General features: G+C 63.7%; 50 protein-coding genes (1 of these 50 only partly in view). 26 read left to right on the plus strand and 24 right to left on the minus strand.

Features of this window, described 5'->3' with window-relative positions:
* Positions 1-158 precede the first annotated feature (158 nt).
* Entirely contained in the window at positions 159-1,370 is a 1,212-nt protein-coding gene (locus tag B2V17_RS08955; protein ID WP_058456888.1) for an IS256 family transposase, read from the plus strand.
* A 28-nt stretch (positions 1,371-1,398) separates the two neighbouring features.
* Here the strand turns inward: B2V17_RS08955 and B2V17_RS08960 are convergent, their stop codons facing one another.
* Both B2V17_RS08960 and guaA read right to left on the minus strand, forming a co-directional pair.
* Positions 1,399-2,625, minus strand: a complete 1,227-nt coding sequence (locus B2V17_RS08960) for a tyrosine-type recombinase/integrase (RefSeq protein WP_292997006.1) — start codon at positions 2,623-2,625, stop codon at positions 1,399-1,401.
* 292 nt (positions 2,626-2,917) lie between these two features.
* A complete protein-coding gene (gene guaA / locus B2V17_RS08965) occupies positions 2,918-4,477 on the minus strand; it encodes a glutamine-hydrolyzing GMP synthase (protein ID WP_292997007.1) in 1,560 nt (519 codons plus the stop codon).
* Positions 4,478-4,611: 134 nt separating this feature from the next.
* Between guaA and B2V17_RS08970 the strand changes: the two genes are divergently transcribed.
* The gene (locus B2V17_RS08970; RefSeq protein ID WP_292997008.1) at positions 4,612-5,388 is read left to right on the plus strand and encodes a DUF2189 domain-containing protein; all 777 of its coding nucleotides are present in this window, start codon (positions 4,612-4,614) and stop codon (positions 5,386-5,388) included.
* 74 nt (positions 5,389-5,462) lie between these two features.
* Here B2V17_RS08970 and B2V17_RS08975 read toward each other — a convergent pair whose 3' ends face one another.
* The 4 genes from B2V17_RS08975 to groES form a co-directional block, all read right to left on the minus strand.
* Entirely contained in the window at positions 5,463-6,593 is a 1,131-nt protein-coding gene (locus B2V17_RS08975) for a serine hydrolase (protein ID WP_292997009.1), read from the minus strand.
* A gap of 150 nt (positions 6,594-6,743) precedes the next feature.
* Positions 6,744-7,505, minus strand: a complete 762-nt coding sequence (locus tag B2V17_RS08980; RefSeq protein WP_292997010.1) for a class I SAM-dependent methyltransferase — start codon at positions 7,503-7,505, stop codon at positions 6,744-6,746.
* A 119-nt stretch (positions 7,506-7,624) separates the two neighbouring features.
* The gene (gene groL / locus B2V17_RS08985; RefSeq protein ID WP_292997011.1) at positions 7,625-9,271 is read right to left on the minus strand and encodes a chaperonin GroEL; all 1,647 of its coding nucleotides are present in this window, start codon (positions 9,269-9,271) and stop codon (positions 7,625-7,627) included.
* 80 nt (positions 9,272-9,351) lie between these two features.
* Entirely contained in the window at positions 9,352-9,639 is a 288-nt protein-coding gene (gene groES / locus B2V17_RS08990) for a co-chaperone GroES (protein ID WP_292997012.1), read from the minus strand.
* A 191-nt stretch (positions 9,640-9,830) separates the two neighbouring features.
* Between groES and B2V17_RS08995 the strand changes: the two genes are divergently transcribed.
* The 3 genes from B2V17_RS08995 (at position 9,831) to B2V17_RS09005 (ending at position 12,438) form a co-directional block, all read left to right on the plus strand.
* Positions 9,831-11,045, plus strand: a complete 1,215-nt coding sequence (locus tag B2V17_RS08995; protein WP_292997013.1) for a hypothetical protein — start codon at positions 9,831-9,833, stop codon at positions 11,043-11,045.
* A gap of 176 nt (positions 11,046-11,221) precedes the next feature.
* Entirely contained in the window at positions 11,222-11,809 is a 588-nt protein-coding gene (locus B2V17_RS09000; protein WP_292997014.1) for a phage tail protein, read from the plus strand.
* 41 nt (positions 11,810-11,850) lie between these two features.
* Positions 11,851-12,438: a phage tail protein gene (locus B2V17_RS09005; protein ID WP_292997015.1), complete on the plus strand. Its 588-nt coding sequence runs from the start codon at positions 11,851-11,853 to the stop codon at positions 12,436-12,438.
* Positions 12,439-12,447: 9 nt separating this feature from the next.
* Here the strand turns inward: B2V17_RS09005 and B2V17_RS09010 are convergent, their stop codons facing one another.
* Together B2V17_RS09010 and B2V17_RS09015 are read right to left on the minus strand one after the other, a co-directional pair.
* Positions 12,448-12,762, minus strand: coding sequence for a DUF6916 family protein (locus B2V17_RS09010; RefSeq protein WP_292997016.1), 315 nt, complete (start codon positions 12,760-12,762; stop codon positions 12,448-12,450).
* Positions 12,763-12,806: 44 nt separating this feature from the next.
* Positions 12,807-14,195 carry an MATE family efflux transporter gene (locus tag B2V17_RS09015; protein ID WP_292997017.1) on the minus strand — a complete coding sequence of 463 codons (1,389 nt, stop codon included), beginning with the start codon at positions 14,193-14,195 and terminating at the stop codon, positions 12,807-12,809.
* Between the two features lie 206 nt (positions 14,196-14,401).
* Here B2V17_RS09015 and B2V17_RS09020 point away from each other — a divergent pair, with 206 nt between their 5' ends.
* On the plus strand, positions 14,402-14,824 hold the full coding sequence (locus B2V17_RS09020) for a c-type cytochrome (RefSeq protein ID WP_292997018.1): 423 nt from the start codon (positions 14,402-14,404) through the stop codon (positions 14,822-14,824).
* Positions 14,825-14,986: 162 nt separating this feature from the next.
* Here B2V17_RS09020 and rplL read toward each other — a convergent pair whose 3' ends face one another.
* The 3 genes from rplL to B2V17_RS09035 all read right to left on the minus strand — a co-directional run bounded on the left by rplL (position 14,987) and on the right by B2V17_RS09035 (position 17,268).
* Positions 14,987-15,364: a 50S ribosomal protein L7/L12 gene (gene rplL / locus B2V17_RS09025; protein WP_292997019.1), complete on the minus strand. Its 378-nt coding sequence runs from the start codon at positions 15,362-15,364 to the stop codon at positions 14,987-14,989.
* Positions 15,365-15,431: 67 nt separating this feature from the next.
* Positions 15,432-15,947: a 50S ribosomal protein L10 gene (gene rplJ / locus B2V17_RS09030; protein WP_292997020.1), complete on the minus strand. Its 516-nt coding sequence runs from the start codon at positions 15,945-15,947 to the stop codon at positions 15,432-15,434.
* A gap of 286 nt (positions 15,948-16,233) precedes the next feature.
* Positions 16,234-17,268: a 50S ribosomal protein L11 methyltransferase gene (locus B2V17_RS09035; RefSeq protein WP_292997021.1), complete on the minus strand. Its 1,035-nt coding sequence runs from the start codon at positions 17,266-17,268 to the stop codon at positions 16,234-16,236.
* Between the two features lie 116 nt (positions 17,269-17,384).
* Here B2V17_RS09035 and B2V17_RS09040 point away from each other — a divergent pair, with 116 nt between their 5' ends.
* Positions 17,385-18,020, plus strand: coding sequence for a methyltransferase family protein (locus B2V17_RS09040; protein ID WP_292997022.1), 636 nt, complete (start codon positions 17,385-17,387; stop codon positions 18,018-18,020).
* An 87-nt stretch (positions 18,021-18,107) separates the two neighbouring features.
* Here the strand turns inward: B2V17_RS09040 and B2V17_RS09045 are convergent, their stop codons facing one another.
* From B2V17_RS09045 to B2V17_RS09060, 4 genes are all read right to left on the minus strand, one after another.
* Positions 18,108-18,524 (minus strand): hypothetical protein, encoded by a 417-nt coding sequence (locus tag B2V17_RS09045; protein WP_292997023.1) that lies wholly within the window; start codon positions 18,522-18,524, stop codon positions 18,108-18,110.
* The gene (locus tag B2V17_RS09050; RefSeq protein WP_292997024.1) at positions 18,521-18,766 is read right to left on the minus strand and encodes a helix-turn-helix domain-containing protein; all 246 of its coding nucleotides are present in this window, start codon (positions 18,764-18,766) and stop codon (positions 18,521-18,523) included. The genes B2V17_RS09045 and B2V17_RS09050 overlap by 4 nt, the downstream gene beginning before the upstream one ends.
* A complete protein-coding gene (locus B2V17_RS09055) occupies positions 18,766-19,302 on the minus strand; it encodes a DUF2975 domain-containing protein (protein WP_292997025.1) in 537 nt (178 codons plus the stop codon). Before B2V17_RS09055 ends, B2V17_RS09050 begins: the two co-directional genes overlap by 1 nt.
* A gap of 171 nt (positions 19,303-19,473) precedes the next feature.
* A complete protein-coding gene (locus tag B2V17_RS09060) occupies positions 19,474-19,605 on the minus strand; it encodes a hypothetical protein (protein ID WP_292997026.1) in 132 nt (43 codons plus the stop codon).
* Between the two features lie 393 nt (positions 19,606-19,998).
* Between B2V17_RS09060 and rpoB the strand changes: the two genes are divergently transcribed.
* The 4 genes from rpoB (at position 19,999) to B2V17_RS09080 (ending at position 29,829) form a co-directional block, all read left to right on the plus strand.
* Entirely contained in the window at positions 19,999-24,168 is a 4,170-nt protein-coding gene (gene rpoB, locus B2V17_RS09065) for a DNA-directed RNA polymerase subunit beta (RefSeq protein WP_292997027.1), read from the plus strand.
* A 74-nt stretch (positions 24,169-24,242) separates the two neighbouring features.
* Positions 24,243-28,532 (plus strand): DNA-directed RNA polymerase subunit beta', encoded by a 4,290-nt coding sequence (gene rpoC, locus B2V17_RS09070; RefSeq protein ID WP_292997028.1) that lies wholly within the window; start codon positions 24,243-24,245, stop codon positions 28,530-28,532.
* A 262-nt stretch (positions 28,533-28,794) separates the two neighbouring features.
* Complete coding sequence (locus B2V17_RS09075) at positions 28,795-29,664, plus strand: beta-1,6-N-acetylglucosaminyltransferase (RefSeq protein WP_292997029.1); 870 nt, start codon at positions 28,795-28,797, stop codon at positions 29,662-29,664.
* A 33-nt stretch (positions 29,665-29,697) separates the two neighbouring features.
* Complete coding sequence (locus tag B2V17_RS09080) at positions 29,698-29,829, plus strand: hypothetical protein (protein WP_292997030.1); 132 nt, start codon at positions 29,698-29,700, stop codon at positions 29,827-29,829.
* A gap of 6 nt (positions 29,830-29,835) precedes the next feature.
* On the opposite strand, the gene B2V17_RS09085 is transcribed toward B2V17_RS09080, so the two are convergent.
* Entirely contained in the window at positions 29,836-30,954 is a 1,119-nt protein-coding gene (locus tag B2V17_RS09085; RefSeq protein ID WP_292997031.1) for a serine hydrolase domain-containing protein, read from the minus strand.
* A gap of 57 nt (positions 30,955-31,011) precedes the next feature.
* On the opposite strand from B2V17_RS09085, the gene B2V17_RS09090 reads away from it, so the two are divergent.
* The 4 genes from B2V17_RS09090 to B2V17_RS09105 all read left to right on the plus strand — a co-directional run bounded on the left by B2V17_RS09090 (position 31,012) and on the right by B2V17_RS09105 (position 35,021).
* Positions 31,012-32,673, plus strand: a complete 1,662-nt coding sequence (locus B2V17_RS09090) for an NAD+ synthase (RefSeq protein WP_292997032.1) — start codon at positions 31,012-31,014, stop codon at positions 32,671-32,673.
* Positions 32,674-32,732: 59 nt separating this feature from the next.
* Positions 32,733-33,479 carry a hypothetical protein gene (locus B2V17_RS09095; protein WP_292997033.1) on the plus strand — a complete coding sequence of 249 codons (747 nt, stop codon included), beginning with the start codon at positions 32,733-32,735 and terminating at the stop codon, positions 33,477-33,479.
* A 247-nt stretch (positions 33,480-33,726) separates the two neighbouring features.
* Positions 33,727-34,755 carry an aspartate-semialdehyde dehydrogenase gene (locus B2V17_RS09100; protein WP_292997034.1) on the plus strand — a complete coding sequence of 343 codons (1,029 nt, stop codon included), beginning with the start codon at positions 33,727-33,729 and terminating at the stop codon, positions 34,753-34,755.
* Between the two features lie 44 nt (positions 34,756-34,799).
* Positions 34,800-35,021, plus strand: coding sequence for a hypothetical protein (locus tag B2V17_RS09105; RefSeq protein WP_292997035.1), 222 nt, complete (start codon positions 34,800-34,802; stop codon positions 35,019-35,021).
* Here B2V17_RS09105 and B2V17_RS09110 read toward each other — a convergent pair.
* Together B2V17_RS09110 and B2V17_RS09115 are read right to left on the minus strand one after the other, a co-directional pair.
* Positions 35,018-37,765 carry a [protein-PII] uridylyltransferase gene (locus B2V17_RS09110; RefSeq protein ID WP_292997036.1) on the minus strand — a complete coding sequence of 916 codons (2,748 nt, stop codon included), beginning with the start codon at positions 37,763-37,765 and terminating at the stop codon, positions 35,018-35,020. The two genes, B2V17_RS09105 and B2V17_RS09110, sit on opposite strands and share 4 nt — an antisense overlap.
* On the minus strand, positions 37,762-39,474 hold the full coding sequence (locus B2V17_RS09115) for a class I adenylate-forming enzyme family protein (protein ID WP_292997037.1): 1,713 nt from the start codon (positions 39,472-39,474) through the stop codon (positions 37,762-37,764). Before B2V17_RS09115 ends, B2V17_RS09110 begins: the two co-directional genes overlap by 4 nt.
* Positions 39,475-39,637: 163 nt before the next feature.
* Here B2V17_RS09115 and lgt point away from each other — a divergent pair, with 163 nt between their 5' ends.
* The 7 genes from lgt (at position 39,638) to B2V17_RS09150 (ending at position 46,691) form a co-directional block, all read left to right on the plus strand.
* Entirely contained in the window at positions 39,638-40,531 is an 894-nt protein-coding gene (lgt, locus tag B2V17_RS09120; RefSeq protein WP_414690793.1) for a prolipoprotein diacylglyceryl transferase, read from the plus strand.
* Entirely contained in the window at positions 40,528-41,586 is a 1,059-nt protein-coding gene (locus tag B2V17_RS09125; RefSeq protein WP_292997039.1) for a class I SAM-dependent methyltransferase, read from the plus strand. The genes lgt and B2V17_RS09125 overlap by 4 nt, the downstream gene beginning before the upstream one ends.
* Positions 41,587-41,666: 80 nt before the next feature.
* On the plus strand, positions 41,667-42,836 hold the full coding sequence (locus B2V17_RS09130) for an acyl-CoA dehydrogenase family protein (RefSeq protein WP_292997040.1): 1,170 nt from the start codon (positions 41,667-41,669) through the stop codon (positions 42,834-42,836).
* Between the two features lie 8 nt (positions 42,837-42,844).
* Positions 42,845-43,606 carry a hypothetical protein gene (locus tag B2V17_RS09135; protein ID WP_292997041.1) on the plus strand — a complete coding sequence of 254 codons (762 nt, stop codon included), beginning with the start codon at positions 42,845-42,847 and terminating at the stop codon, positions 43,604-43,606.
* The gene (locus B2V17_RS09140) at positions 43,603-45,204 is read left to right on the plus strand and encodes a carboxyl transferase domain-containing protein (protein WP_292997042.1); all 1,602 of its coding nucleotides are present in this window, start codon (positions 43,603-43,605) and stop codon (positions 45,202-45,204) included. The genes B2V17_RS09135 and B2V17_RS09140 overlap by 4 nt, the downstream gene beginning before the upstream one ends.
* Before the next feature lie 106 nt (positions 45,205-45,310).
* Positions 45,311-45,883, plus strand: a complete 573-nt coding sequence (locus B2V17_RS09145; protein ID WP_292997043.1) for a lysophospholipid acyltransferase family protein — start codon at positions 45,311-45,313, stop codon at positions 45,881-45,883.
* Positions 45,876-46,691: a DUF1295 domain-containing protein gene (locus B2V17_RS09150; protein WP_292997044.1), complete on the plus strand. Its 816-nt coding sequence runs from the start codon at positions 45,876-45,878 to the stop codon at positions 46,689-46,691. Before B2V17_RS09145 ends, B2V17_RS09150 begins: the two co-directional genes overlap by 8 nt.
* Here B2V17_RS09150 and B2V17_RS09155 read toward each other — a convergent pair.
* Positions 46,672-48,411: a bifunctional metallophosphatase/5'-nucleotidase gene (locus B2V17_RS09155; protein WP_292997045.1), complete on the minus strand. Its 1,740-nt coding sequence runs from the start codon at positions 48,409-48,411 to the stop codon at positions 46,672-46,674. The two genes, B2V17_RS09150 and B2V17_RS09155, sit on opposite strands and share 20 nt — an antisense overlap.
* Positions 48,412-48,579: 168 nt before the next feature.
* Between B2V17_RS09155 and B2V17_RS09160 the strand changes: the two genes are divergently transcribed.
* Both B2V17_RS09160 and B2V17_RS09165 read left to right on the plus strand, forming a co-directional pair.
* Positions 48,580-49,215 carry a TetR/AcrR family transcriptional regulator gene (locus B2V17_RS09160; RefSeq protein WP_292997046.1) on the plus strand — a complete coding sequence of 212 codons (636 nt, stop codon included), beginning with the start codon at positions 48,580-48,582 and terminating at the stop codon, positions 49,213-49,215.
* Positions 49,216-49,278: 63 nt separating this feature from the next.
* Positions 49,279-49,689 carry an acyl-CoA thioesterase gene (locus B2V17_RS09165; protein WP_292997047.1) on the plus strand — a complete coding sequence of 137 codons (411 nt, stop codon included), beginning with the start codon at positions 49,279-49,281 and terminating at the stop codon, positions 49,687-49,689.
* A 5-nt stretch (positions 49,690-49,694) separates the two neighbouring features.
* Here the strand turns inward: B2V17_RS09165 and B2V17_RS09170 are convergent, their stop codons facing one another.
* Both B2V17_RS09170 and gyrB read right to left on the minus strand, forming a co-directional pair.
* Positions 49,695-50,087: a hypothetical protein gene (locus B2V17_RS09170; protein ID WP_292997048.1), complete on the minus strand. Its 393-nt coding sequence runs from the start codon at positions 50,085-50,087 to the stop codon at positions 49,695-49,697.
* A 24-nt stretch (positions 50,088-50,111) separates the two neighbouring features.
* Positions 50,112-52,631, minus strand: a complete 2,520-nt coding sequence (gene gyrB / locus B2V17_RS09175) for a DNA topoisomerase (ATP-hydrolyzing) subunit B (protein ID WP_292997049.1) — start codon at positions 52,629-52,631, stop codon at positions 50,112-50,114.
* A gap of 106 nt (positions 52,632-52,737) precedes the next feature.
* Between gyrB and B2V17_RS09180 the strand changes: the two genes are divergently transcribed.
* Positions 52,738-54,144, plus strand: a complete 1,407-nt coding sequence (locus tag B2V17_RS09180; protein WP_292997050.1) for a M20/M25/M40 family metallo-hydrolase — start codon at positions 52,738-52,740, stop codon at positions 54,142-54,144.
* 82 nt (positions 54,145-54,226) lie between these two features.
* Here B2V17_RS09180 and B2V17_RS09185 read toward each other — a convergent pair whose 3' ends face one another.
* Positions 54,227-54,520: a hypothetical protein gene (locus tag B2V17_RS09185; protein ID WP_292997051.1), complete on the minus strand. Its 294-nt coding sequence runs from the start codon at positions 54,518-54,520 to the stop codon at positions 54,227-54,229.
* On the opposite strand from B2V17_RS09185, the gene B2V17_RS09190 reads away from it, so the two are divergent.
* The gene (locus B2V17_RS09190) at positions 54,519-56,066 is read left to right on the plus strand and encodes a class I adenylate-forming enzyme family protein (protein ID WP_292997052.1); all 1,548 of its coding nucleotides are present in this window, start codon (positions 54,519-54,521) and stop codon (positions 56,064-56,066) included. The two genes, B2V17_RS09185 and B2V17_RS09190, sit on opposite strands and share 2 nt — an antisense overlap.
* A gap of 3 nt (positions 56,067-56,069) precedes the next feature.
* On the opposite strand, the gene B2V17_RS09195 is transcribed toward B2V17_RS09190, so the two are convergent.
* Both B2V17_RS09195 and B2V17_RS09200 read right to left on the minus strand, forming a co-directional pair.
* Complete coding sequence (locus B2V17_RS09195; protein ID WP_292997053.1) at positions 56,070-56,939, minus strand: 3-hydroxyacyl-CoA dehydrogenase NAD-binding domain-containing protein; 870 nt, start codon at positions 56,937-56,939, stop codon at positions 56,070-56,072.
* Between the two features lie 60 nt (positions 56,940-56,999).
* Positions 57,000-57,102: the 3' end of a cob(I)yrinic acid a,c-diamide adenosyltransferase gene (locus B2V17_RS09200; RefSeq protein WP_292997054.1), read on the minus strand. It continues 470 nt past the right edge of the window; 103 of the gene's 573 nt are visible here — the last part of the coding sequence; its start codon lies off the right edge, out of view — the gene reads right to left on this strand; its stop codon occupies positions 57,000-57,002.

Below are 57,102 nucleotides of genomic sequence, written 5' to 3' on the forward strand. Positions count from 1 at the left end.
GTTAGCGTCCGCGCTCGTGGTGTAATTTTCGGTGGAGATTTAGGTGCTGCTGGTGGTGGGGCATGCCCCACCACCAGCAGTTTCGATCTCGGTGGCCACCGGGCTCATCGGTAAGGTGGAGTTTCCACACGTCACACCCACCCGAGGAGTTGATCCCGATGACCGAAGACAGACTACCGCTTGCCGAGCTGATGGCGAAGACCGGAGACAGCGATTTCCTGCGCAGCATTGCCGAGAGCGTGCTGCAGCTGATCATGGAGGCCGATGTCGACGGCGTGATCGGCGCCGGCCGACACGAGCGATCCGGCGACCGCACGACCTGGCGTAACGGCTACCGAGAGCGCAGCCTCGACACCCGGCTCGGCACGCTCAACCTGAAGATCCCCAAGCTCAGGACCGGGGCCTACTTCCCTGGCTTCCTGGAACCCAGGAAGACCGTCGAGAAGGCGCTGGTCTCGGTGATCCAGGAAGCATGGATCGCCGGCGTCAGCACCCGGCGCGTCGACGAGCTGGTTCAGGCCATGGGCATGACCGGCATCTCCAAGTCTTCGGTCTCGAAGCTGTGCAAGGACATCGACGAACGCGTGCACGCCTTCCTCAAGCGGCCGCTGGCGGGCGACTGGCCTTACCTCTGGCTGGACGCGACCTACCTCAAGGTCCGCGAGGGCGGCCGTATCGTCAGTGTCGCGGCGATAATAGCGGTCGCGGTCAACACCGAGGGCAAGCGCGAGATCGTCGGCCTGCACATCGGTCCCAGCGAGGCCGAGCCGTTCTGGTCGAGCTTCCTCAAGGACCTGGCCCGCCGCGGCCTCAAGGGAGTGAAGCTGGTCATCTCCGATGCCCACGAGGGGCTCAAGGCGGCGATCACCCGCGTGCTCGGCGCCACCTGGCAGCGCTGCCGCGTCCACTTCATGCGCAACGCACTGGCCTACGTGCCCAAGGGGCAGAACACCGTGGTCGCCGCCGCCATCCGGCAGGTCTTCCTCCAGCCCGATCATGCGGCCGCTACCCAGGTCTGGCGCCAGGTCGCCGACCAACTGCGCACCCGCTGGCCGAAGCTGGGAACCTGCATGGACGACGCCGAGCACGATGTCCTGGCCTACATGACCTTCCCCGAGCAGCACCGGGTCAAGCTGCACAGCACCAATCCGCTGGAGCGCCTGAACAAGGAGGTGAAGCGCCGTGCTGACGTCGTCGGTATCTTCCCCAACGAGGACAGCATCATCCGACTCGTCGGCGCCGTCCTGCTCGAGCAGAATGACGAGTGGCAGCTCCAGCACCGCTACATGCAGATCGAGGGCATGGCAGCCCTTGCCACACCAATGATCGAGGAGGCTCAGCCGCTACAGATTACACCCAAGGCCGCCTGACCATGCAGCCCGGTGACCACACCCCAAATTACACCTCATTGACGGACGTGACCGCATATTTTTGACCCGCAATCCAGGCATCGATCGTGTTTGACCATTCCTGCATCATGTGGCGACGCTGCATCTCGTACTCCGCCTTGTTATAGATGCCGCGCGACGAACGGCCATCTTCATGCGCCAGACACTTTTCGATCCAATCGCTGTTGAAGCCGAGCTCGTTAAGCAGCGTCGAGCCGGTGCGGCGTAGATCGTGGACCGTGAAAGGCTCAAGCGGCAGCCCGTCCTTCCGCGCTTGATCGACGACCGAGTAGGTCACCCGATTAAAGGTCGCGCGCGACATCGGGGCATCAGCATCGTAGCGCGATGGCAGCAAGTATCGCGAATTGCCCGCGCAGGTTTTGAGCGCGATCAGGATGTCGAGCATTTGCTGTGACAGATAGACGTTATGGGCCTTTGATCGTTTCATCCGTTCTTTGGGAATCGACCAGACCGCGTTCTCGAAATCAACCTCGGCCCAGACCGCATCCTGCAACTCGCTCTTGCGGACCATCGACAGCAGAAAGAACTTCATGCCGAGCCTGATGGTCGGCAGCGTCGCTACCTTCTCGATGCACCGAAACAGCACCCGGATTTCAGAAGGCGTCAACGAGCGGTCCTTGGGGACAAACGTTGCGATCGACGATGGACCAACCTCATCAGCCGGGTTGGCGATCTTCTCGCCATGCAGGATTGCGAAGCCGTAGATCTGCTTCACGATGTCACGAACATGGATCGCGGTGGCTGGTGCACCTCGATCAACGATCGCAAGGCAGTGCGCGCGCAGGTCGCCGGGCGTTATCTCGGCCAGCAGCCGGTTGCGCCAGTTTGGCACCAATTCGCGCTCAAAGATCGAGCGGCGCATGGCGCGCGTGCTGTCGGCCATCGGCCCAACGGTCAGCCATTTCTCGCCGAACTCGCCGAAGCTCTTTGCTTCTTTGATCCTACGCTTGTCCCGCTGTTTCTCGATGGCGGGCGAAAGTCCCTCCTGGACCATCCGCTTGGCGTCGATGCACTTCTCCCTGGCGCGAGCAAGCGAGAGACCGGAAGCACAGTATTTCCCGAAGGTCACTGTCTCGCGCCGTCCGTGCATCCGATAGTCGTAACGGAATGAAATTGTGCCGTTTGTCCCGACCCGAACATACATGCCGTCGCGGTCGGTTACCTTATAGGGTTTGTCTTTGGGTTTCAGGCTTTTAAGGGCCGTATCAGTCAGCATGGCTGCATACTCCTTTCTTTTTGACCGTCAGCCCAAAACGCGCCTCTCCAGTTCGAAAAAGCACAGGCTTTTCCGATTGTTAGCAAAAAAATTGACCGTCAGGGGCTGTTGTGACCCTGACGGTAACGAGCGATTTTGGGGGTGGCAAGAGCAAGCGATACCGTCAGCGCGGCCGCGAATTTCGAACGCTGCCCACCGATTGTCGCTGAATGTCAATGAATGGAAGTTGTTTTAGTTCAGTGCTTTACATCGTAGTATTTCGCACCATCGGACCCTTCTGGAGAGGTGAAAATCATTCCCACTCAATCGTCCCCGGCGGTTTCGAGGTATAGTCGTAGACCACCCGGTTGATCCCCTTGACCTCGTTGATGATCCGGGTCGCGACGCGGCTGAGGAAGGCGGCGTCGAAGGGGTAGATGTCGGCGGTCATGCCGTCGGTGCTGGTCACCGCCCGCAGCGCACAGACGTTGTCGTAAGTCCGCCCGTCGCCCATCACGCCGACGGTCTTGACCGGCAACAGCACCGCGAAGGCCTGCCAGATCGCATCGTAAAGCCCGGCATTGCGGATTTCCTCGAGGTAGACCGCGTCGGCCTTGCGCAGCACGTCGCAGCGTTCGCGGGTCACTTCGCCGGGGATGCGGATCGCGAGGCCCGGGCCGGGGAAGGGGTGGCGGCCGACGAAAATGTCGGGCAGGCCGAGTTCGCGGCCAAGCTCGCGCACTTCGTCCTTGAACAGTTCGCGAAGCGGCTCGACCAGCTGCATGTTCATCCGTTCGGGCAGGCCGCCGACATTGTGGTGGCTCTTGATCGTGACGCTCGGCCCGCCGGTGAACGAGACTGACTCGATCACGTCTGGGTAGAGCGTGCCCTGGGCGAGGAAGTCGGCCCCGCCAATCTGCCGGGCCTCTTCCTCGAACACGTCGATGAAGGTCTTGCCGATGAACTTGCGCTTGGCTTCAGGGTCGGTCACCCCGGCCAGGCCATTAAGGAACAGCGCGCTGACGTCCTTGTGGACCAGCGGGATGTTGTAGTGGCCGCGGAACAGCGAAACGACCTGATCGGCCTCGCCCAGCCGCATCAGCCCGTGATCGACGAAGACGCAGGTCAGCTGCTCGCCGATCGCCTCGTGGATCAGCACTGCGGCGACCGCCGAATCGACCCCGCCCGAAAGCCCGCAGATCACCCGGCCTTTGCCGACCTGCTTGCGGATTTCCTCGATCTTGGTCTTGCGGAATTCGGCCATGGTCCAGTCCCCGGCGAGGCCGCAGACGTGGCGCACGAAATTCTTGTAGAGCTTGCCGCCGTCGGGGGTGTGGACCACTTCGGGGTGGAACTGCATCGCGTAGATGCGCTTTTCGTCATTGGCGACGACGGCAAAGGGCGCGCCTGGGCTGGACGCGACCACGCGGAAGCCGGGGGCCAGCGCGGTCACCTTGTCGCCATGGCTCATCCACACCTGGTGGGTTTCGCCTGTCGCCCAGAGGCCGTCGAACAGCGCGCAGCGGTCCGAAATCTCGATAAAGGCGCGGCCGAATTCGCCGCTGTCACCGCGCAGCACTTCGCCGCCGGTCTGGTGCATCAGCGCCTGCTGGCCATAGCAGATCGCCATGATCGGCAGCCCGCTGTCGAGGATTTCCTGCGGAATCCTGGGGCCATCCTCGTCCAGCACCGAAGCCGGCCCGCCCGACAGGATGATCCCCTTGGGCTGCATTCGCTGAAACGCGGCGGCGGCGTGGCTGAACGGGGCGATCTCGGAATAGACCCCCGCTTCGCGCACCCGTCGGGCGATGAGCTGGGTTACCTGGCTGCCGAAATCGACAATGAGGATGGAATCGGAAGGCTGAATGGTCATGGTCGGCGGATAAGCATGGCGCTGGCCGCTGGCAAGGCGGGGGTGCATGCCTGCCAACACCTGAAATCCAATTCTTGACACACATCAAAGACGTGGAGGCCCGGACTGGCAAGTTGCAAGCGGGAGAAATGCCGATGGCTGAAACGCCCACCAATCCCTATCCGCAGATCGCGGTGGCAAATGACCTAGCCTTGGCCGATCTTCGCGCGGCGCTCGCCGCCGGCTGGCGCGATTTCCTGGCCCATCCGATCTACGGCCTGTTCTTTGGCGCGATCTATGTCGCGGCCGGGCTGGCGCTGGCCTGGGCGCTGACCGCGCGCGGCGGCAGCGGCCTGCTGCTGACTGTGGCGGCGGGCTTTCCGCTGGTGGCGCCGTTCACTGCGGTCGGGCTTTACGAAGTCAGCCGCCGGCGCGAGGCGAGGCTGCCGCTGGGCTGGGGCGCGGTACTGGGCGCGCTGCGCGGACGGGGGGACGATCAGCTGCTGATGATGGGCGGTTTCGTTTTCGTCGGCTTCACCTTCTGGATCATCCTGGCCCACGGAATCTTCGCGATTTTTCTGGCCGAAAGCGGGATCGGGTCGGAGTCGCTAGAGATTTTCCGCACCAATGCGGGCCTCGCGATGCTCGCGGTCGGCGGCGCGATTGGCGCCTTGGTAGCCTATGTGTTCTACGCGGTGACCGTGATCAGCCTGCCGATGCTGGTTGACCGCGACGTCGATTTTCTGACCGCGATCATCAAGAGCCTGCGCGCGGTCCAGGCCAATGGTCCGGTGATGCTGGGCTGGGCCGCGTTCATCGCCATGGCGTTGTTCGTGGCAATGCTGCCCGCTTTTTTGGGCTTGCTGGTGGTGCTACCGGTGCTGGGTCACGCCACCTGGCATCTATACTGCCGGGTCTGCGCCACCACTTGAGATCCGCCAAACGACAGCAGCCGGGCATGGCTGGCAGGTGAGGGGATTACTCATCCCGTCCTAATGGTGCGGCTCTATCGGTTGGCGTAAATCTGGACCGAGCCGCCCTGGTGGCTTTCCTGGCTCAGATAGATCGTCCGCGCGATCGAAGCGATCCGCGCATCGCGCCCGGCATGTCCGCCCTGCCCGGTGACATAGATTGCCACGGCATAGGCATGGCCATCGGGGGCCTGAATAATCCCGACGTCGCTGGCGGTGTTGTTGAGCGTGCCGGTCTTGTGCGCGACCCGGGCATCGCCAGGCAGCAGCGAGCGCATCCGGCGCTTGCCGGTCTGGCAGCGCTCCATCGTGGAGAGCAGAAAGGCGCGGCTGCGCGAGGAGAGCCAGCGGCCCTGGAACAGGCCGGAAAGCAGTTGCGCCATCGCTACCGGGGTGGCGCTGTCGCGCAGATCGACCGTGGTCGCCGGATTGAATTCGCCATCGTCGCGGACCAGCGTCGCGATATCGCGGTCGATCCGCATGCCGTCGATCCCGGTGGTGCGGATCCAGCGGTTGACCGAACCGGGCCCGCCGACTGCGGCGAGCAGTGCATCGGTAGCCGGGTTGCTGGAATGGATCAGCGACAGTTCGATCAGTTCGCGCGCGGTATACATCCGCCCGGCGCGAACCGGGGCCTTGTCACCTGAAAATTTGGCTGACTTGACCGGAATCATCAGCGGAAACTGGTCATCAAGGCTCCACCGGCCCTTGTCGACCCCGTCAAGGAAGGTCGCGGCAATCGCGATCTTGCTGGTGGAGGCCATCGGGAACGGGGTATCGCCCAGCACTGCTGTCGTCTTGCCGCTGGTAAGGTCGATCATCGCAACGCCGATCCGGCCGTTCGAGGCGTCGGCGGCGGAATAGAGCTGGGCTTCGAAGTTCGATCCGAAGCTGCGCGGCTGGCCATAGGAAACGAAGGGCCGCACCGTCGACGGAGTCGGTCGGGCCGATGCCTTCGCGGCCGGCTGGACCAGCGCCTGCGCCCTGGAGGTGGGCTGGACGACGGGCCGCGCGGTCGTTTCGGCGGGGGCCGATGCCGGGGCGACGAAGGCCCGATCGAATTCATGCTCCAGCGAGGAGTCGGCGTAAGCCGCACCCGCCGGGGCCAGCATCGCGGCGGCAAAGGCCAGCGAGCTCAGCACAGAGGTGAATCGTTTCCTGGTCACGAGGTACGCGATAGCCCAATCATGCTTTCTGTTTGGCTAACGGACCCGGCACTGGATAGGATTGCGCGACGAACTGCACTTTTCGTGCGGGGGGCTGAAATAAGGGATGGTCCCTAGGCCGGAATCTTCCGGGGTCGGACCTCTGCCAGCCTATTTCGGCTTGCGGAAGCGCAGCGTGAACTGGTCGGTCTGGCCGCGGATAACCGGATCGAAGACGTTGGCGGTACGCGGATCGGCGGGACGGGCATAGAGCTCGCTGCTGGCCTCGAGCTTGAACCCGGCCCCGGTCAGCTCGTCGATCACCGCCTGCCGGTCGATCCGGTGGAGCCGATCGGCCAGGCTGGTCCCGCTGCCGGCCGCCGCGCTGTGATCGACCACCACCAGGGTCCCGCCGGGCTTCAATGCCGCAAACAGCGCCTTGCTCGCGCGCGCACCGGTTCCGGCCGGAAACGGTTTGAGGTAAAGATCGTGGAAGTTCTGGACGGTGATGATCACGTCCAGCTTGCCCGGGAACGGCGGCGCGGCGAACGGTCCGGTAATCCCATCGACATTGGCATAGGCGTCATCGACGACCTTCTGCTCGGCCGCATATTCCTTGCGAAAGGCGATGAACTCGGCTGGCTGAAATGCATAGACCCGCCCGCCCGGTCCGACCGCGGCGGCCAGCACGCGGGTCAGATAGCCACCGCCCATTACATAGTCGCCCACCATCTGTCCTGGCTTGATTCCGGCAAAGGCCAGCAGTTCGCCCGGATGGCGGGCGGCATCGCGGGCCACGTCGGCGGCCGGCCGGGCCGGATCTGCCAGCGCAGCGGCATAACTGGCGGCACTAAGCTGCCTCGTCTCCGCGCATCCGGAAAGCGCGAGTCCCAGTACGGCAAGGGCGGCAAGGTGAGCTTTACGCAGGTGCATGGCTGAAATCCTTTTCGGTCGATCCGCCAAGGCTAACACTGCTCGCCCGCGCGGCCAACAGCAAGGGGCCGGAGGATTGCTCCCCCGGCCCCGTTTCGGTTGGTGCAGCGCGGTTGGACTTAGAAGTCCATACCGCCCATGCCGCCCATGCCGCCGCCGGGCATTCCGCCCATGGCCGGCTTGTCGTCGGGCTTTTCGCTGATCGCCGCTTCGGTGGTGATCAGCAGGCCGGCGACCGAGGCAGCGTCCTGCAGCGCGGTACGAACGACCTTGGTCGGGTCGATCACGCCGGCCTTGACCAGGTTTTCGTAAACGTCGGTCGAGGCGTTGAAGCCCTGGGTCTCGTCGTTTTCGCGCAGCAGGTTGCCGGCCACCACGGCGCCGTCATGGCCCGCATTGGTGGCGATCTGCTTGAGCGGGGCGGTGATCGCCTTGCGAACAATGTCGATGCCCTTGGTCTGGTCGTCGTTGGCGCCCTTCATGCCGGCCAGAGCCTTGGTGGCATAGAGCAGCGCAGTACCGCCGCCGGGGACGATGCCTTCTTCAACCGCAGCGCGGGTCGCGTGGAGCGCATCGTCGACGCGGTCCTTGCGTTCCTTGACTTCGACTTCCGAAGCGCCGCCGACCTTGATCACGGCAACCCCGCCAGCCAGCTTGGCCAGACGTTCCTGCAGCTTTTCCTTGTCGTAGTCGCTGCTGGTGGTCTCGATCTGGGCGCGGATCTGTTCGACCCGGGCCTTGATGTCGGCCGCATCACCGGCGCCGTCGACGATGGTGGTGTTGTCCTTGTCGATCGAGATACGCTTGGCCTGGCCGAGCATGTTCAGCGTGACCGATTCAAGCTTGATGCCCAGGTCTTCGCTGATCATTTCGCCTTGGGTCAGGATTGCGATGTCCTGTAGCATCGCCTTGCGGCGATCGCCGAAGCCGGGAGCCTTGACCGCCGCGACCTTGAGCCCGCCACGCAGCTTGTTGACCACCAGGGTCGCCAGCGCTTCGCCTTCGATGTCCTCGGCGATGATCAGCAGCGGACGGCCCGACTGGACCACCGCTTCGAGCACCGGCAGCATCGCCTGGAGCGACGACAGCTTCTTCTCGTGGATCAGGATGTAGGGGTTATCCAGCTCGACGGTCATCTTGTCGGGGTTGGTGATGAAGTAGGGCGACAGGTAACCGCGGTCGAACTGCATGCCTTCGACGACATCGAGTTCGAATTCGAGGCCCTTGGCCTCTTCCACGGTGATCACGCCTTCCTTGCCGACCTTTTCCATCGCTTCGGCGATCTTGTTGCCGACTTCGGCATCGCCATTGGCCGAGATGATCCCGACCTGAGCGATTTCAGCCGAACCCGAAACGGGCTTCGAGCGGGCGACCAGGTCTTCAACGACCTTGGTCACGGCGAGGTCGATCCCGCGCTTCAGGTCCATCGGGTTCATGCCAGCGGCGACCGAAGTCATGCCTTCACGAACGATCGCCTGGGCCAGAACGGTGGCGGTGGTGGTGCCGTCACCGGCGAGGTCGTTGGTCTTGCTGGCGACTTCGCGCAGCATCTGCGCGCCCATGTTCTCGAACTTGTCCTTGAGTTCGATTTCCTTGGCGACGGTGACGCCGTCCTTGGTGATGCGCGGAGCGCCGAAGCTCTTGTCGATCACCACATTGCGGCCCTTGGGGCCCAGGGTAACCTTGACGGCGTTGGCGAGGATATCGACCCCGGCGAGAATGCGCTCGCGGGCGTCACGTCCGAATTTCACGTCCTTGGCGGCCATGATCAGTGTTCCTTACAGTTGGAAGTTCACAAAGTTGACAGGGTGGCAGAATCAAAAAAAATCCGTCCGGCCCGGCTGGATCAGCCGATGATGCCGAGGATGTCCGATTCCTTCATGATCAGCAGGTCTTCGCCGTCGAGCTTGACCTCGGTGCCCGACCACTTGCCGAACAGCACCTTGTCGCCAGCCTTGACGTCGAGCGGGGTTACCTTTCCGTCTTCGGCCTTGGAACCGGCGCCAACGGCGACGACTTCGCCTTCGGCCGGCTTTTCCTTGGCGCTATCGGGGATGATGATGCCGCCAGCGGTTTTTTCTTCCGCTTCAACACGGCGGACCAGCACACGATCGTGCAGGGGACGAAATGCCATGGGTCTATTCCCTCTCAGTTTGGACAATATGATGTGTCTTGGCACTCTCAGGCCGAGAGTGCCAGCGAGGCGCATATGGGTGTGCGCCGGGGTGCCGTCAAGGTGACTCCGCATGCAAAAATTTCGCGGCGGGATCTGCTCGACATATCGGCCTGCCAGTCTATCGTCGCGCATGTCGACGGGAGGAACGGGTGGAAGTGCAAAGGTCGGTCAATGTCGCCGGAACCAACCTGCCGCCAGAACTCCATCCGCTGGTCGATCTGATCCTGGCCCGCGAGGACCTGCAGGAACGATTGGGCGCAGAGATCGAGGCCAATGCCTTCATCGCCGCAGCCGGCGCGGTCGCTTCCGAAAACGGGATTGCTATCAGCGAAGATCAACTCCGCGCGGTGCTGCGCCCGGACCCGTTGGGGATGGGCCGGTTCGGCCCTGCACCGATCGAGATGACCGACTGGCCGCCGCGCGGCTGGCTGCCGACCCGCTCGGTCTTCATGCCCGAGGGCCCGGCCTTCGACTGGCTGTGGTTTGGCGGTCAGCCGCTGAACCAGCCGTTTTTCGAAGACGAGGTCCGCCGTGCCAGCGCGCTGCCGCTCAACTGGCTGCTGCGGATCCGGACCGGTCTTCCCGCGCTGATTGCCGGAGCCGAAAGCCACGACAGTCTGCCACTGCAGGGCATGGTGTTCCACATGTCGCGCTGCGGCTCGACCCTGGCCGCGCAGATGCTGGGGGCCGTGCCGGGCCATGCCGTCTCGTCAGAGCCCGAACCGCTCGACGCGGTGCTGCGCTGGTCCGCCGAATCGGGCGTGGGCCTCGATCAGGCCAAAACCGCAGTCAGCGCGATCATCGCCGCGCTCGGGCGGGATCGCGGACACGGGGCAAACCATCACTTCATCAAGATGGAAGTGTGGCACACGCTGTTCCTGCCGCTGCTGCGCCAGGCGCTTCCGCAAGTGAACTGGATCTACCTGCACCGCGATCCGGTGGAAGTGCTGGTTTCGCTGCGAGACATGCCCAGCCACCACATCGTCCCATCGGTGATCCCGGCAGGCTATTTCGGGCTGAATGAACTTCCTGACCTGCCCCACGATGAATTTGCCTCATTCGTTCTGGCGCAGGTGACCGCAGCTGTGCCAGCCCATTGGCACCTGGGTGGCGGCATGGTGATTGACTACCCGGATATCCGCACTGCCATTCCAACCAGGGTTGCTGTGCATTTTGGGTTGACCCTGGCCGCAGACGAACTGGCCTTGGTGCGGCAAGCAAGCATGCGCGACGCCAAGGCGCCCGGATCGGTTTTCTTCGATGACAGCGCCCGCAAGCGTGCCGCTGCCGGGCCAGAGCTAATCTCCGCTGCCGAGCGTTGGCTCAAGCCGATGCGAAACCGGTTGATCGAACTGCAGGGCTGAGGCGAATTTATTTGTAAATAGTCGATGTCGGCACAACGATTGCGATTGACTGGCAGGTACCAGCGAATAAGCTCTGCTTGGGTCGCTCCGCCGCGCGAATCTGCGCGCTTGAATTTTTGGCCGTTCGGGGTTGCAAAACGCAGCCAATCGAATTGAGCAAACAAGGGGAGTGTTCAATGTCGGGTATCTATCTTGGGCAGATCTTTCAGGGCGGCTGGAACTTCGCTCCGCGCTTTTCCGCGCTTTGCAACGGACAACTGCTGGCGATCTCGCAGAACTCTGCGCTGTTTGCGCTGCTCGGCACCCAGTTCGGCGGCAATGGGCAGACCACATTTGCCCTGCCCAATCTTCAGGGCCGCTCGATGGTCCACTGGGGGCAGGGTGCCGGGCTTTCGAACATCCAGATTGGCCAGTCAGCCGGACAGGAAAGCGTCACCATCCTGTCCACCCAAATGCCGGCCCACACCCATGCGGCCAGCTTTGCCTCCACCTCGTCGCTGAATGCTGCGACGACCAAGGCAACCCTGCAAACCCCGGCAGCCGGGACGGTTCTGGCCCGGTCGACCGACAATGCCGGAACTGCCGTGCCGTTCATCTATTCTCCCTCTGGCACCGCGACCGGCGCTGCCCTCGGCGGGCTCAACGTTGCCGGCACAGTCACAGTCAATCCGGCAGGCGGCTCGCAGCCACTGCCGATCCGCAACCCCTATCTCGGGATCACCCACGTGATCGCGACGGCAGGAATTTTTCCGTCACGCAGCTGATGCGGTCCGGACCAAGCAATCTGATTTTGGGGAGTTAATCCGTGAGCAGTCTTTATATCGGTCAGATCATCCAGGGTGGCTGGAACTTCGCCCCGCGCGACACCGCGTTCTGCAATGGCCAGCTGGTCTCCATCGCGCAGAACACTGCCCTGTTTTCTCTTCTGGGCACAACATTTGGCGGCAATGGCCAGACCACCTTTGCTCTGCCCGACTTGCGGGGACGCTCGATGGTGCACTGGGGCACGGGGGCGGGCCTCTCAACCATCCAGCTTGGTGAGGCTTCCGGACAGGAGAATGTAACCATTCTTTCTACCCAGCTGCCGGCCCATAACCATACGGCCAGCTTTGCCTCAACTTCGTCGCTGAACGCCGCGACGACCAAGGCCACCCTGCAGACCCCGGCTGCCGGAACCGTTCTGGCCCGGTCGGCGGACAATGCCGGGACGGCGGTGCCGTTCATCTACGCTCCGTCGGGAACCGCTACTGGCGCTGCCCTGGGCGGGCTTAATGTGGCTGGCACGGTTACGGTCAATCCGGCGGGCGGCTCACAGCCGCTGCCGATCCGCAACCCCTACCAGGGAATCACCCACGTTATCGCAATGTTCGGAATTTTCCCGTCGCGCAGCTGATCCGGCCGATCAGTTGAAGACTGCCTGATAATAGAACCCCGGCGGCGAGTTCGCCGGGGGTATCAGCGACGACATCGAAACCATGTCTGGCCCCCACTTGCCGCATTTCAGCACGTAAGTGCCGTCGAGCAGCCGGATCTCTGGCGGGGTGTGGAAAATCAGCAGGAACGGCGGCCGGGCGGCTATGCCGTGATCCTTCATCGGCGAAGCATCGAACAGCGTGATCTCTACTTCCGCCGGATCGCAATTGGCGACAAACCGCTTGCCGACCAGCGGCAGGAATTCTTCAAGCACCATCGGGCGCGGGGCAATATCTTCGCTCATTGCCGCACCCTAGGCGGACAGGGCGGGCCAAGGCAAGGCCAGGTTCAGGCCGGGAGCGCCGGGAGCAGGCCCAGCCGCTCGCGCCGGTGCCAGCGCCAGGTCAGCAGCGCGGCGACCACCACCAGGCCCAGCGCCAGCCCGATCCAGACCCCCAGCCCGCCCAGCGACGTATGCAGGCCGAGCCCGTAGGAGACGGTGAAGCCGATCGACCAATATCCGAACAGGGCGATGGCCAGCGGCATGCTGGTATCCTGCAGCCCGCGCAGTGCCCCGGCCGCAACCGCCTGGGCGCCGTCGAACAGCTGAAAGGCCGCGGCAACCATCATGTATTGCACTGCTAGACTTACCAGCACCGCATTCTGAGGCGCAGCAGGGTCGACATAGAGTCGCAGGACCACCGTTGGGATCAGCAACATGATGAGCGCGGTGATGGCCATGAAGCCCACCGACAGCGCGATCGCACTCCACCCGGCATAGCCGATCGCAGCGCGGTCACCCGCGCCGAAGTGATAGCCGACCCGGATCGTCGCGGCCTGGTTGATCCCGAACGGCACCTGGAAAGCCAGCGCCGCGACATTGAGTGCCACGATATGCGCGGCCAATTCGACCTCGCCAATTCTTCCCATCAATAACGCGGCCAGGCTGAACAGCCCGGCTTCGGCCGATACGGTGAACGCAATCGGCGCACCGATCAGCAAAATCTCGCGCATGCGCTGCCAATCGGGCCGCCACCAGCGCCCCAGCACTTGATAGCGGCGCAGCTTGCGGTCGAGCCGGATGACCAGGCCATAAGCGCCGACCATTGCCAACGAAGTGATCACGCTAGAAATTGCAGAGCCGTGCAGTCCCAACGCCGGCAGGCCGAGGTGGCCGAATACCAACGCCCAGTTGCCCAATAGGTTGACCCCGACCGCCAGCACGGTGATCCAGGTGGCATAACCAGGCTTGCCCAGCGCGGCGACGAAGGTCCGCATCACACTTGCCGCAATCATCGGGATCATTGCCCAGGAGATGATCACGAGAAAATCTCCTGCCATGGCGGAAATCACGGGATCCTGTCCAAAGAGAAGCAAGAGCCATTCCCCGGAGAATCCGACTACCATGCCAGCAAGGCCCGTTATGACCGCAAGCCACAGCGCCATTCGCACAGAACGCCGCACTTCGCGCACGGCATGGTCGCGGCGACCCAGCTCGGCGGCGATCAGCGGCGCACAGGCGGTCGCCAGTGCAGTCAATGCCCACAGGGTCAGTCCGAAAATCGCGATGCCAAGGCCCGATGCGGCCAACGGTTTGCTGCCCAGCCGGGTAATGAACGCTACATCGATGAAATGCACCAGCATCTGCAGCAGGTTGGTCGCTGCCAACGGCGCCGCGAGGCGCAAGGTCTCGCGCAGTTCGGCACGCATCGGGGACAAGGCAGGCTTGGTAGACATGAAGCCGGTTCGGATAGGGGCTGCCCTGCCAGCGGCCAAGCGGATTTGCGGCCTGTCCAAGCGTTTCGAATGCGACCGTGCGGTAAATGCAACGATTGCTGCAAGATTGGCACTTTGCGGTGCAGCTCAAAGCGGGCAAAGAAGGGAAGAGTTAGATAAACGGGGCCGGTCATGGCCGGCAAATTCAGCGAAAGGGTTGATCAAAGATGCACCACTTGACCACGATGATTGCCGCGACCGTGCTGGCTGCAGCCCTTGGCGCCTGTGGTTCACCGGCAGACAATCCGCCAGCAGAGAGCGTGACTGCAGGTGCCAGCAAGACCGTTGCCGAGGCCGACAATAAGCCTGCCGCCTTCGGGCAATGCGCCGCCTGCCACGCAGTCGAACCGGGCAAGCATGGGGTCGGTCCCAGCCTGGCCGGGGTCTATGGCACCAAATCGGGCGAGATCGCCGGCTATGCCTTTTCCGAAGCGATGAAGTCAGCCAAGCTCACCTGGGACGATAAAACCCTGGATGAATATCTGACCAACCCAATGAAGAAGGTGCCTGGCACCAAGATGACCTTTGCCGGCCTGGCCGATCCGGCCAAGCGCAAGGAAGTGATCGAATATATGAAGACGCTGAAATAAGCGCAGTCCTTCGGGTCGCACCTGGGACGCGCCGGGGCCGGAAGCGCAAGCTTTCGGCCCCTTCCTTTTGTCTGCGCGCCACGAATGAAAAAGGGCGATCCCGAAGGACCGCCCTTTCCATCTGCGAGTGCTTCAAGACACCCGCAAAACTGCAAGCGAAGCTTACTTGACTTCGACCGTGCCGCCTGCGGCTTCGATCTTGGCCTTGATTTCTTCGGCTTCAGCCTTGTTGACGCCTTCCTTGATCGCCTTCGGCGCGGCTTCGACCAGCGCCTTGGCTTCGGTCAGGCCGAGCGCGGTGATCGCGCGGACTTCCTTGATGACGGCGATCTTGTTGCCGCCGTCGCCGGTCAGGATGACGTCGAATTCGGTCTTTTCTTCAACCGCGGCAGCGGCTTCACCGCCACCGGCGGGGGCAGCAACGGCAACGGCGGCAGCAGCGCTCACGCCCCAGGCTTCTTCAAGAGCCTTGGCGAGGTCAGCAGCTTCCAGAACGGTCAGCTTCGAAAGTTCTTCAACAAGCTTGGCGATATCGGCCATGATGTTTCACTCCTAATTGGTGGCCGGAGCGGGGAACCCCTGTCTCCGGTAAATCGTACGAAACGTCTTAAGCGGCATTCTTCTCGGCATAGGCGTTGAAGACGCGGGCCAGCTTGGCCGCCGGAGCGGTCGACAGCTGCGCGATCTTCGTGGCCGGAGCCTGGACCAGCCCGATAAGGGTGGCGCGGAGCTGATCCAGCGAGGGCATCGAGGCGAGCGCCTTGATACCTTCCGCGGTCAGAACCTGCGTACCCATCGAACCACCAACGATCTCGATCTTGTCGTTGGTCTTGGCGAACTCGACAACGGCCTTGGCCGCCGCGACCGGATCTTCCGAAGAAGCCAGCGCCGTCGGACCGGTGAGGAATTCACCGAGGCCGACGTAGTTCGTGTCCTGAATGGCAAGCTTGGCAAGACGGTTCTTCGCAACCTTGTAGGTCGCACCCGCATCGCGGATCTTCGTGCGCAGATCGGTGGACTGGGCCACCGTCAGCCCCAGGTTGCGGGTGACGACCACCACGCCGGCCTGGTTGAAGACCGCGTTGAGCGAAGCGACCGATTCGGCTTTTTGCGAACGATCCATGCCTTACTCCTTCACAAATGACCGCTTGGGATCGCTCCCGCGCGGCCGGCTACGTTTGTCCATGGTGCAACTGCACCACGGGCGAGTCCGTGCGATGGGGAAGGAGGGCGCGAACGCCAGGCCGGGCCGGTGCAAATGCAGCGGCGCGGAAATTCTCTGTCCCCGTCTAGGCTGCGAATTAAGGGGGAAGCCCCCAGCAACTGTCTCGGACGGATGACTGGCACGCGAACATGCCGGTCGGGGCGGGCCAATGGCGGAGCGCGGGCCGAATGTCAAGGCAGGCCGGTCAGGCTGGATCGCTCCAGATCTGGATCGATCGATGATCGTGCCAGCCATGCACGGCCACGGCCGTCCCGGATGGAGGCGAAAGCACAGGATCGACCGTATAGACTCCGACCCGCCAATGGCCTTCGGGGTTCGTTTCCGGCGAGTTCTCGTAAATGACGCCCGATCCCAGATCGACATGGATCCACTGGGCAATACAGTTGATCGGCCCGCCGTCCGTCAGCAGCTTCGACTCTGCGCGTCCCTCCAGCGAGATCTCGCCAGCAAAATCGAACTCGAAGAGATCGGCGGGTGCGCTGCGCAGGTTGCAGTCGGGTCTGGCTGGTCGGCGCAGCTCCTGGCCTTTGACGTGACGGTTGAACAATGACAGGTCGAATCCCTCGACCTCGCCCAACGGCCCGTACTCGCGAACCTGCTGTGCCAGTGCGATCCGCACCGATGCTTTTTCCGGAAGAACCAGCGCGCCCGGTGCGGTCAGTTCGGCCTTGGCGTGCGCCATGGCTGGAAGGATGTGTTCGCCCACCACATCATGCGCGAGGATCTCGTTGATAATCAGGTCCGCTCCGCCGCCCAGGTCGCGCTGGCGATCAAGCTTGGCTGAATGGCAGGAATGGACCGTGATCCGGTCAGACAGGCCATTGGCGGCGATGATCTCGCGCGCGGTTGCGGCAAGCTGCGGCAGCATTTCGCAGGTATGGACATGCGCCGCCCCGGCCCGCGCCGCCATCATCGCCAGCAGGCCCGAGCCGCTGCCGATGTCGAGCACGACCCGGCCCGCCGCAACCGCCTCGATCGCCCGGCGATAGGCCGCATTGCGCGGATGATCGCGCAGCATGCCATGGTGATAGGTCGGCACCTTGTAATAGTGAAGCTGCCGCGCGATCCGCTCGATCAGGGGATCGCCCGGCCGGGCCGCCCGGGCCTGTTGCGCCAGGGTCAGCGCCTGATCTGCCTTGCCGGATTCGATCAGCTTCTGCCCCAGCCGGAGCAGTTGCACCGGATGCTCAAACAGGTCCTTGCGGCTATCGTCTGGCATTGTCTGTTGCTCGTCCCGGCCACATCGGCTGCGCGGTTCTTGGACAGGGTGCGTAATCAAAGCAAGCACTGCGCAGTTGGAACCGTTTTTTAACCATAAGCTGCGATCACCGCCGCATGTCCGACACCCTCCCCGCACCGCGCCCCAGTGGCTGGCTGACCCCGCGCCGGCTTGACCGGCTTGAGCAGATCGCGATCCTCATTTTGTGGGTGTTCCTGGTCGAGCGCGTCTGGACCAGCACCAATCCGCTCGCTCCACTGCTGCTGATCGCCGAAACGACGGTGATGTTCTTCGTCCTGATCCGCCGTCCGACCGAGGCGATCTCGGTCCGGCCCGGTGACTGGATGCTGGCGATCACCGCCACCGCCTTGCCGATGATGGTGATGCCCGGACCCAACCCCTGGCCCCAGTTCGCCTCGCTTGGGGTAGCTCTCGTCCTGTCGGGCAATCTGTTTCAGATCTGGGCCAAGTTCAGCCTGCGCCGCAGCTTTGGCGTGGCCCCGGCCAACCGCGGGGTCAAGGTCAGCGGCCCTTACCGCCTTGTCCGTCACCCGATGTACGCCGGCTATTTCGCAACCCACCTTGGGATCATGCTGCTGATGCCGTCGCTGATAAACCTGGTGATCTATGCCCTTTCGTGGTGGGCCCAGATCCTGCGCCTGCTGGCCGAAGAGCGCCTGCTGGGCAAGGATCCGGCCTATCTGGAATTCTCCAAAACCACTCGATGGCGGATGCTGCCCGGCGTGTTCTGACACTTTTCCGCCCTATGCAACGGGGGCACAAGCGAAGGGCCGCGCTTTCGGGGGGAAGCGCGGCCCTTCCATTTTTTGGAGCGGAGATCAGTGGCCAGCCGGCTCAGTCAGGATCCTGCGTCTTCCCGGCCCATAGCGGCGCCAGACGATCCCCCAGGGAATGATCGGCACGTAGATCAGGATCGGCACGCATTCCCAGAACAGGTGCTCGATTTCGGGCGCAATCGTCCCCGCCAGCCAGGCCGGCAGCGCGATCCGCAGCATCAGCACGAATTTCCAGCCCAGTTCGAACAGCAGCACCGGCAGCATGGCGATCGGGCGGAATATGCCCATCACGCATAGCAGCGCGAGCGAGGCAAGGAAGCAGGTCAGCGCCGCGAGCTGGTAGCCAAGCGGTTCGGGCAGCCAGATCAGCCTTGGGATGATGGTCATCCCAAGGCCGATGGCGATGGCGGCGTAACAAAGTCGAAGCAGCACGATCCGCCAGGTCGGGAGACGGTTCACTGCGCCGTCTCCCCGTTCTGGTAGCCAAGCAGGTCACCCGGCTGGCAATCGAGTTCCCGGCAGATCGCCTCGAGCGTCGAGAAGCGGATCGCCTTGGCCTTTCCGGTCTTGAGAATCGAGAGGTTGGCCAGGGTGATGTCGACCCGTTCGGCCAGTTCGGTCAGGGTCATGCGGCGGGCATGAAGCAGGTCGTCGAGCTTGACCACGATGTTGCCTCCTTCGGTTTCGGGGTTGTCGGGCATCACACGGTTCCTTCCAGCTCTTCGCGCATCCGGGTGCCTTCGCGGAACACGCGGGCGAGGATGAACAGGATCAAGGTGAGCAGGATGCCGCCGCCATCGAGGCCGCCATCGAACTGGATCTTCTTGTCGACCTTGTCGGCATAGGGCGCGAGCCACATGGCAAGCCCCGCGACCGGCAGGATCATGGCCTGGACGATCACCGTGATCCAACCCATCCGGCTGAGCCGGTCGGCATTTTCGGGACGGAACGGATCGCCCTCGCCAACCGAATTGATGATGCCGAGCAGTTCGCCGAAGAAGCGATAGCCCAGGAACATCAGGCCCATGCCGGTCACCATGGCGAGGATGATGAACCAGAAGCTGATCATGGGCACTTCGGCGGCAGCGATTTCGGCCATCAGATCGGCGCGCCCGACGCTGAGCAAGGCGCCGATGCCAATACCGAGCATCACGATGGCAAAGATGGCCAGGAACTGCGCGATCACGACCATTATCTTGGCGATGGCAAGCAGCGGGTCTTTGGGTATGGTCGACATGTTCGGTCTCCCTGTTGGCTGGGCCTGCGATCAGGCCAGGGCCGGGCCTGCCAGCGTGGCATGCCAGGTGGTGAGGACAGCGGTGAATGCCATTGCGGCAACCGCGAGGCGGGTGGCGAGAGTGAGGGTCATGGGAGGGACGCTTTCTTTCTTGGGGCGGTCTGGGCGCGCTCAGGCGAGCTCGACCAGGGCAACGGTGCTGCTGGGTGCAGCCTGGGCGGGCATCGACAGGGTCGGAACCCACAGCAGGGCGAACATCGCGGCAGCGAAAAACAGGGCGGCGGGGCGGCTGGTCTTGGTCATTTGTTGAACTCCGATATGCTTGATATCGACATTCAATAAGGCGCGTCGGGCATATTGTCAATCGATAATATCGAAAATCAATATGAACCACATCGAAAGTCGAAATGCGCACAATTCTGCGGGCTTGCCGGGTCTGGCGGTTTGACAGCGCAGGCCTGCGCACCTATATGCGCCCCTCGCTCGACGCTTCGAGCAAGCAGGGCCCATGCGCGGGGGTTCGGCACGGAAGGAAGCGGCGGGACATCCATCTGACGCAAGAGGCTGCAGGCCGCTTCCCGAATCGGGAACGCGCGCCAGGCGGCCTTTTTGCCGTCAGGCGGACGCCACACGCCGCGCGTGGCAGATTTCACCGCCGGATTTCCGGCACTCAAGCGAAAGAGGCAAGACCCTCCCATGGCCAAGAAGGCTTCCACCCCCGCAGCAGGCGCCGTGCGCGCTTCCGCCAAGCGGCGCATCCGCAAGATCTTCGGCGACATCCACGAAGTGGTGAAGATGCCGAACCTGATCGAGGTTCAGCGCGAATCGTACGAGCAGTTCCTGCGCTCCGATCCGTCGGTGGGCTATGTCTCGGGCCTGGAAAAGACCCTGCGCTCGGTCTTCCCGATCCGCGACTTTGCCGGGACCAGCGAGCTCGACTTCGTGCACTATGAACTCGAAGATCCCAAGTATGACACCACCGAGTGCCGTCAGCGCGGGATCACCTATGCCGCGCCGATGAAGGTCACGCTGCGCCTGATCGTGTTCGAAGTCGATGCCGAAACCGAAACCCGCTCGGTCCTCGATATCAAGGAGCAGGACGTCTACATGGGCGACATGCCGCTCATGACCGAGAACGGCACCTTCATCATCAACGGCACCGAACGCGTCATCGTTTCGCAGATGCACCGTTCGCCGGGCGTGCTGTTCGACCATGACCGCGGCAAGACCCACTCTTCGGGCAAGTACCTGTTCGCCGCGCGCGTGATTCCTTATCGCGGTTCGTGGCTGGACTTCGAATTCGACGCCAAGGATATCGTCAACGTCCGGATCGACCGCAAGCGCAAGCTGCCGGTTACCGCGCTGCTGCACGCACTGGGCCTCGACGACGAAGGCATCCTCAACTTCTTCTATTCGACCGTAGTCTGGAAGCGCGGCGAAGGCGGTTGGCGTCTGCCTTATGTGACCGAAGCCTGGCGCGGCCAGAAGCCGGCCTTTGACATCGTCGATGCCAAGTCGGGCGAAGTGATCTTTGCCGCCGGCACCAAGATCAGCCCGCGCGCCGCCAACAAGGCGGAAAAGGACGGCCTGGCCGAGCTGCTGATCCCGACCGAGGAAATCTTCGGCCGCTATTCGGCGCGCGACCTGATCGACGAGAGCACCGGCCGCATCTATATCGAAGCGGGCGACGAAGTTTCGCCCGAAAACCTGGACATGCTCGACAAGGCCGGGATCGATCAGCTCGAACTTCTCGACATCGACCATGTCGGCACCGGTCCGTGGATCCGCAACACCCTGAAGGCCGACAAGGCCCCCGATCGCGATCACGCGCTGGCCGATATCTATCGCGTCATGCGCCCCGGCGAGCCGCCGACGCGCGAAACCGCCGAAGCGCTGTTCGAAGGCCTGTTCTTCGATGGTGACCGCTATGACCTTTCGGCCGTCGGCCGCGTCAAGCTCAACATGCGCCTTGGCCTCGATGCTGAAGACACCATCACCACGCTGCGGACCGAGGATATCCTCGCGGTGGTCAAGGAACTGGTGAACCTCAAGGACGGCAAGGGCGAAGTCGACGATATCGACAACCTCGGCAACCGCCGGGTCCGCTCGGTCGGCGAACTGCTGGAAAACCAGTACCGCGTCGGCCTGCTCCGCATGGAGCGCGCCGTGAAGGAGCGGATGAGCTCGGTCGACGTGTCGACCGTAATGCCCAACGACCTGATCAACGCCAAGCCGGCCGTGGCCGCCGTGCGCGAGTTCTTCGGCTCCTCGCAGCTCTCGCAGTTCATGGATCAGACCAACCCGCTGTCGGAAGTCACCCACAAGCGCCGCGTCTCGGCGCTCGGGCCGGGCGGCCTGACCCGCGAGCGCGCCGGCTTCGAAGTCCGCGACGTTCACCCGACCCACTATGGCCGGATCTGCCCGATCGAAACGCCGGAAGGCCCGAACATCGGTCTGATCAACTCGCTCTCGACCTTCGCCCGCGTCAACAAGTACGGGTTCATCGAAACCCCGTACCGCAAGGTGATCGACGGCAAGGTGACCGGCGAAGTGGTCTACCTTTCCGCAATGGAAGAGCAGAAGCACACCGTTGCCCAGGCTTCGGCCGAGCTCAACAAGGACGGCTCGTTCGTCGAGGAACTGGTTTCGGCCCGTGAAGCCGGCGAATTCGTGATGGCTCCGCGCGATCACGTGACGCTGATGGACGTCAGCCCCAAGCAGCTGGTCTCGGTTGCCGCGTCGCTCATTCCGTTCCTGGAAAACGATGACGCCAACCGCGCGCTGATGGGATCGAACATGCAGCGCCAGGCGGTGCCGCTGGTTCGCGCCGAAGCGCCGTTCGTCGGTACCGGGATGGAAGAAACCGTGGCCCGCGATTCGGGTGCGGCGATCGCCGCCTTGCGCGGCGGGATCGTCGACCAGGTCGACGCCACCCGCATCGTGATCCGCGCCTCGGGCGATATCGAACCCGGCCAGTCGGGCGTCGACATCTACCGCTTGCAGAAGTTCGAGCGTTCGAACCAGTCGACCTGCATCAACCAGCGCCCGCTGGTGAAGGTTGGCGAAGTGATCGACGCCGGCACGATCATCGCCGATGGTCCCTCGACCGAACTGGGTGAACTGGCGCTGGGCCGCAACAGCCTCGTCGCGTTCATGCCGTGGAACGGCTACAACTACGAAGACTCGATCCTGATCAGCGAACGCATCGTCAAGGACGACGTGTTCACCTCGATCCACATCGACGAATTCGAAGTGATGGCCCGCGACACCAAGCTTGGGCCGGAGGACATCACCCGCGACATCCCGAACGTCGGCGAGGAAGCCCTGCGCAACCTCGACGAGGCCGGGATCGTCTACATCGGCGCCGAAGTGCACCCGGGCGATATCCTGGTCGGCAAGATCACCCCCAAGGGTGAAAGCCCGATGACCCCGGAAGAAAAGCTGCTCCGCGCGATCTTCGGCGAAAAGGCCAGCGACGTGCGCGACACCTCGCTCCGCCTGCCGCCGGGCGTGGCCGGAACGATTGTCGATGTGCGCGTCTTCAACCGCCACGGGATCGAGATCGACGACCGTACCCGCGCGATCCAGAACGAGGAAATCGAACGCCTCGCCAAGGACCGCGAGGACGAGCGTGCGATCCTCAACCGTGCGACCTACAACCGCCTGCGCGACATGCTGCTGGGCCAGGTCGCCGCTGCGGCGCCGAAGGGCTTCAAGAAGGGCGACACCATCACCGAGGAAAACCTGGGTGAAGTCGAACGCCACGAATGGTGGAAGTTCGCGGTGGCTGACGACAAGGTCCAGGGCCAGCTCGAAGCGGTCAAGGTCCAGTACGACGCGACTGTGAAGGCGATTCAGGAGAAGTTCGAGGACCGCAAGGAAAAGCTCGAACGCGGTGACGAACTCGCCCCCGGCGTGCTCAAGATGGTCAAGGTCTTCGTCGCGGTGAAGCGCAAGCTGCAGCCGGGCGACAAGATGGCCGGACGTCACGGCAACAAGGGTGTGATCAGCCGGATCCTGCCGCAGGAAGACATGCCGTTCCTCGCGGACGGTACGCCGGTCGACATCGTGCTCAACCCGCTGGGCGTGCCGAGCCGCATGAACGTCGGGCAGATCTTCGAAACCCACTTGGGCTGGGCCGCGCGCGGTCTTGGCCAACAGATCGCCGGGGCACTGGATGATTGGCGCGAAGCCAATCCCAACCCGGAAGCTGCGGCTCCGCCCTCTGCCGTGATCGAGAAGCTGAAGGACGTTTACGGCCCGCAGTATCACGAAGAGATCGACGCCCGCTCGACCGCGGAAATTGTTGATATGGCCGACCTGCTGCGCGGCGGCGTACCGATGGGCACTCCGGTGTTCGACGGTGCCCGCGAAGCCGACGTTTCGGCGATGTTGGAAAAGGCCGGGCTCGACACTTCGGGTCAGGTCACGCTCTACGACGGGCGGACCGGCGAAAGCTTCGACCGCAAGGTGACCGTGGGCTACATCTACATGCTGAAGCTGCACCACCTTGTCGACGACAAGATCCACGCGCGTTCGATCGGGCCTTACAGCCTGGTTACCCAGCAGCCGCTGGGCGGCAAGGCCCAGTTCGGCGGCCAACGCTTCGGGGAAATGGAGGTCTGGGCGCTCCAGGCCTATGGCGCGGCCTATACGCTGCAGGAAATGCTGACGGTGAAGTCGGACGATGTGGTCGGCCGCACCAAGGTCTACGAAGCGATCGTCAAGGGCGACGATACCTTCGAAGCCGGCATTCCCGAAAGCTTCAACGTGCTCGTCAAGGAAATGCGCAGCCTTGGCCTCAACGTCGAATTGTCCTCGCTCGATACCGACGAGGATGACGATTTCGCCGAGGCCGCGGAATAACGGAACCGGGCGGACCCCGGTCCGCCCGCACCCCGCTCCGCCAATACCAGATTCACCCCCAGAGGGACTGAAACATGAACGACCTTACCAAGTTCACCAACCAGATCGCGAAGCCCGAAACCTTCGACCAGATCCAGATCGGCCTCGCCAGCCCCGAGCGGATTCGCTCGTGGTCGTTCGGCGAAATCAAGAAGCCGGAAACGATCAACTACCGGACCTTCAAGCCCGAGCGCGACGGCCTGTTCTGCGCCCGCATCTTCGGCCCGGTGAAGGACTACGAGTGCCTGTGCGGCAAGTACAAGCGCATGAAGTACAAGGGCGTCGTCTGCGAAAAGTGCGGCGTCGAAGTGACCGTGACCAAGGTCCGCCGCGAGCGGATGGGCCATATCGAACTGGCCGCGCCGGTTGCGCACATCTGGTTCCTGAAGTCGCTGCCTTCGCGCATCGGCCTGCTGCTCGACATGCAGCTCAAGATCCTTGAGCGGATCCTGTACTTCGAAAGCTATGTGGTGATCGAGCCGGGCCTGACCCCGCTCGAAAAGTACCAGACGCTGACCGAAGACGAGCTCTACGATTACCAGGACCAGTACGGCGAAGACGCCTTCTCGGCCGGAATCGGCGCCGAGGCGGTCAAGCACATGCTGATGAGCCTCGACCTCGTGCAGGAAAAGGAAGACCTGCTCAAGGAACTGTCCGAGACCAAGTCGGAACTGAAGCCGAAGAAGATCATCAAGCGGCTGAAAGTCGTCGAAAGCTTCATCGATTCGGGCAACCGCCCCGAATGGATGATCCTCGACGTGGTGCCGGTCATTCCGCCCGAACTGCGCCCGCTGGTGCCGCTCGACGGTGGCCGTTTCGCGACCTCGGATCTCAACGATCTGTATCGCCGCGTGATCAACCGCAACAACCGCCTCAAGCGCCTGATCGAGCTGCGCGCGCCGGACATCATCGTCCGCAATGAAAAGCGCATGCTGCAGGAAGCGGTTGACGCGCTGTTCGACAACGGCCGCCGCGGCCGGGTGATCACCGGCGCCAACAAGCGTCCGCTGAAGTCGCTCAGCGACATGCTCAAGGGCAAGCAGGGCCGGTTCCGCCAGAACCTGCTCGGCAAGCGCGTCGACTATTCGGGGCGCTCGGTGATCGTCACCGGTCCCGAACTCAAGCTGCACCAGTGCGGCCTGCCCAAGAAGATGGCGCTCGAACTTTTCAAGCCGTTCATCTACGCCCGGCTCGATGCCAAAGGTCTGTCGATGACCCTCAAGCAGGCCAAGAAGTGGGTCGAAAAGGAACGCAAGGAAGTCTGGGACATCCTTGACGAGGTAATCCGCGAACACCCGGTGCTGCTGAACCGCGCGCCGACGCTGCACCGTCTCGGCATCCAGGCCTTCGAACCCGTGCTGATCGAGGGCAAGGCGATCCAGCTGCACCCGCTGGTCTGCTCGGCCTTCAACGCCGACTTCGACGGTGACCAGATGGCGGTCCACGTGCCGCTCAGCCTCGAAGCCCAGCTGGAAGCCCGCGTGCTGATGATGTCGACCAACAACATCCTCAGCCCCGCCAACGGCAAGCCGATTATCGTGCCGTCGCAGGACATGGTCCTGGGACTCTACTATCTCTCGATCGATCGGGAGAACGAGCCGGGCCAGGGCATGATGTTTGCCGACATGGCCGAAGTGCATCAGGCGATTGAAGTCGGCGCGGTTACGCTCCACTCCAAGATCATCGCCCGCGTGCCGCAGACCGACGAGAAGGGCCAGCAGTACCTCAAGCGGTTTGAGACTACCCCCGGCCGAATGCTGATCGGCGAGTGCTTGCCCAAATCGCACACGGTGCCCTTCGACGTAGTCAACAAGGTGCTGACCAAGAAGGAAATTGGCGACGTTATCGATCAGGTCTATCGCCACACCGGCCAGAAGGACACGGTGCTGTTCGCTGACGCGATCATGGCGCTGGGCTTCCGTCACGCCTTCAAGGCGGGGATCTCGTTCGGCAAGGACGACATGATCATCCCCGACAGCAAGGTGGCGCTGGTCGATGAGACCAAGGCCTTGGTGGCTGACTATGAACAGCAGTACCAGGACGGCCTGATCACCCAGCAGGAAAAGTACAACAAGGTGATCGACGCCTGGAGCCGCTGCGGCGACCAGGTTGCCAACGCCATGATGGACGAGATCAAGGCCAGCCCGATCGACCCCGAAACGGGCCGTCAGAAGCCGATCAACTCGATCTACATGATGTCGCACTCCGGTGCGCGTGGTTCCCCGACCCAGATGAAGCAGCTGGCCGGGATGCGCGGGCTGATGGCCAAGCCTTCGGGCGAAATCATCGAGACCCCGATCATCTCGAACTTCAAGGAAGGTCTGACCGTTCTTGAATACTTCAACTCCACCCACGGCGCCCGCAAGGGCCTCGCGGACACCGCGCTCAAGACCGCGAACTCGGGTTATCTGACCCGCCGTCTGGTCGACGTGTCGCAGGACTGTGTGGTGGTGGTCGAAGACTGCGGGACCGAACGGGCGCTCGAAATGCGCGCGATCGTTCAGGGCGGCTCTACCATCGCTTCGCTTGGCGAACGCATCCTCGGCCGGACTCTGGCCGAAGACGTCGCCAACAAGGATGGTTCGGTGCTGGTTGCCAAGGGTACCCTGCTGGACGAAGCGGCGACCGCAGTGGTCGAGGCTTCGGGCATCCAGGCGGTCAAGATCCGCAGCCCTCTGATCTGCGAAGCCGAACAGGGCGTTTGCGGAACCTGCTATGGTCGCGATCTGGCCCGCGGGACCCCGGTCAACATCGGTGAAGCGGTCGGCGTCATTGCTGCCCAGTCGATCGGTGAACCCGGCACCCAGCTGACCATGCGTACCTTCCACATCGGTGGTGCGGCCCAGGTCAACGAACAGTCGCACCTCGAAGCGATCAGCGACGGTACCGTGATGTACCGCGACATCCCGACCATCACTGACAAGCGCGGGCGGCGTCTGTCGCTGGCGCGCAGCGGTGAAATCGTGGTGCTCGATAGCGAAGGGCGCGAACGGGCGATCCACAAGGTCCCCTATGGTACCCACCTGCTCCACGAGGACGGCGCGATCATCAACGAAGGCGATCGCCTGGCTGAATGGGATCCGTTCACCTTGCCGATCATCACCGAAAAGTCGGGTGTGGTGAAGTATCAGGATCTTGTCGACGGCAAGACCCTGACCGAACTGACCGACGACGCGACCGGGATGTCCAGCCGCGTGGTGACCGAAAACCGTTCGGCCAGCCGCTCGAAGAAGGAGGACCTGCGTCCCCGCCTGACCCTGCTCGACGATGCCAGCGGTGAGGCCGCGCGCTATATGATGGCTCCGGGCACCACCCTGTCGGTCGAGGATGGCCAGACGGTCGAAGCCGGCGACGTGCTGGCCCGCGCCAGCCGCGAAGCCGCCAAGACCCGCGACATCACCGGCGGTCTGCCGCGGGTTGCGGAACTGTTCGAAGCCCGCAAGCCCAAGGATAACGCGATCATCGCCAAGACCTCGGGTCGGATCGAATTCGTCCGCGACTACAAGGCCAAGCGCAAGATCGCGATCATCCCCGAGGAAGGCGATCCGGTGGAATACCTGATCCCCAAGTCGAAGACGATCGACGTGCAGGAAGGCGACTGGGTCAAGAAGGGTGACAACCTGATTTCCGGCTCGCCCGATCCGCACGACATCCTGGAAGTGCTGGGGGTTGAGGCGCTGGCCGAATACCTCGTCGCGGAAATCCAGGAAGTCTACCGCTTGCAGGGCGTGAAGATCAACGACAAGCACATCGAGGTGATCGTTCGCCAGATGCTGCAGAAGGTCGAGATCACCGACGGTGGCGACACCGTGCTGCTCGCCGGCGAACAGGTCGACCGTGAGGAAATGGACGAATACAACGCCAAGCTGCCCCTCGGGTCGGCTCCGGCGGTGGGCAAGCCGGTGCTGCTGGGTATCACCAAGGCTTCGCTGCAGACCCGCAGCTTCATCTCGGCCGCTTCGTTCCAGGAGACCACCCGCGTGCTCACCCAGGCGGCGGTCGAAGGCAAGCGTGACAGCCTGATCGGGCTGAAGGAAAACGTGATCGTGGGCCGCCTGATCCCGGCCGGTACCGGTGCGGGCATGAACCGCCTGCGGGTCACTGCCACCAGTCGCGACGCCGCGCTGCGCGCCTCTTACCGCAAGCTGCAGGAGAGCCTGATCGCTCCCGACAACGCCGCGGAAGAGCACGCAGCCGAACTGGCCCAGGGTCCGGAAGCCGCGATCGGCGACGATCCGCTGGCCATGGTCGAAGGTGAAACCCACGGCCTTGATGCCGATGCGGGCGAATACCTGAACCCGGAAGCGGCCGAAGGCGAAGAATAAGCGCCTTCAGTCCCAAAAGCTGAACAACGAAGACCCCGCCGGCGCGATCCGGCGGGGTTTTTGTTTGCCTCGGCCGGTCAGCCCTTACAAATCGCCAGTGTGTCCCCATATGGAGCTTACGCCCCTGCGCCGTCGCGCGGATCTGTCCGGCGATGTCTCATTTCGATCAAAACAGGTTTGATTGGCGTTCCTGAGGCAGGAATCGACGCCGCTTGGTCCGGGGCTTTGACAGCCCGGTCCTACGCGAACGGAGACGCTCGCCATGATCGCCTATTTCATTCTCGTTCACCGGTTTCCGGAACAATTCAAGCGGCTGTTCCGATCGATCTATCAGCCCGGCAACAGCTATGTTGTACATATCGACAAGAGCTCAGGGCCAGAGCTCGCCAAGGATCTGGGACGTTTTCTGGCCTCGTACCGGGGCGTAAGGATCCTGCCCGCGCGTAACGCGCTGTGGGGTGGTTACAGCCTGGTCGATGCCGAACTGCGCGGCATGGCGGCGCTGTTGCAGATGGACAGCAGCTGGACACATTACATCAACCTTTCCGGACAGGACTTCCCGCTCAAGAGCCAGGAGTATATCCGCAGCTTTCTGACCGCTCACCCCGACCGGCAATTTATCCGCGCGGTTTGCCAACGCAGCCAGCGGCCGGAAACGCTCAACCGGGTCAGCCATTACTTCGTCGAGCGATTCGGCCGGATCTTTCGCACCCGGATCGCTCGCAAGTTCCTGCCAGGCGCAGCCCCGTTCATCGGCACCCAGTGGAAAGCGGTGACACGCGGCTTCTGCGAATTTGTCTGCGCCGACAGGCGGGTCGCGCGGTACAAGGCCTTTTATCAGCACAGCTTCATTGCTGATGAGGCCTTCTTTCAGACAGTTCTGATGAACCACGCCGATCAGGGCGAAGTGGTCAACGACGATCTAAGGATGATCGATTGGGTCCCGGATGGCCCGATCAAACTGCGCCCGCGCAATTTCGGCAGCGCCGATATCGCCGCACTAAGGCTGAGCCCCGACCTGTTCGCACGCAAGTTTGACGGCGAAGAAGATCGCGAAGTGCTGGGGCTGCTCGAAGCCCATCTCAAAACGCGCGCCGCGACGCATTATCTGGCCCCCGCCATCGCCGCATGAACCCGGCACATTACCTCCCGAAAGGAGCCAACCATGGCCAAATCGCAGAAGAAATCGAACCGTGAGGCACGCAAACCCAAGGCCCCGAAGGTCAAGACCAACGTCTCAAACCCCAGTGACAAGCCCGGCGTGGTCCGCGGGCTCGACAACATGAAGAACAAATAGCGCCGCTCAGGCGTAAGCCACCCGCTCCAGCGCGCCGAAGCAGGCCAGCGCGCCCGGATCGCCGAACGGCGAAAGCTGGCTCATCATCACGCCGCCCACCCCGACGGCGGGATCGATCCAGTAATAGGAATTGAACACCCCGGCCCAGGCCAGGCTGCCTGGGCTGCGACCGTTGGGGCCCTGCTCAGGATTGATCAGGAAGCCCAGCCCCCAGCCGGTGTGCTGATCGGGGAAGGTATCATAGGGCAGGGCGAAGTTGGGCATCACGCTGTCCATAAATCCGGCGCGCAGGGTTCCAATCTGGTTGCGGCCCATTTCCGCGACCGTTTCGCTGGTCAGGATCCGTTTTCCGTCCAACTCGCCGCCGCGCAGCACGGCCCGCACGAACCGGGCATAGTCGCTCGCCGTGCTGATCAGCCCGCCGCCGCCATTGTGGTACTCGCCGCCGCCGATGAACATCGGCTGGACTCTTGGCGATCCGCCCTCGTCCCGGACGTGAACCTGCGCTGCGCCATCGGGCAGGGCATCAAGGAAACCGGTGCGGGTCATCCCGAGCGGGGCGAAGACCTGTTCGGCCAAATAGTCGCCAAGGCTTCGGCCCGTCGCCGCTTCGACCGCGAGCCCGACCCAATCGGTCGCCACCGAATATTCCCAACGATCCCCCGGATCGAACATCAGCGGCATCTTGATCGAAGCCTTCGATCCCGGCTCGGGCATCCCGACCGCGCCGAAATACTGCAGCACTTGCGAATGCACGAAGAAATAGCCCAGCCCGGCCGTATGGGTCAGCAGGTGGCGCAGCGTGATCGGCCGCGCTGCGGGGCGCAATTGCGGCTGTCCTTCGCCGTCAAAGCCGGTCAGGACCTGGGCATCGGCAAGATCGGGCAACAGATTGCCGATCGGCGCGTCGAGGCCAAGCTTTCCTTGTTCGACCAGCTGCATCGCTGCGACCGAGACCAGCGCCTTGGTCATCGAGGCGATCTGGAATTGGGTGTCGAGCGCCAGCGGCGCCTTGCTCTCCACGTCGCGCACCCCGTGGCTCTCGGCAAACCGCACTCCGTCGCGGTCAACGATCATTCCCACCACACCGGGCATGTTGGCGGCTGCGAAAGCCTGATGGAACATCTGTCTCTCCCTCTTCTTGCCATTGGCTAACGCGGTCGCAGGGCTTAGGAAAGCCCTATGACCGATCGCCTCTCCATCACCCTTGCCCAGCTCAACCAGTCGGTCGGCGATATTGCCGGCAATGCCAAGGCAATGCTCGCCGCGCGCGAGCGGGCCAAGGCCCAGCGCGCGGACCTGATCGTCTTTCCCGAAATGCAGCTGGTCGGCTATCCGGCCGAGGATCTGGTGCTCAAGCCGGCCTTCGTCGCCCGCGCCGCGGAAGAGCTTGAGGCGATGGCCCAGGTCACCGCCGATGGCGGTCCGGCGATGCTGGTCGGCTCGATCTTCGTGGTCGACGGCGCATTGCACAACGGGGTGGCCCTGCTCGACGGCGGAAAGGTTGCGGCGGTCCGGCTCAAGCACGAGCTACCCAACTACGGCACTTTCGACGAGGTTCGCCTGTTCCAGCCCGGCCCCCTGCCCGAGCCGATCGGGTTCAAGGGCGTGCTGATCGGCCTGCCGATCTGTGAGGACGTCTGGCATCCCGACGTTTGCCGCCATCTCGCCGATTTCGGAGCTGAGCTGCTGATCTGCATCAACGGCAGCCCTTACGAGATAGACAAGGACACGCTGCGGATCGAAGGCGTGGCCAAGCGCCGCGCCGCCGATACCGGGCTGCCGCTGGCCTACCTCAACCGCGTCGGCGGACAGGATGAACTGGTGTTCGATGGTGCCAGTTTTGTGGTGGGCGGCGATGGCTCGGTCCCGGTGCAGATGGCCGACTGGGAAGAGCAGGAAGTCACCACCCGCTGGACCCGTACGGACAAGGGTTGGCGCTGCGAGCCGGGCGAAGTGGCGCTACTGGCCGAGCATCCTGAGGACATCTACTGCGCGATGGTCCTGGCCTTGCGCGACTATGTGAATCGCAACCGCTTCCCCGGCGTGGTGCTGGGCCTTTCGGGCGGGATCGATTCCGCGATCTGCGCTGCGATTGCCGCCGATGCGCTGGGGCCGGAACGAGTCTGGTGCGTGATGTTGCCGAGCCGCTTCACCAGCCAATTGAGCCTCGATCTCGCCACCGAATGCGCGACGATGATCGGCTGCCGGTACGACACGATCCCGATCAATCCGGCGGTGATGGCCTTCGACGAAATGCTGGCAGGCAGTTTCGCCGACAAGGAATACGATATCACCGAGGAGAACGTGCAAAGCCGGATCCGCGGCGTCACCCTGATGGCGCTCTCCAACAAGTTCGGCCCGATGCTGCTGACCACCGGCAACAAGAGCGAGATGAGCGTCGGCTATGCCACGATCTACGGCGACATGGCGGGCGGCTACAACCCGCTGAAGGACGCCTACAAGATGACTGTCTTCGCGATCAGCGAATGGCGCAACCGGCACAAGCCCAAGATCGGCCTCGGCCCCGACGGCCCGGTAATGCCCGCCGGGATCATCACCCGCCCGCCTTCGGCCGAACTGCGCCCCGACCAGAAGGACGAGGATTCGCTGCCGCCCTACAAGATTCTCGATGGCATCCTGCTCGGCCTGGTCGAGCATGAGAAGAGCGTCGACCAGCTGGTCAGCGAAGGCTTCGACCGCGACACCGTGGTCCGGATCGAGCGCCTGCTCTACGTGGCCGAATACAAGCGCCGCCAGGCCCCGCCGGGGGTCAAGCTGGGCACGCGCAATTTCGGGCGGGATCGCAGGTATCCGATTACGAATGCGTTTCGGAGTGCGTAGTTGAAATAGTTCTGGCCACTGCCTAAGTCCCTGTTCAAGAAGTATTGGGGGGACGGCAAATGTGGCAAGACATCAAATTGGTCTATCAGACCGCGTGGCGCTGCATCTGGTTGCTTCCATTACTGTTCCTGATCTCTCCCGTCGTCGAAATGGCCCAGCATGTGGTCGAAATTCGGACCGGAATGTATGACAGTCTGGCCGCTGCCAAAGCCGTAGCCGACGATCCGCTGCGCATGACGTTCGGCTTTGCCAAAGTCATCGCGCTCGCCCTGCCGACATACTGGTTCATCCGCCTGATGGCCTTCGGCGGTCCCGAGCGTGCGGCGCGGTTTGAATGGCCGGCCATCGGCCTGTGGCTGGTGCTGTTTGCCCTGAGCGTGGTCCAGCAGGGCTACTCGCTGTTTGGAATACCGGTCGGGCAAGTGCTGGGGCTGACCGGCAAGACGGCGATCTGGGCCGGGCCGGTCCTTGCGATAGTCTGGTCGATCATCGGCATCTACCTGATGGCCTGGGTGGTCGCCTGGACCCTGGGCAATCGGGCGATCGGGCCGGTCAGGTCCTTCAGCGTCATGGCCGGATCGTTCTGGCGGACGCTGGGCTATTCGGTTGCCTGCATCCTGCCGCTGATGGCGGTGCATTATGCGCTCGGCTATCTGGCCATCGCGCTGACGCCAGCCTGGCTCGACTGGCCGGTGCTGATCCTGGACGCGCTGGTGGTGGGCCTGCTCGCCTGCACCATGGCCGGCTCAAGCTATATCGCGGCCCGCAGCGCGGCGGCGCGCAAGAACGTCGATCTGGCCGGATGACGCAGCATTGTTTCACGCTGCACTGCAACAAAGGCGTTGCCATTGCGCAATGGGACCGCTAGAGGCGCGTCCCATGTCGAACATGCCGGCCATTACCATTACCACCAAACCGACCGCCCCGGCGGGACCGGTTGTGGGGATGCGTAGCTAAGGCATCCAGGCAACCCGCCCCGCACCGAGCAGGCGGGGCATCCAATCACGGATCAAAAGAACCCCCGCACTGCTCTTCCCCATCAGGAGTAGCATCATGGTTCATCGTTTCCCCAAGGGTCAGCAGCTCAACGTCGGCATCGTCGGCGCGACCGGCGTGGTCGGTTCGACCATGCGCGAGATCCTGAAAGAGCGGAACTTTCCGATCAGGCAGCTGCGGCTGTTCGCTTCGGCGCGTTCGGCGGGCAAGGTGATCGATGGCGTAACGATCGAAGACGCCGCCACGGCCGACTATGCGGGGCTCGACATTGTGCTGTTCTCGGCAGGCGGATCGACCTCGAAGGCATTGGCACCCAAAGTTGCTGCTGCAGGCGCCATCGTGATCGACAACAGTTCGGCCTTCCGTTCGGACCCGGATGTGCCGCTGGTCGTTGCCGAAGTGAATGCGCATGCGATGGCGGACCTGCCCAAGGGGATTATCGCCAATCCCAATTGCACCACCATGGCGGTGATGCCCGCCTTGAAGCCGCTGCACGATGAGGCGGGCCTCAAGCGGATCGTGGCCAGCACTTACCAGGCAGTGTCAGGCGCGGGGCTGGAAGGGATCGAGGTGCTCGCACGTCAGCTTGACCACGTCGGCGACAAGGCGCGGCTGCTGGCCGAAGGTGGCCATGACAATCTGCTGCCTGCCGCCGAAAAGTGGGCAGTGCCGATGGCGCACAATGTGGTTCCGCTGAACTATGTGCTGGGCGAGGACGACTACACCGAGGAAGAGCTCAAGCTGCGCGACGAGAGCCGCAAGATCCTCGGCATCCCCGGCCTGCCGGTGTCGGGCACCTGCGTGCGGGTTCCCGTGTTCACCGGGCATTCGATCTCGCTCAACGTCGAATTCGAGCGCCCGATCAGCGCGAGCCGCGCGCTTGAACTGCTGGCGCAGGCCCCCGGCGTGGTGCTGAGCCAGTGCCCCAATCCGCTCGAGGCGACCGGCAAGGATCCGGTCTTCGTCGGCCGCGTCCGGGTTGACCGCACGGTCGAAAACGGCCTGGCGCTGTTCGTGGTGGGCGACAATCTGCGCAAGGGCGCGGCACTTAACGCGGTGCAGATCGCCGAAGCGTTGATCGGTTAAGGCAAGTCGCGGGAACGCAACATAGCTTCGCTAGTTCCTGCGTCATGAAACGCAAAGCTATGATGAGCGGGCCAGGCTATGCGGCCATGGCCCTGGGTGTACTCTTGATCGGGGCAGTCGCACTGGTCCTGACGGCGGGCTATCCGGCAACCAGCGCAATCCTGCTGCTGGCGATGTCGGTGGCGCTCGCCGGGATCGGGCATGGCTGGAACCGCGAACTGAAGCGCCGGCGGCGGCGGACGGAATCACGCGAGCTGCGGATCTAGGCCGCCGCCACTTCGATCGTTTCCTCGTCGGCCGCTTCGAGCAGCTTCTTCTCGACCGTCTTGAGCCGCTGGACCGATTCGACTTTCTCGCCCAGCAGGTCGGTGACGTAGAAAGTATCGACCGCGCGTTCGCCATAGGTGGCGATGTGGGCGGAATGGACCATCAGCTTGGCTTCGAACAGCGCCCGGGCGAGCCGGTTGAGCAGCGCCGGACGATCGCGGGCGTTGACCTCGATCACGGTGAAGCGGTTTGACGCGGCGTTGTCGAATTCCACCCTTGGGCGGACGTCGAAGGCATCGGCACGCGGACGGGCGAGCGGACGTGCGGCCAACTGCGGCACCAGCTTGATCTTGCCCCCCAGCGCGTCGGCGATCATCGCCTTGATCCGGGCCAGCTGGCTGTCTTCCGAAAACGGCCGGCCCAGCGGGTCCTGAACCAGGAAATTGTCGACCGCCATCCCGCCCCGGGTGGTGTGGATCCGCGCATCGATGATGTTGCCGCCGGCCAGGTGGATGCCGCCGGCAATCCGGTAGAACAGCCCCGGATGGTCGGCGGCGATGACCGTGACCAGCGTTGCCCCGCGCGCGGCGTAATACTCGGTCCGCACGTCGAGCGCCTGGCCCTTGGCGAGGTCAAGCTGGACCAGGTTGCTGGCGATCACATCGTCCGGCTCGGCGATCCAGTAGGCATCGTTGAACTGCCTGGAATACTTTTCTACCAGCTTGCCCTGAGCGCCGAGCCGCTCGGTAACGATCTGGCGCTTGGCCGCGATCCGGTGTTCGCGGCCATGCTGGACATGGCCCAGCCGCAGCCGCTCTTCGGTCGCTTCGTAAAGTTCGTGAATCAGCTGGCGCTTCCAGCTGTTCCATACGCCCGGCCCGACCGCGCGGATATCGACAATGGTCAGCATGGCCAGCAGCCGCAGCCGCTCGATCGACTGGACCTGGGCGACAAAGTCGGTGATCGTCTTCCAGTCGGCCAGATCGCGCTTGAACGCGACTGCACTCATCAACAGGTGCTGGCGGACCAGCCAGGAAACATGCTGGGTTTCCTCGTCGCTCAGCCCCAGCCGCGGCCCCAGCTTGAGCGCGACCTCCGCCCCCAGCACAGAGTGATCCCCGCGCCGACCCTTGGCGATATCGTGGAGCAGGATCGATACGTATAGCGCGCGGCGGTTGACCACCTTGTGGACGATCGCGGTGGCGAGCGGATGGTCCGCCTTCATCTCGCCTTTCTCGATCCGCGACATCAGCCCGATCGCGCGGATGGTATGCTCGTCGACTGTGTAGTGATGATACATGTCGAACTGCATCTGGGCGTTGACCCGCCCGAAATCGGGCACGAACCGCCCGAATACCCCGGCCTCGTTGAACCAGCGCAAGGCTGTTTCGGGGTCGTGGCGGCTGCTCAGCAGGTCGAGGAACAGGGCGTTCGCGCGGGGATCCTCGCGCACGGAATCGACCGCGCGGGCATCGCGCACCGCCAGCCGCATCGCATCGGGGTGCAGTTCCAGCCCCTGGGCATCGGCCAGCACGAAGATTTCGATCAGCCGGACCGGGTCCTCGGTGAACCAGTCATCGGCCGGTACGTTGATCCGCCCGCCGAACACCGGATAGCCCTTCACCATCCGTCGCCGCGCGCGAAAACCGGCCAGCAGGCCGCGAGGTGTCTTCTTGGTCGACTGGTCCTCCAGCTGGGCGAGGAACAGCCCGGTCAGGTGCCCGACGCGCTTCGCCTGCAGGAAGAAGTACTGCATGAACCGCTCGACCGCGCTCTTGCCCGGCCGTTCGGCAAATTGCATCCGCGTGGCAACTTCGCGCTGCAGATCGAAGGTCAGCCGGTCTTCGGCGCGGCCGGTGATGGTGTGCAGGTGGCAGCGCACCGCCCAGAAGAAATCCTCGGCGCGGCGGAAAGCCCGGTACTCGGCCGGACTGAGCAGGCCTACCCCGACCAGCTCGGATACGTCGCGAACGTGGTGAAGGTACTTGCCGATCCAGTAGAGCGTGTGCAGATCGCGCAGGCCGCCCTTGCCTTCCTTGACGTTGGGTTCGACCACATAGCGGCTGTCACCCAGCCGCTTGTGCCGGTCATTGCGCTCGGCCAGCTTCTCGGTGACGTAAAGCCGCTCGGTCCCGGCAACGACCTCGGCCCAGAACCGGCGCTCCACATCATCAAACAGCGCCTGATCGCCCCAAACATAGCGCCCTTCGAGCAGGGCCGTGCGGATCGTCAGGTCGCCCTTGGCCATCCGGACCATCTCGTCGAGCGAGCGGCTGGAATGGCCGACCTTCAGCCCCAGGTCCCACAGGAAATAGAGCATGGCCTCGATTACCTGCTCGCACCACGGGGTCTGCTTGATCGGGGTGATGAAGGCGATGTCGACATCGGAATGCGGCGCCATCTCGCCCCGGCCATAGCCGCCGACCGCCATGATCGTCAGGCGCTCGCCCGAAGACCGGTTTCCGGACGGATAGACATCGCGGACCACGTGGTCGTGAATCACCCGGACCAGCTGGTCGACCAGAAAAGCCTGGGCCTCGGCGCTGAGGTGGCCCGACGAAGGCCGCTCAGCCAGCCGCCGCGCAATTTCCTCGCGTCCGGACGCCAGCGCGCCGCGCAGCAATTCGACGACTCGAGGCCGGGCCTTGGCCGCGCCGCCCGCATCCACCGCTTCGGAAATGGCCTCGGCCAGCGCCCGGCGATCGATCACCGCGCGCTGGTTGGCGATGCGGGTCCGGTTCACCCGTTCGATTTCTGCTCTGCTTCCCACACCGGCAGGTAACGGGCCTTGAGCGCCCGCTTGTCAACCTTTTCGGTGCCGAGCCGGGGCAAGGATTCCTTCTCTTCCCACAAGCGCACCGGGACCTTGAACGGGGCAATATGCTGCAGCAGGTATTCGCGCAAAGCCTCAGGGGTTAGCGTCCGGCCCTCTTCCGCGACATAGACCGCCGCGACCTGCTCGCCGAACTTCTCGTCGGGCAGCCCGAACACGCTCGCTTCGCCCACATCGGGGTGAGCATAGATCGCCTCTTCCACCTCGATGCAGCTGATATTCTCACCGCCGCGGATGATGATGTCCTTCTTGCGGTCGACGATGAACAGGTATTCGTCTTCGTCGAGGTAGCCGAGATCGCCGGTGCGGAACCAACCATCGGGCATGATCGCCGCGGCGGTAGCCTCAGGATTTTCCCAATAGCCACCGAAGTTGACGATCGAGCGGAAGGCGACTTCGCCAACCCGGTTCGGCGGCAGAACCTTGCCGTCATCGTCCAGAATGCCGCATTCGATCAGCGGCTTGGTCGCGGTGCCGGTCGAGCCAGGCTTGGCCAGGTAATTCTCGTTGAGATTGCCGCAGCCGGCGGCATTGGTTTCGGTCAGGCCATAGCCGAGCAGCGGGAAGGCATGGGGCAGCGCCTCCTTGATCCGGCGGACATGCTCGACCGGGCGCGGCGCGCCGCCGGCGGCGAAAGAGGTGCAGCTCGACAGGTCATACTTGTCGCGGTTCGGGTGGGTCGCGATTTCGAAACTCATCAGCGGAACGCCGACGAAATAGGTGACCTTTTCGCGCTCGATCAGCCGCATTGCCTCTTCGGCATCCCACTTGGGCATAAGCACCAGCTTGCGTCCGATCACGAACGACTGGAGGAACAGCGGGACTTCCCCGGTGACGTGGAACAGCGGCACGTTGACCAGGCTGCACGGCTGCATGGTCGGCGCCTCGTTGCGCTCGGTCAGCATGGTCAGGATCGTCAGGGTCTGCGCGACGTAGGAGAACACCGCCTGGGTCACCGCGCGGTGATCGGACCAGGCGCCCTTGCTGAGCCCGGTCGAGCCCGAGGTGTAGAGGATCGTCGCCAGATCATCGCCTGTCAGCGAGGGCAGCGGGGTTTCGGCATCGCCGCCCTTGGCCAGCAGCGCAGCAAGGCCCTGTTCCCAGCCGCAGTCATGTTCGAACAGCACCACCTGCGTATCGACATCGAGTTCTGAGATCCGGGCGGCGCGCTGCTTGTCGGCCAGCACGATCGTGCAGCCGGTCAGCTTGATCCCGGCGGCCATTTCCTCGCCGCTCCACCAGCCGTTGAGTAGCGAGGCGCAGCCGCCCGCCATCAGCACCGCCATATAGGCGATGATCCAGTTGGTCGAATTGCGGGCGGCGATCCCGATCCGGTCACCCTTCTTGACCGCGTGCCCGCCGACCAGTCCGCCCGCCACCGCGCGCGCCGCGGCATAGGTCTGGGCGAAGGTCAGGCGGATTTCTCCATCGACCAGAAATTCCGCATCGCCGTGCTGGGCGCAGAACATCTCGAACAGGGCCGGCAGGGTCGGCGGGGCGTTCTTGAGCATCGGCAACTGCTGGCCATAGCGTTCGAACGGTATGGTTTCGAGCATCCCCCCAGGGGCGGTCAGGCGGGCAACAACATCATCAAGCGCGGTATCGAGTTCGCTGCGCATGCGGCATCCTTCTGCTGTGTGATCCGGAATTACCGCGCCCCTTCCGCGTTGCCCCGGTGTCTCCTCAAATCTCGGCACCGGGTTTGTTTCCCGGCCTGCTCTGTGCCACAAGCGGCGCCGAAGCGCCCATGCGGCATCGAACATCTAAGGGGTTATGCACTTGCTGTCACTATCGCTTGCACAGCTTGCCGCCGCGGCAAGCAGCGCGCCGATCCATTTCGAGGACCTGGGCCTCAGCCCCAACCTGTTCACGATCGGCAGCTTTTCGCTGCGCTGGTACAGCCTGGCCTATTTAGCCGGCATCTTTCTGGCCTATTGGCACACCTCGAAGGCCATCAAGACCGCCGGGGCGCCGCTCGCGCAGCGCCATATCGACGATCTGTTCTTCTATTGCACCCTGGGGGTGATCCTGGGCGGACGGCTGGGTTATGCGACCTTCTACACCGGCGGCAACACCGGCATTCCCAGCCTGTGGGCACATCCGGGTCAGCTGGTCCAGCTGTGGCATGGCGGGATGAGCTTTCACGGCGGGCTGATCGGGGTGGTCCTGGCGATCAGCTGGGTCTGCTGGCGCAACAAGCTCTCGATCCTGCGCGTGGCCGACTATGTCTCCGTGGCGGTGCCGTTCGGCATGCTGTTCGGCCGCCTCGCCAATTTCGTCAATGGCGAGCTGTGGGGCCGGGTTGCCGGAACCGATGTGCCCTGGGCGATCGTCTTCAAGGGCGCGGGCGAGCTGCCGCGCCACCCCAGCCAGCTCTATGAAGCGCTGCTCGAAGGGCTGCTGCTGGCGCTGATCCTGGTGCCGCTGTTCTGGAAGACCCGCGCGCGGTTCCGGCCGGGCCTGCTGGTCGGAATCTTCACGCTGGGGATCGGGATCGGCCGCTTCGTGGTTGAATACTTCCGCGAGCCCGATGAGCAGTTGCAGGAATTCGCCCGCCAGACCGGCCTGTCGATGGGCCAGTGGCTGACCATTCCGCTGATCGCGCTGGGTCTGTTCTTCCTGATCCGGGCGCTACGCCGCCCCGAGCTGGGAAGCAGCACCCCGACCCCGCAATGAGCGAAGAGGCCCAGAAGGAATCGCTGGCGACGATCTTCCGCCGGCTGATCGCCAATACCGGGCCGATCAGCCTGATGCATTACATGGGCGAATCCAACGCCCGCTATTACGATTCGCGCGACCCGCTGGGCAGCGCAGGGGACTTCGTCACCGCGCCCGAAATCAGCCAGATGTTCGGCGAGCTGATCGGGCTATGGCTGGCCGACATGTGGATCAATGCCGGGCGCGAAGAGCCGGTCCACTATGTCGAGCTGGGCCCCGGGCGCGGTACCCTGGCCCAGGATGCGCTGCGCACGGCGAAGCGCTATGGACTGGAGCCGACGATCCATTTTGTCGAGAGTTCAACCGAGCTCAAGGACGTTCAGCTCGCCGCGATTCCCGGTGCGCAGTGGCACCACGACTTGTCGACCGCGCCGCCCTATGGCCCGATCCTGCTGGTCGCCAACGAGTTCCTCGATGCCCTGCCGGTGCGGCAGCTGGTCAAGACCCCCGACGGCTGGCGCGAACGGATGGTTGTGCCGGAGGGTGAGCGCTTCGTCTGCGTGGCCGGGTCACAGCCGATGGACGCCGCGGTGCCAGAAGCGCGCCGCGCGGCCGAACCGGGGACGATCATCGAGACCTGCCCCGGTGCGGCGGCGGCGGTCTACGAAGTGGCCGGTCGGCTGGTCGATCAGGGCGGAGCGGCCCTGTTCATCGACTATGGCCATGACCAGATCCGCGATGGGTCGACGCTGCAGGCGGTGCGCGACCACCTTAAAGTCGATCCATTTGTGGCTCCCGGCGAGGCGGACCTGACCGCCCACGTCGATTTCGCCACGCTCGCCCCGATTGCTCTGTCGCGCGGGTGCAAATGGCTCGGCACGGTCCCGCAGGGGCGCTGGCTGCGCAACCTTGGGATTGAGGCCCGCGCCCAGACCCTGGCCGCGGCCGCGCCGCAGCACGCTGCCGCGATCGAAAGCGCCAAGGAGAGGCTCGTGAGCGAAGGCCAGATGGGCCTGCTGTTCAAGGTGATGGGGCTGGCTTCGCCCTCCTGGCCGGGTGGTGCGGGGTTCTGATCCCGAAACTGCTTTCGTCTGTAACCGGTTTGCGCACCGCGCACCTGTTGGCTATGCGCTGAACGACCAGAGGAGTTCCCATGCGCGCTACCCCCGATTTCGATTTCGCCCTGCCCGAAAGCGCGATGATGATCCGCGAGGCGGCGGGCCGCTTTGCCGACGAGAAGATCGCCCCGCTGGCCGCGCGCGCCGATGCCGAGGACTGGTTCCCACGCGATGAGCTGTGGGCGGCGATGGGTGAGCTGGGGCTGCACGGGATAACGGTCGAAGAGGAATGGGGCGGGCTGGGCCTGGGCTATCTCGACCATGTCATCGCGGTGGAGGAAGTCAGCCGCGCAAGCGCCTCGATCGGCCTCAGCTATGGCGCGCACTCCAACCTCTGCGTCAACCAGATCCGGCGCTGGGGCAATGACGAGCAGAAGGCGAAATATCTGCCCCGGCTGGTCAGCGGCGAACATGTCGGCAGCCTGGCCATGTCCGAAGCCGGCGCGGGTTCGGATGTGGTTTCGATGAAACTGAAGGCCGAGGCGGCGCAGGGCGGATACCTGCTCAACGGCACCAAGTTCTGGATCACCAACGCGACATGCGCGGACACCCTGGTGGTCTACGCCAAGACCGCGCCCGAATCCGGATCGCGCGGCATCACCGCCTTCCTGATCGAGAAGGACGACGAAGGCTTCAGTATCGGCCAGAAGATCGACAAGATGGGCATGCGCGGCAGCCCCACCGCCGAGCTGGTGTTCAACGATTGCTTCATCCCCGAGGACCGGATCATGGGACCGCTCCACGGCGGGGTCGGCGTGCTGATGAGCGGCCTCGATTACGAGCGCGTGGTGTTGGCCGGGTTGCAGCTTGGGATCATGCAGGCCTGCCTCGACGTGGTCATCCCCTACCTGCGTGAACGCAAGCAATTCGGCAAGCCGATCGGCGCGTTTCAGCTGATGCAGGCCAAGGTGGCGGACATGTATGTCGCGCTGCAATCGGCCCGGGCCTATACCTATGCCGTGGCGAAAAGCTGCGATGCCGGGCAGACCACCCGCTTCGACGCCGCCGGCGCGATCCTGCTGGCCAGCGAGAACGCCTTCAAGGTTGCGGGCGAAGCGGTTCAGGCCCTGGGCGGGGCGGGATATACCAAGGACTGGCCGGTCGAGCGCTACCTGCGCGATTCCAAGCTGCTCGATATCGGCGCCGGGACCAACGAGATCCGCCGGATGCTGATCGGGCGGGAGTTGATTGGAGCGGGGGGCTGACCAGCGGCATGAGTAGCCCGGACCCCTGGGGCGAACTCCCAAGCCCCGCACTCAAGCGTCTCTATCGCCCGCAGGCCGCGCGCGATTGGGCGCTGACGATCGAGCCGATGGTGTTCTCACCCGGCTATTGGGGCGCGGCGCAGCTGGTGGAAGAGCTGGTGGTGCTGCGCCGGGGTGACGATGTCTGGATGTCGCTCGCACCGCTCGAGCTGGAAAGCGAGGCGATCGGGATCGCTGCGGCCAGCGGCCACGTGGTGGTGATGGGGCTGGGGCTGGGCTGGGCCGCGGCCGAATGCGCGCTTCGCAATGAGGTTGACGCGGTGACCGTGGTCGAGGCCGACTCGGCGGTGATCGCCTTGCACCGGGACTTGAACCTGTTCGCCCGTCTGCCGGACCGCTGCGGCGACAAGGTCCGGATCGTGCCGCACGATGCGATGACCTGGCAGGCCGATCGCGCGATCGATATCATGATCGCGGACATCTGGCTGCCGCTGATCGGAGACAGCGACCGCGCTGCAGACGTGCGCCAGATGCAGGCCAATGTCGCGGCACGCGCGGTCTATTTCTGGGGGCAGGAGCTTGAGCTGGCCCGTCAGGCGGTCGCCCGGGGCCTTGCAATCGACCAGGCCGGGATTGCTGCCGTGGCGGAGAGCTGGGGCCTTCCGCTTGTCGGCCCGAACACGCCCGACTATGCCACAAGAACCCGGGCAGCAGCGCAAGCGTGGATGCGCGGCCGCTGGCTAACCGGCACGGAGAATCCTTTCGCATGAGCGCACCAGTCCTTTCCACCTCCCTCAACCCCGACGATCCGCAGGCCCAGGCCCGCGCCGCGCACAACCGCGCGCTGGCGCAGGATCTGCGCGCGCGGGTGGCCGAGGCGGCGCTGGGCGGGAACGAGAAATCGCGAGAGCGGCATACCAGCCGGGGCAAGCTGCTCCCGCGCGAACGCGTCGAGCGGCTACTCGATCCGGGTTCGCCCTTGCTGGAGATCGGGCAGCTGGCGGCGGACGGCGTCTATGGCGAGGATATCCCCGGCGCCGGGATAATCACCGCGATCGGGCGGGTGTCGGGCCGGCAATGCATGATCGTTGCCAACGACGCGACGGTGAAGGGCGGCACTTACTATCCGCTGACGGTCAAGAAGCACCTGCGCGCGCAGGAGATTGCCGAGCAGAACCACCTGCCCTGCATCTACCTGGTCGACAGCGGCGGGGCCAACCTGCCGCACCAGAGCGAGGTCTTCCCCGACCGCGACCACTTTGGCCGGATCTTCTTCAACCAGGCGCAGATGAGCGCCAAAGGCATCCCCCAGATCGCCTGCGTGATGGGCAGCTGCACCGCCGGCGGGGCCTATGTCCCGGCGATGAGCGACGAGACGGTGATCGTGCGCAACCAGGGCACGATCTTTCTGGCCGGGCCTCCGCTGGTCAAGGCCGCGACCGGTGAGGAAATCAGCGCCGAGGACCTGGGCGGCGGCGATCTGCACGCCCGCAAGTCCGGCGTGGTCGATCACCTCGCCGAGAATGACGAGCATGCGCTGACCATTGTCCGCGACATCATCAGCCACCTTGGCCCGCGCCACGATCACGGCTTGCCGCTGAAGGAACCGCGCGCACCGAAGTATGATGCGGAAGAGCTTTACGCCATCGTCCCCGACGATGTCCGCGCGCCCTACGATGTCCACGAAGTGATCGCCCGGCTGGTCGACGGCAGCGAATTCCACGAGTTCAAGGCGCATTACGGCTCGACGCTGGTCTGCGGCTTTGCCCACATCTGGGGCATGCCGGTGGCGGTGCTCGCCAACAACGGCGTGCTGTTCAGCGAGTCTGCGGTCAAGGGCGCGCACTTCATCGAGCTCGCCTGCCAGCGCAAGATCCCGCTACTGTTCCTCCAGAACATTTCGGGCTTCATGGTCGGCGGCAAGTATGAGGCCGAGGGGATCGCCAAGCACGGCGCCAAGCTGGTCACCGCGGTCGCCACCGCGACAGTGCCCAAGCTGACCGTGCTGATCGGCGGCTCTTTCGGTGCGGGCAATTACGGCATGTGCGGCCGCGCCTATAGCCCGCGCTTCCTGTTCACCTGGCCCAATGCCCGCATCTCGGTGATGGGCGGAGAGCAGGCCGCATCGGTGCTCGCAACGGTCCACCGCGATGCCGAAAGCTGGACGGCGGAACAGGCCGAAGCGTTCATGGCTCCGATCCGCCAGAAGTACGAAGACGAAGGCAACCCCTACCACGCCACCGCGAGGCTGTGGGACGACGGGGTGATCGACCCGGCGCAGACGCGCGATGTGCTGGCGCTGGCGCTGGCGGCGGCGCTGGAAGCGCCGATACCCCAACGGCCAGCTTTCGGGGTGTTCCGGATGTAGCTAGATTTCGTCCCGGCGTTGCCCCAAGGTGCGCAGGAATGGGAGAGGCAAGCCAATGCAGCAAGAGGGGCGAGCGCCTTCAATTTCATCGCGCCTGGTGCGCTGGGTGATCCTGAAGATCTACAACTGGAAGGGTTGGAAGCTGGAAGGCAGCCTGCCCGAAACGCGCAAGTTCGTGATCGCCGGGGCGCCGCACACATCCAACTGGGACTTCGTGTTTTTCACCGGGGCGACCAATGCGATGGGGATCAGGCCCAACTTCATGGGCAAGCACACCCTGTTCACCTGGCCGATCAAGCGCTTTATGGAAGACATGGGCGGGATCCCCGTCGACCGTTCGAAACGGGCCAACTATGTCGAGCAGGTTGCCGCCGAATTTGCCCGGCGCGACGAACTGGCGCTGGTCGTGGCCGCCGAGGGCACCCGCAAGACCGACGGTTCATGGAAATCGGGATTCTATCATATCGCCAAGGCCGCCGGGGTGCCGATCGTGCCGACCTGGGTCTGCAACAAGGACAAGCGGCTGGGGTTTGGTCCGGCGATCTGGCCGAGTGGCGATTATGCCGCTGACCTGGCCCGGATCGCCGCCTATTTCCGCTCGATCCTGCCCGATGAGCCACGTTTCAAGGTACTCGAAGCCCAGGCACAACGCTTGCTGAAGGAACAGTCCGATGCTTGAAGCCCTTGCCCTCAATGCCGCGATCCTGATCGCCACGGTGCTGCTGCTCTGGATGATCTCGGTCCGGATCAACGATGTCTCGTTCATAGATTCGTTCTGGGGTGCCGGGATGGGGCTGGTGGCGGTGATCAGCTGGCTGCAGATCAGACCCTCGCCCGAGCCGCTGGCGACGCTGATCATGGTGATGACCGCGGCCTGGGGCTTTCGCCTCGGCATCTACCTGCTGCGCCGCTGGCGGCGCGAGGGCGAGGACCAGCGCTATGTCCGGATCCTGCGTAAGGACCGCGAGGCCGGGCGCTTTGCCTGGGCCGCGCTGACCAAGATCTGGCTGGGCCAGGCCTTCCTGCTGTTCCTGGTGTCGAGCCCGGCGCAGGTCGGGATCCTGGCCAGCGGCAAGAGCGCGCCGAATCTGACCCTCGCCTGGGCCGGACTGGCGGTCTATCTGGTCGGGATCTTCTTTGAATGGGTGGGTGACTGGCAACTCGCCCGGTTCAAGGGCAACAAGGCCAACGAAGGCAAGATCCTCGACACCGGTCTGTGGCGCTATACCCGCCACCCCAACTATTTCGGCGATTGCGCCGCCTGGTGGGGGATCTGGCTGTGCTGCGCGGCGGTCGGCTGGACCTATGCGCTGCTGACCCTGCCCGGGCCGCTGTTCCTGACCTTCACACTGACCAAGTGGTCAGGCGCGGCGCTGCTCGAAGCGGGGATGAAGAAAAAGCGCGGCGACAAGTATGCGGAATATATCGCCCGCACCTCGTCATTCATTCCCTGGCCGCCCAAAAGACCTAGCCGCCAACCCGCTTGACCCGGTCCTCGCCCGGTACGGCGCGCGGCGGGACCGCCTTGAGCCAGGCTTCGAGCGCGTCGATATCGGGCATGCCGACTACCGCGTCGCGCTGACGGGTGAACAGGCTGAAGGTATCGCCTCCACCAGCCAGGAAGCTGTTGGTGGTGACCCGATAAGTAGCCGCCGGATCAATCGCCTGGCCATTGAACGTCATCGCGACGATGCGGTCGCCAACCGGGCGACTGAGGTCGATCGTATAGGAGAAGCCCGCCGAAGGGCTCAGCACCTGATGTGGCCCGCTGGCATCGAACCCCTGTTCAAGCACGGCCTTCAGCTCCGCTCCGGTCAGCGACTGGGTGATCAGCGTGTTGTTGAACGGCTGGGCGGCATAGATAGACCCGAAGGTCACTGTGCCGTCCGCTTCGGGTACGATCGGCTTGCGGATCCCGAACGGGTTCATGAAGGCGATCTGGGCACCCGCCCCCAATGTCGCGCCAAGCTGCGCATCGGCGATCAGGTTGCCTTCGGGGCCGCCCTGGTTAGGGAAACCGGCAGAGGGCGCGCGGTCAACCGGGCCGGCCAGCTTGCCGACCGGGCGCAGGGAATAGGCCTTGGCCGCCTCGCTGTATTTGCCGACATATTCCGCCACATCGGGCCGTGCGGCAAAGCGCGGCAGGTCCTTGGCCTCGTCCACGAAACCGCGCGGCGACTGGTAGGGATCGCTTTGCACGATCACATTGCGCGCGCGCTTGGCGACGACCCGGCCGGCCACCGGATCGATTTCCAGCGTGATATCGGTCACCAGCTGGCCATAGACCCCGGCGCTGGTCAGCAGGATCGGCTGCTTCGGGTTAATCGCACCGTAATCGCAGACATAGGACCAGTGCGTGTGACCCGAGACCACGACGTCCACACCCGGATTCAGCCGGTCGAGGATACCCTTGATCGGCCCGGTCAGTTTTTCACAGCCCGACGGATCGGGCGTGCCCGCAGTAAAGCCGCCTTCGTGGATCATGACAACCACGGCATCGGCCCCGGCGGCGCGCAGGCGCGGCACTTCGGCATTAATCGCTTCGGCTTCGTCGCCAAAGTTGAAGCCTTTTATCCCGTCGGGGGAGACCAGACTGGGCGTGTCTTTGAGGGTCAAGCCGATAAAGCCGACCTTCACCGCTTGGCGGCCCTTGCCAAAGGTCTTGATCGCGGTCGCGGGGAACAGTGAGGTGCCGTCGGCGCGCCGGGTGCTGGCGGCGAGATAGCGGAACCGCGCCCCCTTGAACTGTTCGACCTGGCAGGGCTTGCGCGCGGTATGTTGGGCGCAGCCGCCGTTCTGCTTGCGCAGCAGTTCGTCGGTGCCGTTGTCGAATTCGTGGTTGCCGACCGCATTGAAATCGAGCCCAATCCGGTTGAGCACCCCGATTGTCGGCTCATCGAGGAACAGCGACGAGGTGATCTGCGAGGCCCCGATCAGGTCGCCGGCGGCAACCGTCGCCGAATTGGGATACTTCGCCCGGATTGAATCGACCGCACTTGCCAGGAACGCCGCGCCGCCGGCTGGAACCGGGCGCACCCCATCGGCCTCTCCAGGGGCAGGGACCAGCACTGCGGTTCTGGGCGGCTCCAGCGCGCCGTGGAAATCATTGAGGGCGATGATTCCCACTGTGACCGGCGCGGCGCCGCCGGAAGCCGATTTGAACCCGCCCGGCTGGGCACAGGCTGCCAGCAGAGGCAACACGGCCATGGGGACGAGGCGGGCGAATCGTGCGGTGCGCTGGGTCGGTCGAAGCATGGCAGACACCTAGCCGATGGGTCGTGCTCCGCAAGAGTGGCGTATTATTAAGATAATACGGTTTCTTGAAAATTTCACGGATGCATTTATATGATGCCGAAACACCCTGGGGAGTTCAGCATGGCCCGTCCGCAATCCGATATCGACGCGGGACGCCAGCAATTGGTCGAACTGGCGATCGCGCTGATCGAAGAGCGCGGATCGAGCGCCATGACCATGAGCGAGATCGCCGCCCGCGCCGGAATGTCGCCGGCCAGCTTCTATCGCTATTTCGAAAGCAAGGAGGCCCTGATCGAAGCGGTAGCGGCCCACTGGTTCCAGCCCAAGGTGGCAATCATGGAAGAGGTCGTTTCCAGTGATTTGCCGGCCCGCCGCAAGATGTTCGAATTCTTTGCCCGCCGTTTCGCGCTGATGCAGGCCGAGTGGGAACGCGATCCGCTGGCCTTCGCCACCTATGCCGAACTGGGCAGCGAGAACTTTGAACTGGTCCGATCCTATATCGATCTGGGCGATCACTATCTGGCCGAAATCATCGGTGAGGCCATGGCCGAAGGCCATTTTGCGGGGCTCGAAATTGACGAGGCGCTCAGCCTGATCAATCAGATGGTCAACGTTTACGTCAACATCGGGGCAATGGCCTACCTGATGCCCAAGCTCAGCACCGACAAGCTGGCACGGATCATCGATGCCGTGTTCGACGGGCTTTTCGCTACGGATCGCGGGGCCAAGGCGATCAGCGGGCTGAGAGCTGCCTGAAATTCCTGTCCTTTCGGCGCAGTCTGCTGGTCAGGTCGAACCGAAACTGCTATTTACAGCGATGTGAATACTCCGCTTCCCCATTTCTTCCCGATCGGGATCGATCCCGCCGACATCGATTTCATGGGTCATGTCAACAACGCGTCCTACCTCAAATGGGTGCAGGATGCGGTGATAGACCATTGGCGTAGCCTGGCCCCGACCGAAGCGGTGGCGGCGCACCTGTGGGTCGCGCTGAAGCACGAGATTACCTATCGCCGCCCGACTTTTCTGGGTGACGAGGTGATTGCCACGGTCCTGCTCGAGAAGGTCCAGGGCGCGCGCGCCTTTTACGAAACGGTGATCCGCCGCGGCGAGGAAGTGCTGGCCGAAGTCAAATCGAGCTGGTGCTGCGTCGATGCCGAAACCCTGCGCCCGGCGCGGCTGGCCCGCGACGTTATCGCCCGCTTTTTCCCGGAGCCGGTGACGGAATAGATTTGCTATAACGCCGCCCAGATCAGAACGATGCCCGCCGTGATAGATATTGGGCTGATCAACCATCGCACTGTCCAAGCCGGAATGCGCTGCGACGCGGCCATGGCAAAGGCATGATGACGCGCGCGCGGTACGGCGAGGATAGCCAAAGCACTGACAGCCAGAAAGCAGCCGACAACGAAGAATTCAGTTGGCGCCTTGCTAGCGGGTGCATGGACTACCGTTGCAAGACCGATCAGCCCGCGAGGCACCAACTCAGCCAAATTGATCGGCCAAGTGCTGCCCATCCTGGATAAGTACTGCAGTGCACGAGCCGGCGATGCGGCGCAAAGCAGACCTACCAGCGCTAACCACAATCCCGCGAAACAAACCCCCAGCAGCGCCAAGATCGCGACCATCGCCCGCTCTGCCCGCGCCTGATTCTAAACGTCGAGGTTGGCGACGTTGAGCGCGTTTTCCTGGATGAAGTCACGGCGGGGCTCGACCACGTCGCCCATCAGGCGGGTGAAGATCTCGTCGGTGACGTCGGCATCCTCGACCTTGACCTGCAGCAACGAGCGGACGTCGGGATCGAGCGTGGTTTCCCACAATTGCTCGGCGTTCATTTCACCCAGCCCCTTGTAACGCTGGATCGCCAGACCCTTGCGCCCCGCGGCCAGCACCGCATCGAGCAGCGCGGTCGGTCCGCCGATCGCCCCATCGGCGCTGAGCGCCCGGGCCGGTGCGGCCTCGGCATCGTCTTCGCCGGTTTCGCTCTCGACCACTTCCTCGGCCGCTGCCGAGGCGCGGACCAGGCGAGCGGTGCCGGTGTAGGAATCGGCCTGTTCGGCGGCCAGCCGGGCCAACTTGCGGGCCTCGGCGCTGGTCAGGAAGCCGGTCTCGATCCGGCGCACGTCGGTGACCCCGCGCCAGACCCGGTCAAACCGGACCGTTCCATCGTCCTCGATCTGGGCGCTCCAGCGCGCTTCGGGATCGCTCAGCGCCATCCGCGAGGCAGCGAGTTCGAGCCGGGTCAGCAGTTCGGCCTTCGAAAGGTCCTGTTCCAGCGCTCCGACCAGAGCCATGGCTTCGACCACGGCGGGTTCATAGCGGCGGCTGACAAAGGCCATCAGCGAACGCATCCGCATCGCGTGTTCAACCATCGCTTCGAGGTCCTGCCCGCTGCGCGCGCCGCGCGCGGTTTCAAGCACCCGCCCGGCGAGGCCCGCTTCGACCAGATAGCGATCAAGCGCGGCATTGTCTTTCAGGTAGACCTCGCTGCGGCCCTTGCTGACCTTGTAAAGCGGCGGCTGGGCGATGAACAGGTGACCGGCCTTGATGATCTCCGGCATCTGGCGGTGGAAGAAGGTGAGCAGCAGCGTGCGGATATGCGCGCCGTCGACGTCGGCGTCGGTCATGATCACGATCTTGTGATAGCGCAGCTTTTCGAGGTTGAACTCGTCACGCAGCCCCGTGCCCATCGCCTGGATCAGGGTGCCGACTTCCTTCGACGAGATGATCCGGTCAAACCGCGCGCGCTCTACGTTGAGGATCTTGCCGCGCAGCGGCAGGATCGCCTGGATCTTGCGGTCACGACCCTGCTTGGCCGAGCCGCCGGCGGAGTCACCTTCGACCAAGAACAGTTCGCACAGCGCCGGATCGCGTTCCTGGCAATCGGCCAGCTTGCCGGGCAGGCTGGCGATATCCATCGCCCCCTTGCGCCGGGTCAGTTCGCGGGCACGGCGCGCGGCTTCGCGGGCGGCGGCGGCGTCGATGATCTTGCCAACGACCTGCTTGGCATAGGCCGGGTTCTCTTCCAGCCATTCGCTCATCTTGTCGGCCATCAGGCTTTCGAGCGGCTGGCGCACTTCAGATGAGACCAGCTTGTCCTTGGTCTGCGACGAGAACTTGGGATCGGGCAGCTTGACCGAGACGATCGCGGTCAGCCCCTCGCGCATGTCCTCGCCGGTCAGCGAAACCTTTTCCTTCTTCATCAGCCCGGACTTTTCCGCATAGCTGTTGAGCGTGCGGGTCAGCGCGGCGCGGAATGCGGCAAGGTGCGTGCCGCCATCGCGCTGCGGGATGTTGTTGGTGAAGCAGAGGACGTTTTCGTAGTACGAATCGTTCCATTCCAGCGCCACGTCGATCCCGATCCCGTCGCGTTCGGACGAAATCGCGATCGGATCGGGCAGCAGCGCCTGCTTGTTGCGATCGAGCCATTTCACGAAGGCCGCGATCCCGCCCTCGTAGTAGAGGTCGTGCTCCTTGACCTCTTCATGGCGCTTGTCGCGTAGCAGAATTCGCACGCCGGAGTTGAGGAAGGCCAGCTCGCGGTAGCGGTGCTCCAGCTTTTCGAAGTCGAACTCGGTCACATTCTTGAAGGTTTCGGTGCTGGCGAGGAAGGTGACGCGGGTCCCCTTCTTGCCCGCCGGTGCCGGACCGACCACGCGCAGCGATTCAACCGCATCGCCGTGGGCGAACTTCATCCAGTGCTCTTCACCGTCGCGCCAGATCGTCAGTTCGAGCCATTCCGACAGCGCATTGACCACCGAGACGCCGACCCCGTGAAGCCCGCCGGACACCTTGTAGGCGTTGTCGTCCGAAGTGTTCTCGAACTTCCCGCCGGCGTGGAGCTGGGTCATGATCACCTCGGCGGCCGAGACGCCCTCTTCCTGGTGGATCCCGGTCGGGATCCCGCGCCCGTTGTCTTCCACCGAAACCGAACCATCGGGGTTGAGCTCGATCAGCACCAGGTCGCAGTGGCCGGCCAGCGCCTCGTCGATCGCATTATCCGAAACCTCGAACACCATATGGTGCAGGCCCGAACCGTCGTCGGTATCGCCGATGTACATGCCGGGGCGTTTGCGGACCGCATCGAGGCCCTTGAGAACCTTGATCTGGTCGGCGCCATAGGCGTTGGCGTTGGGGACGTTTTCGTTCGTGGATTCAGGGTTGTCGCTCATGCCCAGTATATAGGCATTGTCGGGCCGTTTCGGAACCCTGAATGCCCCCTTCCATCCACAGGGAAATCCTGCTTGATTGCGCGCAATCACGACAGGGAGAACCCGGATGAAGACGCTCACTTTTGCGGCGCTTGCCGCCAGCCTGCTGGCCGGCGGTGCCATGGCGCAAGGTACCGGCCCACGTCCGGACCAGCTCGAATTCCGCGGCCTCTACAAGGAACTGGTCGAAACCAACACCACCCTGTCGGTCGGCAGCTGCACCCTGGCGGCGGAACGGATGGCGGCGCGGCTCAAGGCGGCAGGGATCAAGGATGATCAGATCACCCTGTTCTCGGTCCCGGAAAAGCCGCGCGAAGGCGGGCTGGTGGTGCTCTATCCCGGCACATCCAAAACGCTGAAGCCGATGCTGATGCTGGCCCATATCGACGTGGTTGAGGCCAACCGCGCCGATTGGGAGCGCGATCCCTTCACCCTGTTGGAAGAGAACGGCTATTTCTATGCCCGCGGCGCCTATGACGACAAGGCCCAGGCCGCGATCTATACCGACGCACTGATCCGCTTCGCCAAGACCGGTTACAAGCCCAAGCGGACGATCAAGCTGGCGCTGACCTGCGGCGAGGAAACTGGCGGCGCCTTCAACGGGGCGGAATGGCTGGCGGCCAACCGGCGCGAGCTGATCGATGCCGAATTCGCGATCAACGAAGGCGGTGGCGGGCGCGGCGACGGCCAGGGCAAGCTGCTGGTCCAGACGGTGCAGGTCGGCGAGAAGGCCTATCAGGACTATACCCTGACCGTGACCAATCCCGGCGGGCACAGCTCCACCCCGGTCCGCGACAATGCGATCTATGCGATGAGCGAAGCGGTCCTCAAGGTCCGCGACCATACTTTCCCGTTGCAGTTCAACGACACCACACGCAGCTATTTCGCCAAGGCGGCACCGCTGTTCCCTGGCGAGACCGGGCAGGCAATGGCCGCGCTGGCGGCCAATCCGACCGACAAGGCGGCAGAGGCGATCGTCAGCCGCGACAAGTCGATGAATTCGATGCTGCGCACCACTTGCGTTGCGACGATGGTCGATGGCGGCCACGCCCGCAACGCGCTACCGCAGCGGGTGACGGCCAACGTCAACTGCCGGATCTTCCCGGGCAACAGCTCGGACCAGGTCCAGGCCGCGCTGGAGGCGGTTATCGGCAATCCGCTGATCAAGATTGAACAGACCGTGCGGAACCGGCCGATCGCCAAGCAGCCGCCGCTCGATCCCCGGATTATCGGGCCGATGGAGCGGGTGGCGGCAAGGCATTTCCCCGGCGTCCCGGTGGTGCCGACGATGTCGACCGGCGCAACCGACGGGCTGTTCCTCAGCGCGGTCGGGATCCCGGTCTACGGCATTCCGGGCCTGTGGCGCGATCCCGATGGCAATGGCACCCACGGCCTCAATGAACGGATCGGGGTGCGATCGCTGTACGAAGGCAGGGACTACATCTTCGACCTGATCAAGGGCCTGGCCGGATAGGCAAGCCTAACAAGACAAAGGGCCGCGAGAGCATGACTCTCGCGGCCCTTTGCTGTTGTGGAGGTCTGCCGATCCGCTGCGCTTAGGCAAGCGTGGCGGTGAACATCAGTCCGCTAAGCGAAGCAGCGGCGAAGATCGGCAGCACCATCAGAACGATGCTACGCATGGGGTTTCTCCTGTTTGCATTGGCGAACTCAGTTCGCATTTGCAACATAAGCATTCTAGTAGAGATTGCCAGTGCAAAGGCCGGAACAGTCGTTGTGTATTTTGCAACTGGCCTTGTAACGCTCCGGTAAGGTCCACCGCTCTGGACAGGGCCGGATCGGTTGCGCAAAGCGGGACATAACGATTCCACCGGAGAGAGATAATAGTCCATGGCCAGCGATCCCGCCGCGCAGCTCGATGCCGAATTCGGCTCTTTCCCCGGCCTGATCGCGGCCTGGGGCGCATGGCGCGGTGATGCTCCAGCGCTCTATGACGGCACCACCGAGCTCTCGTGGCGCGAGACTGCCGCCCGGGTCGAGCGGATCGCGGCGCGGCTTCAGGCTGACGGGCTGGAACGCGGGCAGTCGGTGGCGATCCTTGGCACCACCAGCGTCAACTATGCGCTGATCTATCTCGCCGCGATCCGTGCTGGGGGCTGCGCCGCGCCGCTAACCACCAGCGCCAGCCCCGATCAGCTGGCCGGAATGGCAGCGGATTCGGGCGCGATCCACTTGTTCATCGATCGCGCCAAATTGAACGAACTGGGCGATTTCAAGCTGCCGGTCGCGCACCAGATCGTGCTGGATGAAGAGCTGGACACCTTCATGGCCTCGGAGGGGACCAAGGCCGCACCGTTCGAACCGGCCGAAAAGGACCCGTTCAATATCATCTATTCCAGCGGCACCACCGGGATCCCCAAGGGCATCGTCCACAGCCACGGAATGCGCTGGCGGCAGATGACCTTCCGCGCCGCACTCAACTATGGGCAGGATAGCCGGACGATCTGTTCGACCCCGCTCTATTCGAACACCACCATGGCGGTGTTTCTGCCGACGATGTATTCGGGCGGCTGCGCCAGCCTGATGGGCAAGTTCGACGTCCAGAAATGGCTGGAGCGGGCCTCGGCCGAACAGTGCACCCACACCATGCTGGTTCCGGTCCAGTACCGCCGGCTGATGCAGTTCGAGCATTTCGACGACTACGACCTTTCGGCGATGCGGATGAAATACTGCACCTCTGCGCCCTTCCCGGCCGATCTCAAGGCCGAAGTGCTGAAGCGGATGCCGGGCGGGCTGATCGAAATCTATGGCATGACCGAAGGCGGCGTCGCCTGCATCTTCCCGGTCCACGAACACCCCGACAAGCTCCACACCGTCGGCAAGCCGGCCCCCGGGCACTTCCTGAAAGTGATCGACGAGAACCTGAAGGAAGTGCCGCCCGGCACGCCCGGAGAACTGGTTGGAATCTCGCCGACCATGATGCTGGGTTACAAGAACCAGCCCGAAAAGACCCGCGAAGGCTATTGGATCAACCCCGAGGACGGATCGACCTGGCAGCGGATGGGCGACATCGGCCGGGTCGACGCCGACGGCTTTGTCGAGCTGGTCGGGCGGACCAAGGACGTGATCATTTCGGGCGGGTTCAACATCTTCCCGATCGACCTCGAAGCCGAACTGGCCAAGGACGAGCGGGTGGTCGAAGCCGCCGTAGTCGGGGTTCCAAGCGAGGCCTGGGGTGAAACTCCGGTCGGCTTCGTGGTATTGAAGCCGGGCGTGAGCGAAGACGCGCTGGAAGACATCCGCAGCGTCGCCAACAGCCGCCTCGGCAAGACCCAGCGGGTCGCGGAACTCTATGCCATCGCTGAAATGCCGCGCAGCCACATCGGCAAGCTGCTCAAGACCGACTTGCGCGAATTGGTGCCGACGAAAGCCCGCTGACTGCTAACGCGTCGGGACCGGCGCCTCGCCCGAATAGTCGTAAAAGCCGCGCCCGGTCTTGCGGCCGAGCCAGCCGGCTTCGACATATTTCACCAGCAGCGGGGCCGGGCGGTACTTGCTGTCGCCGGTGGTGTTGTAAAGCACCCGGACGATATCGAGGCAGGTATCAAGCCCGACGAAATCGGCCAGTTCCAGCGGGCCCATCGGGTGGTTTAGGCCCAGCCGGCAGCCCTTGTCGATATCGGCGATGTTGGCGGTACCCTGGCCCAGCACGAAGACCGCCTCGTTGATCATCGGCAGCAGGATCCGGTTGACCACGAAGCCGGGCTCGTCCTCGGCCAGCACCACCTGCTTGCCCAGGCTTTCGGCAAAGGCGCGGGTCCTGGCGACGGTTTCTGGCGCGGTCGCCAGCCCCGGGATCACTTCGATCAGGCCCATCACCGGCACCGGATTGAAGAAATGCAGGCCGATGAAGCGCTTGGGATCGGGCGAACTGGTCGCCATCCGGGTGATCGGGATCGAGCTGGTGTTGGAAGCCATGATCGCATCGCCGCGCAGCACCTTGCCGGCGCTTTCGAAGATCTTGCGCTTGATCTCTTCCTTTTCGGTCGCGGCCTCGATTATCAGGTCGGCCTCGGCCATCGGGGCATAGTCGGCCACCGGGGTTATCCGGGCGAGAGCGCTTTCGGCCTCGGCCGGGGTGATCTTGTCACGGCTGACCAGACGGACCAGCGCCTTGTCGATCCCGGCGCGGGCCTTTTCGGCGAGGGCAATATCAACGTCGCAAAGCAGCACCTTGATGCCGTTCTGGGCTACGGTCTGGGCAATCCCCGAACCCATCTGCCCCGCCCCGATGATCCCGACGATCCGCATTGCCCATTCCCTTCGCACTTGCAGCAAGTGCGGCTGGTTAGCGATGAAGCAGCGGCAATGCTAGCGATTCTGTCCCGGTACCCACAGCACATCGCCAGAGCCGCCGGCGTTGATCGCCCGGGCCAGCACGAACAGGTAGTCGGACAGGCGGTTGACATAGGCA

This window comes from Novosphingobium sp. UBA6272, assembly GCF_002440635.1.
Lineage (GTDB): Bacteria > Pseudomonadota > Alphaproteobacteria > Sphingomonadales > Sphingomonadaceae > Novosphingobium.

Excerpts from the sequence above, each read along its gene's own strand:
- B2V17_RS09170 (WP_292997048.1), bottom strand. The coding sequence starts at position 50,087 with ATGGTCGCGATCTTGGCGCTGCTGGGGGTTTGTTTCGCGGGATTGTGG.
- B2V17_RS08955 (WP_058456888.1), top strand. The coding sequence starts at position 159 with ATGACCGAAGACAGACTACCGCTTGCCGAGCTGATGGCGAAGACCGGA.
- B2V17_RS09180 (WP_292997050.1), top strand. The coding sequence starts at position 52,738 with ATGAAGACGCTCACTTTTGCGGCGCTTGCCGCCAGCCTGCTGGCCGGC.
- B2V17_RS09060 (WP_292997026.1), bottom strand. The coding sequence starts at position 19,605 with ATGACCAAGACCAGCCGCCCCGCCGCCCTGTTTTTCGCTGCCGCGATG.
- B2V17_RS09135 (WP_292997041.1), top strand. The coding sequence starts at position 42,845 with ATGAGTAGCCCGGACCCCTGGGGCGAACTCCCAAGCCCCGCACTCAAG.
- groL (WP_292997011.1), bottom strand. The coding sequence starts at position 9,271 with ATGGCCGCCAAGGACGTGAAATTCGGACGTGACGCCCGCGAGCGCATT.
- B2V17_RS09155 (WP_292997045.1), bottom strand. The coding sequence starts at position 48,411 with ATGGCCGTGTTGCCTCTGCTGGCAGCCTGTGCCCAGCCGGGCGGGTTC.
- B2V17_RS09115 (WP_292997037.1), bottom strand. The coding sequence starts at position 39,474 with ATGCGCAGCGAACTCGATACCGCGCTTGATGATGTTGTTGCCCGCCTG.
- B2V17_RS09090 (WP_292997032.1), top strand. The coding sequence starts at position 31,012 with ATGACCGATCGCCTCTCCATCACCCTTGCCCAGCTCAACCAGTCGGTC.
- B2V17_RS09105 (WP_292997035.1), top strand. The coding sequence starts at position 34,800 with ATGAAACGCAAAGCTATGATGAGCGGGCCAGGCTATGCGGCCATGGCC.
- B2V17_RS08970 (WP_292997008.1), top strand. The coding sequence starts at position 4,612 with ATGGCTGAAACGCCCACCAATCCCTATCCGCAGATCGCGGTGGCAAAT.
- B2V17_RS09055 (WP_292997025.1), bottom strand. The coding sequence starts at position 19,302 with ATGTCGACCATACCCAAAGACCCGCTGCTTGCCATCGCCAAGATAATG.
- B2V17_RS09130 (WP_292997040.1), top strand. The coding sequence starts at position 41,667 with ATGCGCGCTACCCCCGATTTCGATTTCGCCCTGCCCGAAAGCGCGATG.
- B2V17_RS09015 (WP_292997017.1), bottom strand. The coding sequence starts at position 14,195 with ATGTCTACCAAGCCTGCCTTGTCCCCGATGCGTGCCGAACTGCGCGAG.
- rpoB (WP_292997027.1), top strand. The coding sequence starts at position 19,999 with ATGGCCAAGAAGGCTTCCACCCCCGCAGCAGGCGCCGTGCGCGCTTCC.
- rpoC (WP_292997028.1), top strand. The coding sequence starts at position 24,243 with ATGAACGACCTTACCAAGTTCACCAACCAGATCGCGAAGCCCGAAACC.
- rplL (WP_292997019.1), bottom strand. The coding sequence starts at position 15,364 with ATGGCCGATATCGCCAAGCTTGTTGAAGAACTTTCGAAGCTGACCGTT.
- B2V17_RS09080 (WP_292997030.1), top strand. The coding sequence starts at position 29,698 with ATGGCCAAATCGCAGAAGAAATCGAACCGTGAGGCACGCAAACCCAAG.
- B2V17_RS08980 (WP_292997010.1), bottom strand. The coding sequence starts at position 7,505 with ATGCACCTGCGTAAAGCTCACCTTGCCGCCCTTGCCGTACTGGGACTC.
- B2V17_RS09195 (WP_292997053.1), bottom strand. The coding sequence starts at position 56,939 with ATGCGGATCGTCGGGATCATCGGGGCGGGGCAGATGGGTTCGGGGATT.
- B2V17_RS09100 (WP_292997034.1), top strand. The coding sequence starts at position 33,727 with ATGGTTCATCGTTTCCCCAAGGGTCAGCAGCTCAACGTCGGCATCGTC.
- B2V17_RS09190 (WP_292997052.1), top strand. The coding sequence starts at position 54,519 with ATGGCCAGCGATCCCGCCGCGCAGCTCGATGCCGAATTCGGCTCTTTC.
- groES (WP_292997012.1), bottom strand. The coding sequence starts at position 9,639 with ATGGCATTTCGTCCCCTGCACGATCGTGTGCTGGTCCGCCGTGTTGAA.
- B2V17_RS09020 (WP_292997018.1), top strand. The coding sequence starts at position 14,402 with ATGCACCACTTGACCACGATGATTGCCGCGACCGTGCTGGCTGCAGCC.
- B2V17_RS09050 (WP_292997024.1), bottom strand. The coding sequence starts at position 18,766 with ATGCCCGACAACCCCGAAACCGAAGGAGGCAACATCGTGGTCAAGCTC.
- guaA (WP_292997007.1), bottom strand. The coding sequence starts at position 4,477 with ATGACCATTCAGCCTTCCGATTCCATCCTCATTGTCGATTTCGGCAGC.
- B2V17_RS09085 (WP_292997031.1), bottom strand. The coding sequence starts at position 30,954 with ATGTTCCATCAGGCTTTCGCAGCCGCCAACATGCCCGGTGTGGTGGGA.
- B2V17_RS09125 (WP_292997039.1), top strand. The coding sequence starts at position 40,528 with ATGAGCGAAGAGGCCCAGAAGGAATCGCTGGCGACGATCTTCCGCCGG.
- B2V17_RS09185 (WP_292997051.1), bottom strand. The coding sequence starts at position 54,520 with ATGGACTATTATCTCTCTCCGGTGGAATCGTTATGTCCCGCTTTGCGC.
- rplJ (WP_292997020.1), bottom strand. The coding sequence starts at position 15,947 with ATGGATCGTTCGCAAAAAGCCGAATCGGTCGCTTCGCTCAACGCGGTC.
- B2V17_RS09040 (WP_292997022.1), top strand. The coding sequence starts at position 17,385 with ATGTCCGACACCCTCCCCGCACCGCGCCCCAGTGGCTGGCTGACCCCG.
- B2V17_RS09140 (WP_292997042.1), top strand. The coding sequence starts at position 43,603 with ATGAGCGCACCAGTCCTTTCCACCTCCCTCAACCCCGACGATCCGCAG.
- B2V17_RS09150 (WP_292997044.1), top strand. The coding sequence starts at position 45,876 with ATGCTTGAAGCCCTTGCCCTCAATGCCGCGATCCTGATCGCCACGGTG.
- B2V17_RS09000 (WP_292997014.1), top strand. The coding sequence starts at position 11,222 with ATGTCGGGTATCTATCTTGGGCAGATCTTTCAGGGCGGCTGGAACTTC.
- gyrB (WP_292997049.1), bottom strand. The coding sequence starts at position 52,631 with ATGAGCGACAACCCTGAATCCACGAACGAAAACGTCCCCAACGCCAAC.
- B2V17_RS09035 (WP_292997021.1), bottom strand. The coding sequence starts at position 17,268 with ATGCCAGACGATAGCCGCAAGGACCTGTTTGAGCATCCGGTGCAACTG.
- B2V17_RS09075 (WP_292997029.1), top strand. The coding sequence starts at position 28,795 with ATGATCGCCTATTTCATTCTCGTTCACCGGTTTCCGGAACAATTCAAG.
- B2V17_RS08960 (WP_292997006.1), bottom strand. The coding sequence starts at position 2,625 with ATGCTGACTGATACGGCCCTTAAAAGCCTGAAACCCAAAGACAAACCC.
- B2V17_RS09010 (WP_292997016.1), bottom strand. The coding sequence starts at position 12,762 with ATGAGCGAAGATATTGCCCCGCGCCCGATGGTGCTTGAAGAATTCCTG.
- B2V17_RS09095 (WP_292997033.1), top strand. The coding sequence starts at position 32,733 with ATGTGGCAAGACATCAAATTGGTCTATCAGACCGCGTGGCGCTGCATC.
- B2V17_RS09160 (WP_292997046.1), top strand. The coding sequence starts at position 48,580 with ATGGCCCGTCCGCAATCCGATATCGACGCGGGACGCCAGCAATTGGTC.